The organism is Streptacidiphilus fuscans (assembly GCF_015690355.1).
Classification (GTDB): domain Bacteria; phylum Actinomycetota; class Actinomycetes; order Streptomycetales; family Streptomycetaceae; genus Streptacidiphilus; species Streptacidiphilus fuscans.
On the sequence record NZ_JADPRT010000006.1, the window covers coordinates 1 to 56,131 of the forward strand.

The 56,131-nt window shown below is 71.9% G+C and carries 54 protein-coding genes and 2 pseudogenes (1 of these 56 cut by a window edge); 38 read left to right on the forward strand and 18 right to left on the reverse strand.

Translation table 11 applies throughout. The features are described from left to right. Positions 1-126, forward strand: a pseudogene (locus tag I2501_RS39370) (RNA polymerase sigma factor SigF); the annotation flags it as partial. Here the strand turns inward: I2501_RS39370 and I2501_RS15800 are convergent. From I2501_RS15800 to I2501_RS15810, 3 genes and pseudogenes are all read right to left on the reverse strand, one after another. Then, positions 126-647 (reverse strand): annotated as a pseudogene (locus I2501_RS15800) (isochorismatase family protein); the annotation flags it as partial. The pseudogenes I2501_RS39370 and I2501_RS15800 sit on opposite strands and share 1 nt — an antisense overlap. A gap of 75 nt (positions 648-722) precedes the next feature. After that, entirely contained in the window at positions 723-2,129 is a 1,407-nt protein-coding gene (locus I2501_RS15805) for an MFS transporter (protein WP_196194680.1), read from the reverse strand. Between the two features lie 81 nt (positions 2,130-2,210). Further along, a complete protein-coding gene (locus I2501_RS15810) occupies positions 2,211-2,651 on the reverse strand; it encodes a MarR family winged helix-turn-helix transcriptional regulator (protein ID WP_196194681.1) in 441 nt (146 codons plus the stop codon). Between the two features lie 261 nt (positions 2,652-2,912). On the opposite strand from I2501_RS15810, the gene I2501_RS15815 reads away from it, so the two are divergent. Then, complete coding sequence (locus I2501_RS15815; protein WP_196194682.1) at positions 2,913-3,077, forward strand: hypothetical protein; 165 nt, start codon at positions 2,913-2,915, stop codon at positions 3,075-3,077. Between the two features lie 74 nt (positions 3,078-3,151). On the opposite strand, the gene I2501_RS15820 is transcribed toward I2501_RS15815, so the two are convergent. Together I2501_RS15820 and I2501_RS15825 are read right to left on the reverse strand one after the other, a co-directional pair. Beyond that, the gene (locus I2501_RS15820; RefSeq protein WP_196194683.1) at positions 3,152-3,292 is read right to left on the reverse strand and encodes a hypothetical protein; all 141 of its coding nucleotides are present in this window, start codon (positions 3,290-3,292) and stop codon (positions 3,152-3,154) included. A gap of 214 nt (positions 3,293-3,506) precedes the next feature. Continuing rightward, positions 3,507-4,157 (reverse strand): Type 1 glutamine amidotransferase-like domain-containing protein, encoded by a 651-nt coding sequence (locus tag I2501_RS15825; RefSeq protein ID WP_196194684.1) that lies wholly within the window; start codon positions 4,155-4,157, stop codon positions 3,507-3,509. Between the two features lie 186 nt (positions 4,158-4,343). On the opposite strand from I2501_RS15825, the gene I2501_RS15830 reads away from it, so the two are divergent. From I2501_RS15830 to I2501_RS15855, 6 genes are all read left to right on the forward strand, one after another. Beyond that, complete coding sequence (locus I2501_RS15830) at positions 4,344-4,700, forward strand: hypothetical protein (protein ID WP_196194685.1); 357 nt, start codon at positions 4,344-4,346, stop codon at positions 4,698-4,700. A 171-nt stretch (positions 4,701-4,871) separates the two neighbouring features. Further along, positions 4,872-6,029 carry an acyl-CoA dehydrogenase family protein gene (locus I2501_RS15835; RefSeq protein ID WP_196194686.1) on the forward strand — a complete coding sequence of 386 codons (1,158 nt, stop codon included), beginning with the start codon at positions 4,872-4,874 and terminating at the stop codon, positions 6,027-6,029. After that, a complete protein-coding gene (locus tag I2501_RS15840; protein ID WP_196194687.1) occupies positions 6,029-7,705 on the forward strand; it encodes a thiamine pyrophosphate-binding protein in 1,677 nt (558 codons plus the stop codon). The genes I2501_RS15835 and I2501_RS15840 overlap by 1 nt, the downstream gene beginning before the upstream one ends. A gap of 14 nt (positions 7,706-7,719) precedes the next feature. After that, positions 7,720-8,883, forward strand: coding sequence for a glutamate dehydrogenase (locus I2501_RS15845; RefSeq protein WP_196195020.1), 1,164 nt, complete (start codon positions 7,720-7,722; stop codon positions 8,881-8,883). Further along, on the forward strand, positions 8,880-10,943 hold the full coding sequence (locus I2501_RS15850; RefSeq protein WP_196194688.1) for an acetate--CoA ligase family protein: 2,064 nt from the start codon (positions 8,880-8,882) through the stop codon (positions 10,941-10,943). The genes I2501_RS15845 and I2501_RS15850 overlap by 4 nt, the downstream gene beginning before the upstream one ends. 19 nt (positions 10,944-10,962) lie before the next feature. Then, on the forward strand, positions 10,963-11,733 hold the full coding sequence (locus I2501_RS15855; RefSeq protein ID WP_328806393.1) for an SDR family oxidoreductase: 771 nt from the start codon (positions 10,963-10,965) through the stop codon (positions 11,731-11,733). A 54-nt stretch (positions 11,734-11,787) separates the two neighbouring features. Here the strand turns inward: I2501_RS15855 and I2501_RS15860 are convergent, their stop codons facing one another. Beyond that, positions 11,788-12,399, reverse strand: coding sequence for a TetR/AcrR family transcriptional regulator (locus I2501_RS15860; protein ID WP_196194690.1), 612 nt, complete (start codon positions 12,397-12,399; stop codon positions 11,788-11,790). A gap of 110 nt (positions 12,400-12,509) precedes the next feature. Here I2501_RS15860 and I2501_RS15865 point away from each other — a divergent pair, with 110 nt between their 5' ends. Then, positions 12,510-14,120 (forward strand): APC family permease, encoded by a 1,611-nt coding sequence (locus I2501_RS15865; RefSeq protein WP_196194691.1) that lies wholly within the window; start codon positions 12,510-12,512, stop codon positions 14,118-14,120. Positions 14,121-14,165: 45 nt separating this feature from the next. Here the strand turns inward: I2501_RS15865 and I2501_RS15870 are convergent, their stop codons facing one another. After that, positions 14,166-16,253 (reverse strand): eCIS core domain-containing protein, encoded by a 2,088-nt coding sequence (locus I2501_RS15870; RefSeq protein WP_196194692.1) that lies wholly within the window; start codon positions 16,251-16,253, stop codon positions 14,166-14,168. A gap of 153 nt (positions 16,254-16,406) precedes the next feature. Beyond that, a complete protein-coding gene (locus I2501_RS15875) occupies positions 16,407-17,558 on the reverse strand; it encodes an MFS transporter (RefSeq protein ID WP_196194693.1) in 1,152 nt (383 codons plus the stop codon). A 125-nt stretch (positions 17,559-17,683) separates the two neighbouring features. Here I2501_RS15875 and I2501_RS15880 point away from each other — a divergent pair, with 125 nt between their 5' ends. The 4 genes from I2501_RS15880 (at position 17,684) to I2501_RS15895 (ending at position 20,358) form a co-directional block, all read left to right on the forward strand. Next, complete coding sequence (locus I2501_RS15880; protein ID WP_196194694.1) at positions 17,684-18,451, forward strand: AraC family transcriptional regulator; 768 nt, start codon at positions 17,684-17,686, stop codon at positions 18,449-18,451. Positions 18,452-18,535: 84 nt separating this feature from the next. Then, on the forward strand, positions 18,536-19,321 hold the full coding sequence (locus I2501_RS15885; protein WP_196194695.1) for a sugar phosphate isomerase/epimerase family protein: 786 nt from the start codon (positions 18,536-18,538) through the stop codon (positions 19,319-19,321). 89 nt (positions 19,322-19,410) lie between these two features. Beyond that, positions 19,411-19,875: a CBS domain-containing protein gene (locus tag I2501_RS15890; RefSeq protein ID WP_196194696.1), complete on the forward strand. Its 465-nt coding sequence runs from the start codon at positions 19,411-19,413 to the stop codon at positions 19,873-19,875. Positions 19,876-20,040: 165 nt separating this feature from the next. Further along, on the forward strand, positions 20,041-20,358 hold the full coding sequence (locus I2501_RS15895) for a hypothetical protein (protein WP_196194697.1): 318 nt from the start codon (positions 20,041-20,043) through the stop codon (positions 20,356-20,358). 105 nt (positions 20,359-20,463) lie between these two features. On the opposite strand, the gene I2501_RS15900 is transcribed toward I2501_RS15895, so the two are convergent. Next, the gene (locus tag I2501_RS15900; protein ID WP_196194698.1) at positions 20,464-21,840 is read right to left on the reverse strand and encodes an MFS transporter; all 1,377 of its coding nucleotides are present in this window, start codon (positions 21,838-21,840) and stop codon (positions 20,464-20,466) included. A 230-nt stretch (positions 21,841-22,070) separates the two neighbouring features. Here I2501_RS15900 and I2501_RS15905 point away from each other — a divergent pair, with 230 nt between their 5' ends. The 11 genes from I2501_RS15905 (at position 22,071) to I2501_RS15955 (ending at position 32,437) form a co-directional block, all read left to right on the forward strand. Further along, positions 22,071-23,600 (forward strand): aldehyde dehydrogenase, encoded by a 1,530-nt coding sequence (locus I2501_RS15905; protein ID WP_196194699.1) that lies wholly within the window; start codon positions 22,071-22,073, stop codon positions 23,598-23,600. A gap of 71 nt (positions 23,601-23,671) precedes the next feature. Then, on the forward strand, positions 23,672-24,622 hold the full coding sequence (locus I2501_RS15910; protein ID WP_196194700.1) for a VOC family protein: 951 nt from the start codon (positions 23,672-23,674) through the stop codon (positions 24,620-24,622). After that, positions 24,619-25,440, forward strand: a complete 822-nt coding sequence (locus I2501_RS15915; RefSeq protein ID WP_196194701.1) for an aspartate dehydrogenase domain-containing protein — start codon at positions 24,619-24,621, stop codon at positions 25,438-25,440. The genes I2501_RS15910 and I2501_RS15915 overlap by 4 nt, the downstream gene beginning before the upstream one ends. Before the next feature lie 44 nt (positions 25,441-25,484). Then, the gene (locus tag I2501_RS15920; RefSeq protein ID WP_328806394.1) at positions 25,485-26,285 is read left to right on the forward strand and encodes an alpha/beta fold hydrolase; all 801 of its coding nucleotides are present in this window, start codon (positions 25,485-25,487) and stop codon (positions 26,283-26,285) included. Positions 26,286-26,340: 55 nt separating this feature from the next. Further along, complete coding sequence (locus I2501_RS15925; RefSeq protein WP_196194702.1) at positions 26,341-26,862, forward strand: cupin domain-containing protein; 522 nt, start codon at positions 26,341-26,343, stop codon at positions 26,860-26,862. After that, a complete protein-coding gene (locus I2501_RS15930) occupies positions 26,862-27,620 on the forward strand; it encodes an SDR family oxidoreductase (protein ID WP_196194703.1) in 759 nt (252 codons plus the stop codon). The genes I2501_RS15925 and I2501_RS15930 overlap by 1 nt, the downstream gene beginning before the upstream one ends. Positions 27,621-27,645: 25 nt before the next feature. Further along, positions 27,646-28,440, forward strand: coding sequence for an SDR family oxidoreductase (locus I2501_RS15935; RefSeq protein WP_196194704.1), 795 nt, complete (start codon positions 27,646-27,648; stop codon positions 28,438-28,440). A 49-nt stretch (positions 28,441-28,489) separates the two neighbouring features. After that, positions 28,490-30,157 (forward strand): thiamine pyrophosphate-binding protein, encoded by a 1,668-nt coding sequence (locus I2501_RS15940; RefSeq protein WP_196194705.1) that lies wholly within the window; start codon positions 28,490-28,492, stop codon positions 30,155-30,157. Beyond that, entirely contained in the window at positions 30,154-31,125 is a 972-nt protein-coding gene (locus tag I2501_RS15945) for a PDR/VanB family oxidoreductase (protein WP_196194706.1), read from the forward strand. Before I2501_RS15940 ends, I2501_RS15945 begins: the two co-directional genes overlap by 4 nt. Positions 31,126-31,160: 35 nt before the next feature. Then, positions 31,161-31,376: a recombinase-like helix-turn-helix domain-containing protein gene (locus tag I2501_RS15950; RefSeq protein ID WP_196194707.1), complete on the forward strand. Its 216-nt coding sequence runs from the start codon at positions 31,161-31,163 to the stop codon at positions 31,374-31,376. Between the two features lie 2 nt (positions 31,377-31,378). After that, positions 31,379-32,437 (forward strand): aromatic ring-hydroxylating oxygenase subunit alpha, encoded by a 1,059-nt coding sequence (locus I2501_RS15955; protein ID WP_196194708.1) that lies wholly within the window; start codon positions 31,379-31,381, stop codon positions 32,435-32,437. Positions 32,438-32,508: 71 nt separating this feature from the next. Here I2501_RS15955 and I2501_RS15960 read toward each other — a convergent pair whose 3' ends face one another. Next, complete coding sequence (locus I2501_RS15960) at positions 32,509-33,069, reverse strand: MarR family winged helix-turn-helix transcriptional regulator (protein WP_196194709.1); 561 nt, start codon at positions 33,067-33,069, stop codon at positions 32,509-32,511. A 326-nt stretch (positions 33,070-33,395) separates the two neighbouring features. On the opposite strand from I2501_RS15960, the gene I2501_RS15965 reads away from it, so the two are divergent. The 9 genes from I2501_RS15965 (at position 33,396) to I2501_RS16005 (ending at position 41,813) form a co-directional block, all read left to right on the forward strand. Continuing rightward, positions 33,396-33,701, forward strand: a complete 306-nt coding sequence (locus I2501_RS15965) for an urease subunit gamma (RefSeq protein ID WP_196194710.1) — start codon at positions 33,396-33,398, stop codon at positions 33,699-33,701. A 41-nt stretch (positions 33,702-33,742) separates the two neighbouring features. After that, entirely contained in the window at positions 33,743-34,144 is a 402-nt protein-coding gene (locus tag I2501_RS15970) for an urease subunit beta (protein ID WP_196194711.1), read from the forward strand. Continuing rightward, a complete protein-coding gene (ureC, locus tag I2501_RS15975; RefSeq protein ID WP_196194712.1) occupies positions 34,144-35,868 on the forward strand; it encodes an urease subunit alpha in 1,725 nt (574 codons plus the stop codon). The genes I2501_RS15970 and ureC overlap by 1 nt, the downstream gene beginning before the upstream one ends. Then, positions 35,865-36,557 carry an urease accessory protein UreF gene (locus I2501_RS15980; protein ID WP_196194713.1) on the forward strand — a complete coding sequence of 231 codons (693 nt, stop codon included), beginning with the start codon at positions 35,865-35,867 and terminating at the stop codon, positions 36,555-36,557. The genes ureC and I2501_RS15980 overlap by 4 nt, the downstream gene beginning before the upstream one ends. 50 nt (positions 36,558-36,607) lie before the next feature. Then, positions 36,608-37,231: an urease accessory protein UreG gene (gene ureG / locus I2501_RS15985; protein WP_196194714.1), complete on the forward strand. Its 624-nt coding sequence runs from the start codon at positions 36,608-36,610 to the stop codon at positions 37,229-37,231. After that, the gene (locus tag I2501_RS15990) at positions 37,228-38,193 is read left to right on the forward strand and encodes an urease accessory protein UreD (RefSeq protein ID WP_328806395.1); all 966 of its coding nucleotides are present in this window, start codon (positions 37,228-37,230) and stop codon (positions 38,191-38,193) included. The genes ureG and I2501_RS15990 overlap by 4 nt, the downstream gene beginning before the upstream one ends. Positions 38,194-38,257: 64 nt before the next feature. Continuing rightward, complete coding sequence (locus tag I2501_RS15995) at positions 38,258-39,682, forward strand: ammonium transporter (protein ID WP_196194715.1); 1,425 nt, start codon at positions 38,258-38,260, stop codon at positions 39,680-39,682. Then, positions 39,682-41,034 carry an ammonium transporter gene (locus I2501_RS16000; protein ID WP_196194716.1) on the forward strand — a complete coding sequence of 451 codons (1,353 nt, stop codon included), beginning with the start codon at positions 39,682-39,684 and terminating at the stop codon, positions 41,032-41,034. The genes I2501_RS15995 and I2501_RS16000 overlap by 1 nt, the downstream gene beginning before the upstream one ends. A gap of 200 nt (positions 41,035-41,234) precedes the next feature. Next, positions 41,235-41,813, forward strand: a complete 579-nt coding sequence (locus I2501_RS16005; protein WP_196194717.1) for a SixA phosphatase family protein — start codon at positions 41,235-41,237, stop codon at positions 41,811-41,813. Positions 41,814-41,847: 34 nt separating this feature from the next. On the opposite strand, the gene I2501_RS16010 is transcribed toward I2501_RS16005, so the two are convergent. The 3 genes from I2501_RS16010 to I2501_RS16020 all read right to left on the reverse strand — a co-directional run bounded on the left by I2501_RS16010 (position 41,848) and on the right by I2501_RS16020 (position 44,717). Then, entirely contained in the window at positions 41,848-43,092 is a 1,245-nt protein-coding gene (locus I2501_RS16010; protein ID WP_196194718.1) for a PP2C family protein-serine/threonine phosphatase, read from the reverse strand. A 71-nt stretch (positions 43,093-43,163) separates the two neighbouring features. Then, positions 43,164-43,940: an SDR family oxidoreductase gene (locus tag I2501_RS16015; protein WP_196194719.1), complete on the reverse strand. Its 777-nt coding sequence runs from the start codon at positions 43,938-43,940 to the stop codon at positions 43,164-43,166. Positions 43,941-44,027: 87 nt separating this feature from the next. After that, the gene (locus tag I2501_RS16020; protein ID WP_196194720.1) at positions 44,028-44,717 is read right to left on the reverse strand and encodes a TetR family transcriptional regulator; all 690 of its coding nucleotides are present in this window, start codon (positions 44,715-44,717) and stop codon (positions 44,028-44,030) included. A 218-nt stretch (positions 44,718-44,935) separates the two neighbouring features. Here I2501_RS16020 and I2501_RS16025 point away from each other — a divergent pair, with 218 nt between their 5' ends. After that, positions 44,936-45,376 carry a Zn-ribbon domain-containing OB-fold protein gene (locus tag I2501_RS16025; protein WP_196194721.1) on the forward strand — a complete coding sequence of 147 codons (441 nt, stop codon included), beginning with the start codon at positions 44,936-44,938 and terminating at the stop codon, positions 45,374-45,376. A gap of 33 nt (positions 45,377-45,409) precedes the next feature. Here I2501_RS16025 and I2501_RS16030 read toward each other — a convergent pair whose 3' ends face one another. Continuing rightward, the gene (locus I2501_RS16030) at positions 45,410-46,171 is read right to left on the reverse strand and encodes a PIG-L deacetylase family protein (RefSeq protein WP_196194722.1); all 762 of its coding nucleotides are present in this window, start codon (positions 46,169-46,171) and stop codon (positions 45,410-45,412) included. An 89-nt stretch (positions 46,172-46,260) separates the two neighbouring features. Beyond that, a complete protein-coding gene (locus I2501_RS16035) occupies positions 46,261-46,617 on the reverse strand; it encodes a hypothetical protein (protein WP_196194723.1) in 357 nt (118 codons plus the stop codon). Positions 46,618-46,674: 57 nt separating this feature from the next. Here I2501_RS16035 and I2501_RS16040 point away from each other — a divergent pair, with 57 nt between their 5' ends. Beyond that, positions 46,675-47,508, forward strand: a complete 834-nt coding sequence (locus I2501_RS16040; RefSeq protein ID WP_196194724.1) for an SAM-dependent methyltransferase — start codon at positions 46,675-46,677, stop codon at positions 47,506-47,508. A 76-nt stretch (positions 47,509-47,584) separates the two neighbouring features. Here I2501_RS16040 and I2501_RS16045 read toward each other — a convergent pair whose 3' ends face one another. Together I2501_RS16045 and I2501_RS16050 are read right to left on the reverse strand one after the other, a co-directional pair. Then, complete coding sequence (locus I2501_RS16045) at positions 47,585-49,993, reverse strand: ABC transporter permease (RefSeq protein ID WP_196194725.1); 2,409 nt, start codon at positions 49,991-49,993, stop codon at positions 47,585-47,587. Next, on the reverse strand, positions 49,990-50,724 hold the full coding sequence (locus I2501_RS16050; protein ID WP_196194726.1) for an ABC transporter ATP-binding protein: 735 nt from the start codon (positions 50,722-50,724) through the stop codon (positions 49,990-49,992). Before I2501_RS16050 ends, I2501_RS16045 begins: the two co-directional genes overlap by 4 nt. Positions 50,725-50,894: 170 nt before the next feature. On the opposite strand from I2501_RS16050, the gene I2501_RS16055 reads away from it, so the two are divergent. The 3 genes from I2501_RS16055 (at position 50,895) to I2501_RS16065 (ending at position 55,483) form a co-directional block, all read left to right on the forward strand. Further along, positions 50,895-52,217, forward strand: coding sequence for a sensor histidine kinase (locus I2501_RS16055; RefSeq protein ID WP_196194727.1), 1,323 nt, complete (start codon positions 50,895-50,897; stop codon positions 52,215-52,217). Further along, positions 52,214-52,948, forward strand: coding sequence for a response regulator (locus tag I2501_RS16060; protein ID WP_196194728.1), 735 nt, complete (start codon positions 52,214-52,216; stop codon positions 52,946-52,948). The genes I2501_RS16055 and I2501_RS16060 overlap by 4 nt, the downstream gene beginning before the upstream one ends. A gap of 132 nt (positions 52,949-53,080) precedes the next feature. Then, positions 53,081-55,483 carry an ATP-binding cassette domain-containing protein gene (locus I2501_RS16065; RefSeq protein ID WP_196194729.1) on the forward strand — a complete coding sequence of 801 codons (2,403 nt, stop codon included), beginning with the start codon at positions 53,081-53,083 and terminating at the stop codon, positions 55,481-55,483. 111 nt (positions 55,484-55,594) lie between these two features. Here I2501_RS16065 and I2501_RS16070 read toward each other — a convergent pair whose 3' ends face one another. Then, positions 55,595-56,131 carry the 3' portion of an aldo/keto reductase gene (locus tag I2501_RS16070; RefSeq protein WP_196194730.1) on the reverse strand. It continues 489 nt past the right edge of the window, so 537 of the gene's 1,026 nt are visible here — the last part of the coding sequence; the start codon falls outside the window, past its right edge — the gene reads right to left on this strand; the stop codon is at positions 55,595-55,597.

Genomic DNA, 56,131 nt, shown 5'->3' on the forward strand with positions numbered 1-56,131 from the left:
CCGACGATCATCGGTGAGATCAAGCGCTTCTTCCGCGACACCAGCTGGTCGGTCCGCGTCCCGCGCCGCCTCCAGGAGCTGCGCCTGGCGCTGACCAAGGCGGGCGACGAGCTCTCCCAGCGCCTGGTCTCCCCGAGGCGCGGGAAGACCAACGTGGCCGAGTTCTCGTGCGCGGCGGCATCGAGGTCGGTCATGGCGTCGAGCGGCAGCGTCACGTGGAAGCCGTGCTCGTAAGCCTGCCGGGCAGTCGACTCGACGCCGATGGCCGTGGCGATGCCGCAGACGACGACCTGGGTGACGCCGAGGTCCTTGAGGTGCTCGGCCAGGTCGGTGTTGTGGAACGCGCCCCAGGTGTACTTGGTGACGGTCTTGTCGCCGGGCTGCTGGTTGAGCTCAGGGAGCAGGTCGGTCCAGCCGTCGGGGAGTGCCGCAGCCGAGGCTCCGAAGCCCTGCTCGGTGCGACCCGGGGCGCCGCCCGCGACGTTGACGAGGACCACGGGGAGCTTCTTGGCCCGGAAGGCGTCGGCGAGCTCGGCCGCCTTGGCGAGGACGCCGTCGAACGGGTGGACCGTCGGCATGTGGGGTGCGGCGCCCTGGAGGTCGACGACGATGAGGGCGGTGTTGGGGTCGATCGTGGTGATGGACATGAATGTCTCCTGAATCAGTTGAGGCGGTTCGAGGGTTCTAGGTAGTTCTGGGTGGATCGACGTGGCGCCGAACGGTCACTTCCGGGCGGGCCGCAGGGTGCGGTCGGCGAGGGTGAGCGCCACCAGCACGACGCTGACGGCCGTCATGATCCAGCCGATCTGGTGCACGCCCTGGTCGGTGACGCTGTGGTGGAAGACCAGACCGGTGACGGCGCTGGCGCCGATCGAGCCGACGTACCCGAAGGTGCGCAGCAGCCCGGAGGCGGTGCCCAGTTGGTCTGCGGGCGCGTGCTGGGTGAGCGAAATCTGGTTGCCGGCGGTCGAGAAGCCGATGGCGAGACCGAACACCAGGGTCAGCACGACCACGACGCCCATCCACACCGTCGAACTGAGCAGCAGCACGCCGACCGATCCGATCAGGCAGGTGGCCGCCGCGGCGACGACAGGCCCCCGGACGAGTCCGCGCCGCGAGAGCGGCGTGATGATGAGGCCGGATATCAGGGTCATCGGCAGCAGGAGCAGTCCGGCGGCGGACTCGTTGAAGCCGCGGACGCTCTCGATCCACTGGGTGATGCCGTACAGGACGACGTAGACACAGAGCTGGGTCAGGCCGAAGCGCAGATAGGTGTTGGCAAGTCCGGGGTTCGAGGCCAGCAGCCGCACGTCGATGAAGGGCGTGCGCGCGCGAAGCTCCCACAGCACCAGCACCGCCCATATCGCCAGGGAGAGCACCAGGATCCACCAGTGCACGGCGGGCAGGTCGAACAGGAAGATCAGCAGCGTCAGCATGGCTCCCGCGAAGCCGACGATGCCGGGCAGGTCGAGCTTTGACGCGATGTCACGCGCGCTCATCCGTTCGGCACGCTTCGGGTCGGGCTCGATCCAGGCGACCGCGGCGACGAACGCGATGACGGCGACGGGAACGTTGACGAAGAAGACCGCCCGCCAGGTCAGGGCGTTCACCAGCACCCCGCCGAGCGGAAGGCCGAGCGAGGCGGTGGCGATCCCGGCGATCATGAGTCCGCCGAGCACGCCGCCCGGCGGCTTGGCCAATCCGGCGTCCTTCGCGCGGCGTTGGATGAGCAGCATCGCGGTCGGATACGCGCACGAGGTGCCGAGTCCGATCACGACGCGGCTCACGATCAGCATCCACAGGCTGGTCGCGAAGCCGCCGAAGACGCCGCCCAGGGCGACCATGACGATGCCGGATATGAAGACGCGCCTCGGCCCGAACACCTCGGCGGCCTTGCCCGCGGTGGGCTGGGTGACGGAGCTGGCCAGGTAGAGGGCGGCCACCAGGGCGGCGGTCTGGCCGATCTGGATGCCCAGGTCGTGGGCGATCGGCAGCAGCGCTGTCGCGATCAGTGAGCTGTTGATCGGGTTGAGGGCCGAACCGAGGAACAGGGGCGTCGTGAACCGCCAGGAGAACGGGCGGCCACCGTGCGCGGGAAGGGTCGCTGAGTGCCTTTCGGTCAATGACATAAGCACGTCCTTGGTGCGGTCGAGGCCGCACGTCATCGCCTCCGCATGCCGGGGGCATGGGAGTTGGTTCGGAGAGAGAGATCAGATGTGCTGGGCCAGGCGTTCCAGCAGCGGAGCGGCGGCGGCGAGAACGGCGACCTCGTCGTCGGTGAACGCGTCGGCGAGCGCGACGGCCATGCGGTCGGACAGCGCGTTGCGGCCGGAATGAAGGGCGTCGCTGCCCGCACCGCTCACCGACAGCAGCGATCGACGCCGGTCGTCGGGGTCCGGGGCGCGCGTCACGAGCCCGTGCTTCTCCAGCGACGCGACGGTGGAGCCCATCGCCTGCGGGGTGATCTGCTGCTGACGCGCGAGATCGGCGACGGTGGTCGACCCGCTGCGCTCGATCTGGGCCAGCGCCGACAGCTCCGGGGCGGTCAGCTCCCCGTCTGCCACGGCCTCGCGAGTGCGCCGCTTGACCATCCCCACCGCGACGTGGATCGCGGTGGCGGTGGACCGGTTCAGATCATCGCGAGCGTTCATAACTAGAAGGTTAGCCTTCCAATGGCAACATTGCAAGCCCAGCCTTCTTATCGCACCTCGCGGCGGAGCCCGTCAGTGCGAAGGGCACGATCCCGTCGATTGCGGCGGCCCAACCGCAACCTTGGCTCCCCCGGCACAGGCAGTCATCCAAAAGGACACCAAGCGGAGCGGTCGGCCTGACTTGACGCACCCTCATACCCCGTGGGCCGGCCGAATGCCACCATGGCAGGACCAGTCACCAAACGGGATGGGGGAACGAACATGCCCAATTGGGGAGGCGGGAGCGCTGGCAGCGGCGACGCCCCGGAGGGCGCCGAAGTCAACACCACTCCAGAGCCGGAGGCCGAGCAGGCCGAGGAGCAGGCGGCCACCGTGGAGCCCACGGTGAGCCGCGGCATCCCCGACCCTTCCGAGCCCAGCGGCTGAACCAGCAAGCACAGCGCGACAGGCCGGGTCGGCTCCGACATTCGGGAGCCGCCCGGCCTGACGCGCGGTCGAAGTCAGTAGCCCAGGCCCCACTTGATCTGGCTGGCGACCGCGTGGGCCTTCGCGGGCTGCGCGGGAAGGCTGGCAGCGAACGGCACAGCCACTGCGAAGGCAGCGGCCAGAGTGAGGGCGGCGATGATCCGGCGGGTGGTCATGTGTCTTCCTTCGGAAAAGGGGCAGGAGATTGCTCGGGGGAGTCTTGGGTTCCGATTGAACGGGAAGGCATCGAGGAGATTGCCGACGGATGAATCTGGTCAAGGCTCTTAACTTGAATCGGCCGACGAAGCTGGACGCCGAGCCCGCTGCCGCCGCCCCAACGTCTGGATCCACCAGATCCGCTGCCATGAAGGCCGCAGTCGGCCGACCGAGCTAGCCGAGTAGATAAACTCCGTCGCCGTCGACCAGCAGGACCTGCCCGTCACGCAGGGTGCGGTGCGGGACACCGGTGGACCGGTAGTGCGCGGCGACCTCCGCGCACAGCTCCGTCTCGGGATGGCCCGGCGAGTCGACGTGCGGGACGAAGGCGTGGGCGAGGACGCCGAGCCCGTCCCAGAGCGGTTCGGCTCCCCAGACCTCGGTGACCTGCTGGGGCCCGTCGCACAGCTCCAGCCCGCGCAGCGACGGGGCCAGCACGCAGGGTCCTGCGCTGTAACCGGCGTAGACGAGGCTGTCCTCGCGCAGACGGGCCGAAAGGACGCCGTCCGCGCCACTGCGGGCCATCGCATGGCGGAGCACGAACGCGTTGCCGCCACGCACCCAGACAGCCCGGAACGGCGCGAGCGCGCGCTCGACCTCGGCGTGCGGCCGGTCGAAGAACTCCCGCAGGTCAAGCTCCTGCGGCCGGAAGCCCAGCGCGGCGAGCGCGTCCACCTCCCGCGCGACGCCCGCACGGCGGACGTCCTCACGCGCGGCGTCCATCGCGTCCGCGATCACGGCGATCCGCCCCGGTCCGCCGGGCAGCAGCCCGAGCAGCCGGTCCGGATGGTCACCCACGCGGAAGGACGACAGGTACAGGCGCATCCCGCGACCGTAGCAGGGCTAAGGATGCGACAAGACGGGTGATCACGCCGTACAGAGCGCGTCAAGAACGTCAAGATCGACTCGAAGATCACGATGGAATATCCTGCGGCGTCCGCAAGCGGACGCAGGATCAACCGACGTTCCACACAAACGCGTTCACGACCAGCACACACGGGGGACCACGCCATGGCGCAGCTTCTGATCGAGGAGAACTTCCAACACCTCGACGGCCAGGACGTCGAGGACCTGATCGAGGCGTTCGAAGAGCTCGGGCTGCGCGCGGAGCCGACGCAGCCGCGCAGCGAACCGACACGACGCGGCTGGGTGCTGACGCTGCACTGGCTGAGAGACGAGACGGAGACGGTGACCGACCCGGTCCTCGGCGCGGCGCTGGCCTCGGCGGTCCGGGACGTGCTGAGCAAGGAGCACGAGGTCGGCTGCGGCGGGACCAGGGTCCGCGGCCGGACGCTCCCGGCACGGATCGACATCCGCGACCGCACTGGCACGCTGGTCACCACGCTTGCGGTGCCACCCGCCCACTGAGCGGCGTCCGCCGCACGGCAGGACAACGAGCCGACCACCTCCGCAGGTGATCGACTCTCCCACATTACTGAATGACGATTCAGTCGGCGGAACCGTTGACAGCCCCTCCGCAGGCTCCGGATACTGAACCACAATTCAGTTGGAAGCATCCGCGTCGCGCCTGGAGGCACCGTGTCCGTGCTGCCCGTCGAGCTGTGCCCGCTCACCCCAGAGCAGAACGACATCGTCGAACTCACCCGCAGCTTCGCCCAGGAGGAGATCCGCCCGCGTGCCCGCGCGGTCGACGAGGCCGACACGCAGACCCCCTGGGACCTGTGGCGGGCGGCGGCCAAGGTCGGGATCACCGGCTTCATGCTCCCCGAGGAGTACGGCGGCGGCGGGTTCACCGACGTCTTCTCGCAGTGTCTGGTCCAGGAGGAGCTCTGCGTCGGGGACCTGGGGATCGGCAACCTGCTCTGTTCCAACGGCTTCTTCGCCGACCCCGTGCTTGAGCTCGGCACCGAGGAGCAGAAGCGCACCTGGCTCACCCCGCTCGCCGGGCCCGACACCCCGATGACCTCCCTCGCCACCACCGAGCCCGGCGCCGGCTCCGACGCCGGATCCATCACCACCACCGCCACCCGCACCACCGGCGGCTATCTGCTGAACGGCCAGAAGGCGTGGATCTCCAACGCCGGCGAGGCGGACTTCTACGTGGTCTTCGCCAAGACCGACCCCGCCGCGCGCGCACGCGGCGTCAGCGCGTTCCTGCTGCGCAAGGACACCGAGGGGATGACCTTCGGTGAGCCGATGCGCAAGATGGGCCAGCGCGCCATCGTCTGTCGGGAGGTCTTCCTCGCCGACGCGTTCGTGCCCGAGGAGAACCTGCTCGGCGCGGAGGGCCAGGGCTTCAAGGGCCTGATGCGGACCTTCGACATCTCCCGCACGGTGCTGGGCGCGGCGGCCACCGGCGTGGCGCGCGCCGCCTACGAGTACGCCCGCGACTACGCGCGCACCCGCGTCCAGTTCGGCAAGCCGATCATCGAACACCAGGCGGTGGCGTTCCGGCTGGCCGACATGCGCACGCGGATCGACCAGTCCCGGCTGATGACCTGGCGCGCGGCCAAGCGGCTCGACGCGGGGCTCGACGCGACGAGCGAGGCCGCGATGGCCAAGCTGACCGCCTCGGAGACCGCCGCCTGGTGCACCTGGGCCGCCGTGCAGACCCTCGGCGGCTGGGGGTACTCGCGCGAGTACCCCGTCGAGCAGTGGATGCGCGACGCCAAGTTGGAGGAGATCGAGGAGGGCACCTCCGACATCATGCGCCTCGTCATCTCGCGGGGCCTGTGATGGCCGACCATGCGCCCCTCACGGGCGGCGAGGCCGTCGTCCGGGCGCTGGCGGCGCACGGGACCGACCTGGTCTTCGGCATCCCAGGCACCCACAACCTGGAGCTCTACCGGCACCTCGGCCGGTACGGGGTACGGCATCTGACGCCACGTCACGAGCAGGGAGCCGGCTACGCGGCCGACGGCTACGCCCGGACCACCGGACGTCCCGGCGTCGCCGTCACCACGACGGGGCCCGCGCTGCTCAACATCGCCGCCGCCGTCGGGCAGGCGTACTCCGACAGTGTGCCGCTGCTGGTGATCTCCCCCGGGATGCCGCTGCGGCATCCCCGCCAGTCCACCGGGCTGCTGCACGAGATGCCCAGCCAGACCGAGGCGTTCCGGCACATCGCCGCGTTCAGCCACCGGGTCTCCTCGGTCGCGGAGATCGGCGCGGCGGTGGCGCGCGCGTTCACGCTGTTCCGCAGCGAGCGACCGCGTCCCGTGCACATCGAGATCCCGCTGGACCTGCTGGAGACCGCCGAGCCTGCGGGCGACCCGCGCGTCGCGCCCGCGACCGCGTTCCCCAGGCCCACGCCGGAGGTCCTCGCCGAGGCGGCGGCCGTGCTCGACCTGGCCCGCCGGCCGGCACTGATCTTCGGTGGTGGGGCACGCAGCGCCGGTGAGGCCGCCCTTGCCCTGGCCGTGCGGCTGGGCGCGCCCGTCGTGACGTCGGCCAACGGCAAGGGCGTCGTGCCCGAGTCGCATCCGCTCTCGCTCGGCGTGGCGCTGCACAGCCCGGCCGTGCAGAAGTGGCTGACGGACCGTGACGTGGTGCTGGCCGTCGGCACCGAGCTGGCCGAGTCCGACCTGTGGTCAGGCCCGCTGACGCTGGACGGCACGCTGATCCGGGTGGACCTCGACCCCGCGCAGATGTACGCGGGCCTGCCCGCGGACCTCGCCCTGGTCGGCGACGCGGGCGAGGTGCTGGGCGATCTGTTGTCGGCCCTCGGCGGTCGCGCCGACGACGCGAACCCCGACACGAACCCCGACTCGCACCCCGCCGCCGTCGCCGCCCAGCTGCGCGCGGCGCGGGACGCGGAGACGGCGATCCGGGACGCCCGTTGGCTGCCGTTCCTCGCGGCGATCCGCTCGGTCCTCTCCCCCGACTCGGTGATCACCTCCGACAGCGCGCAGGCCTGCTACTACGGCGCACTCCCCCACCTGCCCGTCGACCCGCCCGGCCGCTACCTGCACCCGACCGGCTTCGGCACGCTCGGCTACGCGCTCCCCGCCGCGATCGGCGCCAAGGCCGCCTGCCCGGAGCGTCAGGTCGTCGCGCTGAGCGGCGACGGCGGGTTGCAGTTCAGCGTCCAGGAGTTGGGCACGGCGGCCCAGCTCGGGCTGCCGCTGCCCGTCGTGGTCTTCGACAACGGCGGCTACGGCGAGATCCGCGACGAGATGACCGCGCGCGGGGACGACCCGGTCGGCGTCGACCTGCCGTCGGTGGACCTGCCCGCGCTCGCCCGCGCCTACGGCGGCCACGGCATCCGGGTCACCACCCCGGACGCCCTCGCCGCCGCGTTGCGCGAGGCGCTCACCACCCCCGGGCCCACCGTCATCACGGTTCCCGAAGCCGTTCCAGCAACCGTTTCCGAAGCCGTTCGCGCAACCCTTCCCGAGGAGGCAGCACAGTGACCGGAACACCGCTGATGTCGATCACCTGGACCGACCATGTCACCGGCCGCCACGGCTATCTCGTCGTCGACCGCCTGGTGCGCGGGGTGTCCAGCGGCGGGCTGCGGATGCGCGCGGGCTGCACGCTGGAGGAGGTCACCGGCCTCGCCCAGGGCATGACGATGAAGGAGGCCCTCCACTACAACCCCGAGGCCCGCTACATCCCCCTCGGCGGCGCCAAGGGCGGCATCGACTTCGACCCGCAGGACCCCGAGGCGTACGGCGTGCTGGTCCGTTATCTGCGCGCCATGCGCCCGTACGTGGAGAGCTTCTGGACCACCGGCGAGGACCTGGGCCTGCGTCAGGACCTCGTCGACCGGGCGGCGGAGGAGGCGGGCCTGGTCTCCTCGATCCAGGCCGTCTACCCGCTGCTCGACGACGAGGCCGCCGCCCGCAAGCGGCTGGCGGACGCCTTCGCCGTCGAGGTGGACGGCATCGGCCTGGACGAGCTGGCGGGCGGCTGCGGCGTCGCCGAGGCCGTGCTGGCCACGCTGGACCGGGCGGGTGTGCCGTACGCGGGCACGCGGGTGTCGGTGCAGGGCTTCGGGACGATGGGCGGGGCCACGGCGCGGTTCCTGGCCCGCGCCGGGCTGCGGATCGTCGCCGTCGCGGACGTCAAGGGCACCCTCGCCAACCCCGACGGTCTCGACGTCGAGGCGCTGCTGGCCGCCCGCGACGCCTTCGGCACGGTCGACCGCTCCGCTCTGCGACCCGGCGACACCGAACTGCCGGGCGACGCCTGGCTCGCGGCGGACGCCGAGGTGCTGGTCCCTGCCGCCGTCTCGTACTGCGTGGACGCGGCCAACCAGCAGCGGATCACGGCCCGTTGGATCGTGGAGGCGGCCAACATGCCGGTGCTGCCCGAGGCCGAGACGCTGCTGGCCGCACGCGGCGTCACCACCCTTCCCGACGTCGTCGTCAACTCCGGTACCAACGCCTGGTGGTGGTGGACCCTCTTCGGCGACATAGGCCCGGACGCCGACGAGGCGTTCGCCTATATCCGCCGCTCGATGCGCGCGCTGATCGAGCTGATGCTCACCCGCGCCGAAGCCGACGGTTGCACCCCGCGCCAGGCCGCGCACGCCATCGTCGCCGACCGGCTGCCGGAGATGGCGGACCGGTTCGGGTGGTACCGGTGAGCGACACGAGCGCCGCCGCCGAAGCGCATCCGCTCGACGCGCTCTTCGCCCCGCGCTCGGTCGCCGTGGTCGGCGCGTCGGAGAACCCCGAGAAGTGGGGATACTGGCTGGCCGCAGGCGCGCTGTCGGGGCGTCAATTCCGTGAGGTCCATCTGGTCAACAACCGCGGCGGCAAGCTGGAGGGCGTGCCGTTCCTGCCGAGCCTCGGCGCGCTCCCAGGCCCGGTCGACCACGTGGTGGTGACCGTGCCTGCGGCACACGTCCGCGCCACCGTCGTCGAGGGCCTCGCGGCGGGTGCCCGCTGCTTCACCGTGGTGACCTCGGGCGCCACCGCCGCCGAGGAGCAGGAACTGGCCGCGCTGATCACCTCCCACGGCGCGCGGCTGCTGGGCCCCAACTGCATGGGCGTGGTGGACACGGGCAGCCGACTCCAGCTCAGCTGGGGCGACTTCCCGGCCGGCGCGGTCGGACTGGTCTCGCAGAGCGGCAATCTGGCGCTGGAGATCGGACGGCTTCTGGCCCGCTCGGGCCAGGGCTTCTCGCGCCTCGTCTCGCTGGGCAACCAACGCGACATCGACGCCGCCGACGCGCTCGAAGCGCTCGTCGCCCACGAGCCGACCCGGGTGATCACCGCCTACATCGAGGACTTCCGCGACGGCAGGCGGCTGGTCCGGGTGCTGGCCGAGGCCCGGCGCGCGGGAAAGCCGGTGCTGCTGCTGACGGTCGGCCGCAGCGAGGCGTCCGGGCGCGCCGCCGCGTCCCACACCGGCGCGCTGGTGAGCGCCCGCTCGACGGTCGCCGCCGCCTGCCGGGACGCCGGGGCGTTGCTGCTGGACAGCGCCGGTGAACTCGTCGACGCCGCCGTCGCGTTGCTCTCCCCGGCGCTGCCGGGTGGCGTCAGGGTGGCCGTCGCGGGCGACAGCGGCGGCCAGGGCGCGCTGGCCGCCGACACGCTCGCCGTCCACGGGCTCACCGTCCCGCCGCTGCCCGATGCCGCCGCTGCCGCGGTGACCGCGTATCTGCCGCCGGGCGTCGTGCCCGCCAACCCGGTGGACCTGGCCGGTGCGGGCGAGGCCGACCTCGACAACTACGCCGGGATTGTCACCACCTTGCTGGACAGCGGCGACACCGACGCCGTCCTGCTGACCGGCTACTTCGGCGACTACGCCAGCGCCAACCCGACTCAGCAGGAGCACGAGTGCGCCGTCGCCCGACGGATGGCCACGGCGGTACGCACGTCCGGCAGGCCACTCGTCGTCCACACCATGGCCCGCGACACCCCGGCCCTGACGGTCCTGCGCGAGCACGGCGTCCCCGTCCACGAACGCGTCGAGCACGCCTGCGCGGCACTCGTCAACGCGCTGCGGTGGCGCCAGTTGACACCGCGTCAATTCGATCCCGGACTCCCGCCGCACACAGGCGACGTCCTCACGGACGGCGGCTACGAGTCGACGCGCGCGCTGCTGCGCGGCTACGGTCTGGCCTTCCCCGAGGCGGACTTCGTCACCACCGCCGACGAGGCTGCCGAGGCCGCGCGGCGGATCGGCGGTCCGGTCGCGCTCAAGGCGATGGGCCTGGCCCACAAGACCGAGGCGGGCGGCGTCGCCCTGGACCTGCGGGACGAGGACGCGCTGCGCTCGGCCTTCGCCCGCATGCGGGCGGCGACGGGCGCGGACCGCTACGCCGTCGAGGCGATGGTCCGCGCCCCGCACGCGGTCGAGCTGATCGCGGGGGTGCGCCGTGACGCCGCGTTCGGGCCGGTGGCCATGGTCGGCATCGGGGGCACCACCGCGGAGTTGCTGAGCGACACCGCCCTCGCCCTGGCCCCGCTCACCCCCGACACCGCACGCGAACTGCTGCTCTCGCTGCACCACGCCCCGCTGTTGACGGGCTGGCGCGGCGCGCCGCCCGTCGCCCTGGACGCGGCGGCCGAGGCGGTCACCGCGCTCGTACAGGCCGCCGTCGACCACCCCGAGGTGGCCGAACTGGAGGTCAACCCGCTGCTCGTCCACCCGGGCGGAGCGGTCGCCCTCGACGCCCATGCCGTTCTTGCCCCCTGAGACTTCGAGAGGACTGTCCGTGTTCACGGATCGCACATTCATCGTCACCGGCGGCGGAAGCGGCATCGGCCGTGCCGTCGCCCTCGCGCTCGGCGAGGCCGGAGCCCGTGTCGCCGTAGCCGGTCGCACGCCCGAGCGGCTGGAGGAGACCGTCGCGCTCCTCGCCAAGCAGGGCGCCGAGGGACTCGCCGTCCCCACCGACGTCCGCGACCCCGCCGCCGTCGACGCCTTGGTCGATCTGACGGTACGTCACTTCGGCTCCGTCGACGGCCTGGTGAACAACGCGGCGGGCAACTTCGTCGCGCCCGGCATCGACCTGAGCCCGAACGGCTGGAAGGCCGTCATCGACATCGTCCTGAACGGCTCGTTCCTCTGCACCCGGGCTGTGGCACGGCAGTTGCGTGCCCAGGGCACCGGCGGATCGATTCTCTCCGTCATCGCCACCTACGCCTGGCACGGCCACCCCGGCACGGTCCACTCGGCCGCCGCCAAGGCGGGCGTGCTGGCGATGACGCGGACCCTGGCCGTCGAGCTCGCACCGCTCGGCATCCGGCTCAACTGCATCGCGCCCGGCCCGACCGAGACGGAGGGCGCCGGGGCGGCGTTGTGGGCCGACGACAACGCCCGCGCCCAGGTCCTGGCGACCGTCCCCGCAGGCCGGTTCGCCGATCCGGCGGAGGTCGCCGACGCCTCGCTGTTCCTGCTGGGCGACCGGGCCTCGTACCTGACCGGCGAGTGCCTGACGCTCGACGGCGGGCAGTGGCTGGGCAAGCAGATCTACGGTCGCTGACACGTCGTCAGGGCCAAGGGCTGACAGAGCTCATGTTCTCGGAGCTCCGTGCCGTCAGCGGGAGAGACCCTCCCGGGGCAGGCCGAGTTCGCGGGCGAGGGCGTCGTCGACCCACTCCAGCATCGCCTTGCGCGACAGCGAGCCTCGGTAGGCGGTCATCTGCACGGCCAGCCCGTCCAGCAGGGCGGTCAGCCGCCAGGCGGCGCCCTGCGGGTCGTCGCAGGCGTACTCGCCCGCCTCGGCGCCCTCGCCGATCACCTCGGCTAGCGCCGCCTTCCACTGCTGATCGAGCCGCTGCACCACGTCACGCAGCCCGCCCTCGCGCAGCGAGACCGCCCAGCCCTCGATCCACAGCGTCCAGCCCTTCGCCTGCCCGGTGGGCGCGTACCAGCGGACGGCGGCCTTGAGCCGCTGCACCGCGCTGCCGCGCCGGCCGAGCAGCTCGCGCAACCGGGCCAGGTCGGCCTCGGCGGCGTAGGCGAAGGCCTCCGCGACCAGCTTCTCCTTGGTCTCGAAGTGGTAGATGACCAGCGCGTTGCTGACACCCAGGGCGGCAGCCACGTCGGCGACCCGGAGCGCGGCGACGCCGCGCTGCCCGATCTGCTCGACCGCGGCGCGCAGGATCTCCGCCCGCCGCTCCTCCACGCTCAATCGCACTCTCGCCACGGCGCCACCTTATACGGCCCTCTGTTCAGACTCTTGACACCGCCTCGCGGCGGCACCACAGTACCACTACTAACTGCACATTCAGTCAGTTGCGCGAGGAGTCACCCCCCATGACCCAAGCACCGCAGCCCGCCGATCCAGCCACCCCGGACCTGTCCGAGGGCTGGGGCGAACAACGCTCGCGACTCCGCAAGGACCTCCGTAGGCGCGATGTTCTCTTCTTCCTGATCTGCACGCTCGTCGGCCTCGACACCATCGGCTCGGTCGCGGCCCAAGGCCCGCAGGGCCTCAGCTGGATGGCGGTCCTCGCCCTCGTCTTCTTCCTCCCCTACGGCCTGCTGGTCGCCGAACTCGGCTCGGCCTTCCCGGTCCAGGGCGGCCCGTACGTCTGGACCCGGCTCGCCTTCGGGCGGTTCACGGCCGGGCTCAACCAGGTCCTGTACTGGATCTCCAACCCGGTCTGGGTCGGCGGCAGCCTCTGCATCATCGCGCTGACCACCTGGGAGCAGTTCTTCACGCCGCTGCCCGGCCTGTGGAAGTACGTGGCCGGGCTCGCCTTCATCTGGATCGGCGCGTTCGCCGTCGTCCAGTCGGTCCGCGTCGGCAAGTGGGTGCCGATCGCCGGTGCGGTCGCCCGGATCGTGCTGCTCGGCTTCTTCCTCATCTCGGTGGTGGTCTACGCGATCGAGCACGGCGTGCACGCGCTGCCGACCGGTCAGTTCGCACCCACCTACGTCGGGTTCGTCGGCCTGGTCCCCGTGCTGATCTTCAACTACGTCGGATTCGAGCTGCCCAGCTCGGCGGCCGAGGAGATGAAGAACCCGCGGCGCGACATCCCGCTCTCCATCCTGCGCTCGGGCCTCGCCTCGCTGGTCCTCTACGGCGGACCGATCCTCGGCATCCTCTTCGTTCTCCCGGCCAAGGAGATCGGCGGCCTCGGCGGCTTCATCGACGCCTGCAAGGCGGTGTTCACCGTCTACGGCGGCCATGTCGCGGCCGACGGCACGATCACGCTGACGGGCGCGGGTTCCGTCCTCGGCGGGATCGCGGCGGCGGGGCTCATCATCGGCCTGCTCACCAGCGGCATCACCTGGGCGATGGGCGCCCACCGCGCCCAGGCCGTCGCCTGCGCGGACGGCGCGGGCCCGGCCTGGTTCGGCAGGATCTCCGAGCGCTACGGCACCCCGGTGCGGGTCAACATCCTCTCGGCGGTGCTGGCGTCGATCCTGCTGGTGGTCGCGCTCAACCTCACCCAGGGCAACGGCGAGAAGTACTTCGCGGCGGGTCTGGGGCTGGCCATCTCGACGACGTTCATCTCGTACGTGATCACCTTCCCCAGCCTGGTCGTGCTGCGCCGCAAGTACCCGCGCACCCCGCGTCCGTACCAGGTCCCGGGCGGCATGGCGGGCGTGTGGACGGTGACGATCCTGGCGACGGGACTGGTCGCCTTCACGGTGGTGGTCCTGGTCTGGCCCGGCTTCGGCGTCGGCTGGTTCGGCACCGGCGGCTCGGCCGCGGCGTCCCTGCCACCGAGCTTCGCGGGGCAGCGGCTGCAGTACACACTCAGTCAGGTCCTGCCGCTGGCCCTGTTCCTGGTGATCGGGCTGGTCTTCTACGCGTGCGGCGCGCCCGCGCGCCGGCGGAGCGCAGAGCGGGCGGGCGCGGGTTCGGGCGAGCGCGCGCCGGACACGCAGGCGGAGGATCTCGTTCCCGGCCTGTGACGAGGCGCGCGAACAGGAACCCCGCGCGGGGGTCGCCGTCGGCCGTCAGTAGTAGTGGACGTCCTCCATGGCCGAGTGGTGGTACGGCCCCCGCGAGCGCCGCCGCGCCCGCCGCTCTTCCTCTTCCTGTTGGTGTATCACGATGTCCTGGTACGTGCGGTCCAGCTTGTTGCGCACCTCGTGGTGGAGGCTGGTGAACTCCGATTCGGTGATGGTGCCGCGGCTGGCGTCCATGATCTGCCGGTGCACCAGCCCGAACTCGGCTGCCGCCGTGTTCACCTGCGCGGATGTCGCATGCTCGCCGGGGTCGGCGATGACGTCGATCGCGAAGCTGATCCAGTCGGCCTTGTTGTAACGGCCTCCCGGCATCGTCGGCACCACGAGCTCGGCCGGTTCGAGCAGCGCTGTGACGGTCAGCCGGATCGCGTAGCCGCGACTGGCGAACCTGGCCCGGAAGTCGCGCAGTGCCGTCTCCATGGCGAGCTGTTCGGTGTTGACGGCGTTGGTGCCGACCACCAGGTTGCGGAACTCGCTGGGGCCGTCGTCCCCGTCGCCGATCAGGTGGCACCACTCGTGCGAGGCCAGCCGTCCCGATCCGCCGCCGTGACCGGTGTCGGGCATCAACTCGTGCGCGGCGATGTTGCCCATCGCCGCCGCCGGATTGCGTCCTGCCTCGGCCCTGTCCACCGTGGGCGGCCTGGACACCGCGACCCGCGTGCGGATCTCCTCCGGTCGGCGCCGGGGGTCGGCAGCGGCCCTGTCGAAGGCTCGTGCACTCATGAAGCCCCGACTGTCCTTGGCCGTTCCGTTGGCATAGGAGAAGTGCCGGTCGTGAATGTTGGGCCGGTAGAAGACGAAGGGCTGGTGCCGATCCGTGGGCAGCTGGATGAGGTGCCTGGTATCCGTGCCGTCGACACAGTTGTCCATGTTCAGACCCCTGGCCCGGGCCAGCTCGTAGAGTTCCCGCGCGTCGGCGTGATGGGCAGGGTTGGTGCCCCAGCTGTCGTCGAAGCGGTAGGTCCGGCCGATCGAGTGGCCTCCGTGGTCCCTGGGGACCTTGTCCACAACGGTGAAGGCCGCGTCGGGATCGATCAACGTGCTGCTGCGACCCTGACGATCGTTGATCAGTTCGACGGTGTAGACGAAGAACTGCGTCCTGAACTTGACCTGCCATCGGGTTCGAAGGGCCCCGCCGCGGCGACCCGCCGGCCTGGGCAGTGTGGTGCCCGAGACGATCTGCGCATGTTCCGGGAAGTCGCGGCTCGGGGTGGTGTAGGCCGCCATCGGTGCCGGTACGAGTCTCCCCGCGTCGTCGAACCTCTCCCTCGGGACGTACATCGCCACCAGGGACTGCAACTGCCAGATCTGGTTGTCCTGGTCCCTGGCGTCGGCGGGGATCGTGTCGGGCTCCAGGGTCGCCCGCCCGCGCGGCATGCGCTGGACCGACGTCCCGGCCGCATCCGTGTGTCCCGCGTGGCCCGTGTGGCCCTCGGCGGCGTGGGCGGTGTGCGCGTGGTCGGCGTGCGCGGGCGGCGCTCCGGCGAGAACGCGGGTGGCCTGCTGCTCGGCCTCACGCTCGAAGCGGTCACCGGGGTCCGAGACCCGAAGCCCGTCCCCCCGGTCGGTGCCGGCGACCGGGCCCGAGCGCTGCTGGATCACGTGGGTGAGCTCGTGCGCCAGGGTGTGCCGGTCGGCGCCGCCCTCGCCGATGACCACGTGGCTGCCGGACGTGAAGGCGCGGGCGCCGACGGACGCCGCCGACTCGCGAGCGGCCTGGCCGGTGTGCAGGCGGACGTCGGAGAAGTCGGCCCCGAATCGGGCCTCCATGTCGCTCCGGGTCGCCTGGTCGAGGGGCTGCCCCGGGCGGCGCAGCTCGTCCTGCACCGCCCGCTGCACGGGCGCGTCCGCCTGTGGCGCTTCGACTTCCTGGTCGTCGGACCGCTGCCGCTGGATCGCCCGCGTGACGGCGGCGTTCCCGGCGAGGCGCTGGAGGGCGAGGAGGCCTGCGGGGCCCGAGGCGCTCAGCCGACCTCCGGCCGGGAGCCGGGCTCCGGCAGCTGGAAGCGCGGCCCTGCCGGAACGGGGGCTGTCGCTGTTCTGCTTTTCCTCGCGAGGGGGGCGTTGCGGTGCCATCGAATCTCCCGGCCGACCACGAATATGACGCCTCGTCATCGTGGGTCGGGAGCCTTGCGTTCAGCGAGAGGAACCAGGGCACACCGGCTGCGTGATTGCCCCTGACCGAAATGCGCGATTGTCTCTCACGCCGTCCACGTCCGCGCGTGCTGCTTACGTTGCTCCCGCGCGCAGTCCTGGGTCGTCGGCCGGTTCACGGGCCGGCTCGCGGAGGGCCAGGGAGACCACGACGGCGATCACCGTCACGGACGCGAGGACGACGAGAGCGCCTCGCGGACCGTGGCGGTCGGCCACGAGGCCGAGCAGCGGCATGAACAGTCCACCGGCGCTCAGCGCGAGCCCGAGGGTGACGCCGGCCGCGGTGCCCGGCCGGCTGGGCAGGTAGTCCTGGCCGAGTTTGACGAGCACGGCGAACGGCACGTTCGAGATCACGCCCACGGCCAGTACCAGCGGGAGCGCGGCGTACTTGTCGTCACAGGCCAGCAGGAGCCACAGGGCGGGCAGCATCGCGGCGTTGCCGACCTGCACCGTGCGGACCATCCCGATGCGGTCGGCGATCCGGCCGCCCAACAGGGTGCCGAGGACGCCACCGCCGAGTTCGAGGGTCAGCGCCAGACCGCCGAGCGCGCTGCTCGCTCCCAGATGCCGGATCCAGTAGAGCGAGACGAACGTGTTCAGCCCGGTCGAGATCGTGGACCGCACGATCTCGACCCCGGTCAGCGTGGCGAACCGCCCGACCTGGTCCGTGCCCTGACGCCGTCCAATGCGGGACGCAGGGTCCGTGGTCCGGCCGTGGTGGCGCAGCAGCACGAAGCCCATGAGCACGGCCGGCGGGATGAACAGCGCGGTCGCGCCGATCCCCAAGCTGTCCAGAGCCGGTGTCACCAGCGCCGGGCCGACGAAGAATCCGACGCTGCCTCCCGCCGCGAAGTAGCTCATCGCGGTGGCGCTGTCCCCCGCCGCACGGCGGGCGTCCCGCCCGGCGGGTGGATGGAACATCGCGATGCCGACTCCGGCCAGCAGGAGCAGGGCGAACACCAGCGGATACGCGGGCGCCAGCCCGGACAGCCCCGCCCCGACGCCCGCGAGGGTGATGCCGAGCGGCGACATCCACCGCAGCCGGTGCCGGTCGGCCAGGAGGCCGATCGGTATCTGGGGCAAGGCGCTGCCCAGCGTCGCGGCCAGCGCGAGCCCGGAGGCCTCGACGTAACTGAAGTGCCGCTCCAGTACGAAGTACGGGACGGCGGCGGGCACGAGCCCCTGGTAGAAGTCGTCGACGGCGTGCGCGGTGGCCCACACCCGCATCCGGCGCCAGTGTCCCGGCAGGTCATCGGTTTCGCGGGGGCGGGGGCGGGGGGCTCTCTGGATCGTCCTCACGCCTCCACCCTGGACGATCCGGCGGGGGCAGACTTCCCGTATTCTGCCTGGTGATGTCGCAGATCCGCCACACACCTGTCGCGCCGACCCACACCGAGGACCGTGAGGGCGGCGACCTCATCGACCGCCACCGCCACGACGACCACCAGCTGATCTACGTCAGCTCCGGCGTCCTCGCGATCCGCACGGAGCACGGCTCCTGGGTCGCGTCGAACGACCGCGCGCTGTGGGTCCCCGCGCGCACGTGGCACGAGCACCGCTTCTACGGCCACAGCCGGTTCCACACGGTCGGGTTCCCCGCCACGGGCGCGGCACCGCTGCTCGCCGCGCGCACACCGACGGTCATCGGCGTCGACGCCCTGGTGCGCGAACTGCTCATCGCTCTGACCGGGACCACGCTCACACCGGCCGAGACACGTCACCTCCGGGCGGTGCTCCGGGACCGGCTGCGCCGCGTCGAGCTCCAGCCGATCACGCTTCCCACCGCGCGCGACCGGCGACTCGCCGACGCCTGCCGGCTCGTCGAGGCAGACCTGCAACGGCCGTACACCCTCTCCGGGCTCGCCCGTCACGTGCACACCGGCGAACGCACGCTGTCACGGCTGTTCCGCGAGGAGTTCGGGATGACCTTCCCTCAATGGCGCACCCGTGTCAGGGTCTTCACCGCGATGGTGCTGCTCGCCGAGGGCGCCACCGTCACCGACACGGCCCACGCCTGCGGATGGGCGACGACCAGCGCGTTCGTCCACACCTTCGCCCAGACGATGGGGACGACGCCGGGCGCCTATCGCGCGGGAGCGCGCCCGCAGCAGGAGGCGTGACGGCACGACGCACGGCGGTCCGCAGGACCGACAAACTTGGGTAAGCGCTTTCCAGTTCCAGCCTCGGTGTTCTAGGCTGCTCCCGTGCGCCTTGCCCTCTCGACCCTCGGACTGCCAGGCCTGCCGCTGGCCGACACCGTCCGCCTCGCCGCCGACCACGGCTGGGAGGGCCTCGAACTGCGGTGCACCGCAGGCGAATCCGTCCATCTGGAGCTGGATTCCGCCGAACGCCTGGCCGCCCGCCGCCTGTTGGAGCGCGCAGGGATCACCCCGCTCTGCCTGGCCAGTTACGTCGGCGTCGCCGCCGCAGGGGACGACGCACCGGTCGTCGCTTCGCTCCGCGAGCACGTCCGCCTCGCCGCCGATCTGGGCGCGCAGTCCGTCCGCGTCTTCCCGAGCGGCGGGGACGACCCGCTCGCGGACGCGGACGAGCGCGCGGTTCGGCGGCTCGCCGTCGTCGCCGACGAGGCGGAACGCGCGGGCGTACGCGTCCTGGTGGAGACCCACGACTCGCACCGGGCCGCCCGCGACGTGGCACGCGTCGTGGCGCGGGTCGACCACCCGGCGGTCGGCGGGCTGTGGGACCTGATGCACACCTGGCTCGCGGGCGAGTCCCCGTCGGAGTCGTGGGCGGCGCTGGCTCCGCATCTGGGCCACACCCAGGTCAAGGACATCGCCGGCCCCGACGACCTCACCCCGCTCGCCCTCGGCGCGGGCGTCCTGCCGATCGCGGAGTGCGTCGCCCTGCTGCCGCCCGACGGTTGGGTCTCCTGGGAGTACGAGGCAGCGTGGCACCCCACCGCCCAGCCGCTCCCCGGCCTGCTCGGCGAGGGCGCGCGCTACCTTTCTCGCGCCCGTCCCGGGCGCTAGGAGCACGTCATCCGGAAGGGGTCGTTCTGCCGGGTCCGGAGGTGGGCATGAAGAGAAGGGAGGTGTCGGCCACCGAAAGGATCACTGACATGCCCCTGACTGTTGCCCAGGTCCTCGCTGCCAAGCCCGACGGCGGCGGCACGGTTCACACCATCGGCAAGGACCGCACGGTACTCGACGCGCTGACGCTGATGGCAGCCAAGGGAATCGGCGCGCTCGTCGTCATGGCCGAGGGACAGATCGCCGGGATCGTCACCGAACGGGACTACGCCCGCAAAGTGGAGCTCCATGGACACTCGGCCGCCACCACACGCGTCGAGGAGATCATGACCGCGCGGGTCCGTTACGTCGAACCGACCCAGACCGCGGACGAGTGCATGGCGCTGATGACCGAGCACCGTATGCGCCACCTGCCCGTCCTCGACGCCGGACGGCTCAGCGGCATCGTCTCCATCGGCGACCTGCTCAAGCAGCAGATCGCCGACCAGCAGTTCACCATCGACCAGTTGGAGCACTACATCCACGGCGCACCGATCGCCGCCCCACCGCGCTGACCGCGTGACGACCCGTCCAGCTCCGTTGTCGCTCCGCGGTCTCAGCAGTCTCGGCTGTCTCACGCGGAGATCAATCGTTCGCCGATGGTACGGAGTGGCTGCAACGCGGGTAGCAAGTCCGCGAAGAGATCGAACAGATCGTCGTGGAAGGGATGGACGCGGGCCATGAGCAGCGACACGTGGCATACCGGATTCACCCATTGGATAGTGCAGCAGGTGCGCGAGAACGGCATCGTCGAGCAGGAGATCCCCGAGGCGTTGCTCTGGTGCTGGACCAGCGCCGCCCGGTCGACCGGCCTGGACCCCGAGGACGTACGGGAGATCGCCCGCCGCACCGGGGCGGCCGAGAGCGACGTGCTCGCGGCGTGCGGGCGGGACAACGCGCAGTGGGCCGCCGAGCAGGACCGGTTCGACCAGCCGGACCTGGTCGCTCTCGACAAGTACCTCGACACGATCCTCGGCGGACTCTTTCCCTCATCGTGAGCAGACAGACGTCATCGCACGGTGGTGAACGCGCGGTGGCCGCCCGTCGTGGGGAACGGGCGGCCACCGGTCAACGAGAGGTTGCGGTCAACCTCTCAAGGACGCTCAGGAGTTGAGCTCCTCCAGGGTCCTGCCACGCGTCTCGGTCGCGAACAGGGCGACCACCGTGCCGACCACCGCGACGCAGCCGAGCTGGGCGAAGACGGTGGCCAGGTCGCCGCCGCCGCTCAGCACCGCGCCGACGACGATCGGGCCGATGATGATGCCGAGGCGGTTCCAGACCCCGCCGAACGCCGAGCCCATGGCACGGGTGCGGGTCGGGTAGAGCTCCGGGGTGTAGAGGTACAGCGTCACGTTGGTGGCGTAGACGAAGAGCGTCGCCACCGACGCCAGCACCGCGACCTGTCCGCCGCTGTGGACGCCCGAGGCCGCCAGCACCAGCAGCGCCAGCGCCGCGCCGCCCATGCCGAGCACGAGCGCGGGACGGCGGCCGATGCGGTCCACCAGGAGCGCCACCACCAGACAGCCGACCAGGCCGGTCAGGTTGCTGAGCAGGGTGTAGTCCAGCGCGGTCTGCAGCTTCAGGTGGAAGTGCGAGGTGTAGACCGAGGGCAGCCAGGAGGCCGTGCCGTAGTTGACGTAGTACGCGACGAACCAGAGCGCCGAGACCACGGCGGTGCGCTTGAGGTAGCGCCCGGCGAAGAGGTCGCGCAGGCTGCCGCGCGACTCCTCCCTGACGTGGGTGAGGACCGGCTCGGGCAGTTCCTCCCCGCCGGACGCGGCGATCTCGGTGGCGATCTCCGCCTCGATGCCGGCGAGCACGCGTTCGGCCTCCTCGGCGCGCCCACGGGCGAGCAGCCAGCGCGGTGACTCGGGGATCCTGCGCTGCAGGTAGGCGATCAGGATGGCCGGGACTCCGCCGATGACGAAGAGCGCGCGCCAGCCGAAGGTGGGGACGACCCAGCTGGCGACCAGGGTGGCGGCGGCGAGTCCGGCCGGGAAGATCAGCTCGTACATCAGCACGAAGCGACCGCGCCGCTCCGACTTGGCGATCTCGTTGATGTAGGTCGCCGCCACCGGCACCACACCCCCGATGCCGAAGCCCTGGATGGTCCGGAACAGGAAGAAGAGGGCGAAGCCCGGGGCTGCGGCGACCGCGAAACTCGCCACCGCGGTGATCGCCACGCCCAGCGCGACGGTGCGCACCCGGCCGATCCGGTCACCGGCCCAGCCGGCGGCGACCGCGCCGAGCAGCATGCCGATCGAGCTGCTGGTGATGATCTCCGTGCCCTGACCTGCGGTGAGATGCCACTGCTTGGTGAGGACCGGCAGGGTGGACGCGGTCAGCAGTTGGTCGAAGGCCTCGAAGAAGGTCACCGCGCCGATGACGGTGCGGACCTTGGTGTGCCAGCGGGACTGGGGAAGTCTCTCGATCCTGGCGGCGACGGAGGCGACGGCCGTGGTGGGCGCCACTGTGGCCATGCGGGTTCCCTTCGAATGGGAGCGGGGGTGTCGCTGACCTTAAGAGGAGCTATCTAAGCGGTCAATAGCTTTGGCCTTAGTGATTACGGCTTCTCACCAAGTGGACTCTTGTCACTCTCTGGGGCATACCCACACGCCACGGCAAGAAATGCCGGGAGGGTCTTGCGCAAGAATAGTTAAGCGCTTAGATTTCTCCGCACCGAACGACCACCCGGAAGGAATGGGTGCGCATGAGCGTGCAGTCGGAGCCCTCCCCCCACTCGTCGACCCAGGCGGCCCCAGGCCTCGCCTTGCCCGCCGACGAGATCCTCGTCGGCGGACGCTGGCGCCGCGGCCGGGGCCTGCCCGTCCGGCCTCTCGACCCGGCCACCGGCCGGGAGTTGACGGTCATTCAGGCCGCCTCGGTCGAGGACGTCGAGGAGGCCGCCCGGGCCGGTGCCCGCGCCGCCGCCGACCCGGCGTGGCGAGGTCTGCTGCCGCACGAGCGGGCCCGCTACCTCTACCGGATCGCGGAGCTGATCGAGCGCGACACCGACGAGCTGTCCGCGCTGCAGACCGCGAACACCGGCAAGACGCGCGCCGAGACCACCGCCCTGGTCCGCAGCGCCGCCGGGACCTTCCGCTACGTCGCCGCCACGCTGGAGACGGCGGAGGACGCGCTCACCCCATCCCGGGGCGCGTACGTCACCATGAGCGTCCACGAGCCGCTCGGCGTGGTCGGCGCGATCACGCCGTGGAACTCGCCGATCGCCTCCGAGGCCCAGAAGGTCGCCCCGGCACTGGCGGCCGGCAACGCGGTACTGCTCAAGCCCGCCGAGTGGACGCCGCTGGTCGCGCTCGCGCTCGGCCGGATCGTGGAGGAGGCCGGCCTGCCCGCCGGCCTGCTCTCGGTCCTGCCCGGCAAGGGCAGCATCGTCGGCGACGCGATCGTGCGGCACCCGCTGGTCAGCAAGGTGACCTTCACCGGCGGGACCACCACCGGACGCACCATCGCGCACCACGCCGCCGACAAGCTGATCCCGGTCTCCCTGGAGCTGGGCGGCAAGTCCCCGACCGTCGTGCTGCCCGACGCGGACGTCGAGCAGGCCCTGGCGGGCGTGCTGTTCGGGATCTTCTCCAGCAGCGGCCAGGCCTGCATCGCGGGCTCCCGGCTCTTCGTGCCGGAGTCGCTCTACGACGAGTTCGTCGGTGAACTCGTGCGCCGCACCGAGCAGTTGCGCGTCGGTCCCGGCACCGACCCGCGCACCCAGGTCGGCCCGCTGGCGCACCCCCGCCACCGGGACGCGGTCGCCGCCTACGTCGAGCTGGCCCGCAAGGAGGGCGGCCGGATCCGCTGCGGCGGCGCGGCCCCCGAGGGCGAGCAGTACGCAGGTGGCGCCTACTACCTGCCGACCGTCATCGACGGTCTGCCCAACGACGCCCGCACCTGCCAGGAGGAGATCTTCGGCCCGGTGCTGGTCTGCCTCCCCTACAAGGACGAGGAGGACCTGCTGGCCCAGGCCAACGGCTCCGTCTACGGCCTGGCCTGCGGCATCTGGACGCGCGACGCCCGAGCGGCATGGCGGCTGGCCGGTCTGCTGGAGGCCGGGACGGTGTGGATCAACACCTACAAGCAGTTCAGCTCCTCCACCCCGTTCGGCGGGTTCAAGGAGAGCGGTCTCGGCCGGGAGAAGGGCCGCGACTGGATCCGCTCCTACCAGCGGCAGAAGTCCCTGTACTGGGGCACCGACGCCACCCCGCTTCCCTGGGCGGCTGTCTGATGCCACGTCAGACACGTCAGACGCGTCAGGCAGCGATGCCGAGCCACCCGCACCAACCACTGGAGACCCCCATGAGCCTGACGGTCGCGCCGCCCCCGCCCGTCGCCCGGCTGCGCCGACTGCGCGCGGTCGAGCTGCGGACACCCCACTTCGCCGCCTCCGGCGACTTCTACCGCGAGGTGTGGGGGCTGGAGCAGGTCGAGTCCGGCCGCGACGGCAGCTGGCTGCGCGGAACGGGCGACAACCACCACGTGCTGAGCCTGCAGCGCGCCGAGGCCAACGGCCTGGGCCGGATCAGCTTCGCCGTGGCCACCCCCGCCGAGATCGACGAGGCCGCGCGCCGACTCCTCGCCCGCGGCATCGTCCCGGTCGCGGGCCCCGGGCGCCTCGACCAGGTCGGCGGCGGCTACGGCCTCCGCTTCACCGACCCCGAGGGCCGACTGATCGAGCTCTCGGCGGACGTCGAGGCGGTCGTGCCGCGCGACCGGCTGGGCACTGCCGTGCCGGTGGGCGTCACCCACGTGGTGCTGAACACCATCGACATCGACGCCGCCGTCGCCTTCTACTGCGAGGTGCTCGGCATGCGGGTCTCGGACTGGTCCGCGCACCAGATGGCGTTCCTGCGCATCAACAGCGACCACCACTGCATCGCCTTCAACCAGGCGGAGTGGGCCTCGCTCAACCACGTCGCGTACGAGATGCCGTCGGTCGACCACTTCATGCGCGGCCTCGGCCGGCTCAAGCACCACGGAATCGCCCCGCAGTGGGGGCCGGGACGGCACGGGCCGGGCAACAACACCTTCTCCTACTTCACCGATCCGGCCGGGCTGGTCTGCGAGTACACCTCCGATGTCGCGCAGGTCGTCGAGGACCGGTGGATCTGCCGCACCTGGCCCCGGACGCCGGAGCTGTCCGACCTGTGGGGCACCGCCGGTCCGCCGTCCGCCACCATCCGCAGCCACATGGCCGGGATCCCGGACCCGGGCCCGCTCGCGGCACAGCACGAAGGAGCACGGGCATGAGCGTCGTCACTCAGGTCTCTCACGGAACGACCACGCGCCGCGTCGGGCTGGTCGGTTGGGGCGCGATCGGTCAGGTCGTCGGCAACGCGCTGGCCGAAGGCCGGGTCCCCGGCGCCGAGTTGGTCGGCATCGTCGACAACCGGACGCTGGACGACCTGCCCGCCCAGCAGCTCAACTTCGAGCAGGCGCTGGAGTCCTGCGACCTGATCGTCGAGGCGGCCGGGCAGTCCGTGGTCCGCGAGTGGGGCGAGCGGGTGCTCGCCGCGGGCGTCGACCTGATGGTCTGCTCCAGCGGCGCGCTGACCGACGCCGACCTCGCCGAGCGGCTGCGCGGGGCCGGTCCCGGCCGGGTCTACTTCACCGGAGGCGCGGTCGGCGGCCTGGACCTGCTCCAGGCCGTGCGCGGCCTCGGTCCGCTGACCACCGTCCGGCTCACCACCACCAAGCTGCCGCGCACGCTCATCCAGCCGTGGATGGACCAGGAACTGACGGACCGTCTGAAGCGCGCCGAGGAGCCGGTCGAGGTGATGCGCGGCACCGCCGCCGACGTCCCGTCCAAGTTCCCCAAGTCGACCAACGTGGCCGCGTCCGTCGCGCTCGCCGTCGGCGACCCGCGTGCGGTCGAGGTGGTCGTGATGGCCGACCCGGCCGCCACGCTGACCCGGCACGTGATCGAGGCCGAGGGCAGCCACGGCAGCTACCGCTTCGAGGTCAACCACCGCCCCGACCCGGTAAACCCGGCCACCAGCCAAGTCGTCCCGCATGCCGTGCTGCGCAGCCTGGACGCGGTGCTGGGCCGCTCCGGGATGGTTCTGTGAGTGCGCAGCGGAGTCGAGGCGGAGCACGACCGGGAGATGCTCTAGTGGACATCGAAGCGCTGGCCGACGGCGTGCACGTGGTCGAGTCGGGTCCCGAGGACGGTCCCGTTCTGCTCTGCTTGCACGGCATCGGTTCCTCCTCCGCCTCGTTCGCGCGGCTGGCCGAGGACCTCGCAGACAGCGTCCGCGTCGTCCGCTGGGACGCGCCCGGCTACGCGGCCTCCGCCGACCCCGAGAAGGCCCCCGGCCTGGACGGATTCGCGGACGCCGCAGCGGAGTTGATCCGGCGGCGCGGCGGGCGGGCCCATGTGCTCGGCGTCTCCTGGGGCGGCGTGATCGCGCTGCGGCTGGCGGTCCGTCACCCGGAGCTGGTGGCCTCGCTGGTGGTCGCCGACTCCAGCGTCGGCTCCGGCGCCGACCCGGAGGCGACGCAGCGGATGCGGGCCCGCGCAGGCCAGTTGGCCGAGCAGGGCACCGAGGCGTTCGCCGCCGAGCGCGGACCGCGCCTGGTCTCCGACGCGGCCCCGGCCGAGTTGGTGGACCGCGTGGTGCGCACCATGGCCGACAGCATCCGCCTCCCCGGCTACGGCTACGCCGCCGAGGCGATGGCCGAGGCCGACCTCACCCCCGAACTGCCGCAGATCACCGCCCCCGTTCTGGTGGTCTGTGGCGACAAGGACCGCGTCACCGGCCCGGCGGCCTCGCAGGCCATCGCCGGCGGACTGCGGCGCGTCGCCTACGTGGTGATCGCCGACGCCGGGCACCTGGCCAACCAGGAGCAGCCGGACGCCTTCCACTCCTGGGTGCGCGCGCACCTGCACGTCACCGCGCGCATCCCGTTCTGACCATCCGTCACCATCCACCGCACAACGCACAACGCACAACGCAAGGAGCATCTCCATGCCGCTCGACCCCACCCCGTACCACGACGGTTCCGACCTGGCCGCCTTCACCGACTCGCTGATCGCCACCAAGGACTCGCGCGAGCCCGACTGGGACACCCTCGCTTTCCAGGCCAAGGCCGGTGACCAGTACCGCCGCGCCCAGATCCGCTACGTCGGCTCCGGCGCGACCGGCAACCACGAGGGCGACAACCGGATCATCCCCTCCGGCGGCTTCACCTTCTCCAACATGCTGCTGCCGCCCGGCGCCGAGGGCCCGGAGCACACCCACCACGACGTCGAGGAGGCCTTCTTCGTCCTGGAGGGCCAGGTCCGCGTCGGCATCCACCGTGGCGCCGACGAGATCGAGTACCGCACCCTCGGCTACCGCGACATGATCGTGGTCCCGGCCGGCGTGGCCCGCTCGCTCAAGAACGAGGGCGACACCGACGCACTCTTCTGCGTCGTCATCGGCACCCAGAAGCCGCAGGTCCCGACCTACCCCGAGCACTCGCCGATGCACGGCGTGACGCGCGGCTGATGGCGGACGACACGAGGCGGCGCACGGTCGTGGTGACCGGCGCGGGCCGCGGCCTCGGGCTGGCCACGGCGCACCGGATCGGCCGCGACGGCTACCGCGTCGTCGTCGCCGAGCTGGACGCCGAGCGCGGCGAGCAGGCCGTGGCAGAGCTGCGGGCGGCCGGCGTCGACGCGGTCTTCCACCCGCTCGACGTCGGCTCGCCCGAGTCGGTCGACGCCCTGGCCGCCGCGCTGGCCGCCGACGGGACCCGGCTCCACGGCCTGGTCAACAACGCCGGTCTGGCCAACGCGGTGGGCGGCAAGCCGTTCCACGAGATCGACGTCGCCGCCTGGGACCGGATCGCCACCGTCAACGCGCGCGGCCCCTGGCTGGTCGCGCGCGGGCTGTGGCCGCTGATGGCGGCCAACGGCGAGGGACGGATCGTCAACCTGGCCTCCGACGCCGCGCTCTACGGGTCGCCGCGCCTCGCGCACTACATCGCCTCCAAGGGTGCGGTCATCGCGCTGACCCGGGCGATGGCGCGGGACGCGGGCGACGCCGGGGTCACCGTCAACGCGGTGGCCCCGGGCCTGACCGAGGGCGAGTCGGCGGTCGACATCCCGGCCGAGCGGCACGAGCTCTACCGCCTGAACCGCGCGGTGAAGCGCCCGCAGCGGCCGGAGGACCTGGTCGGCCTGATCGCGTTCCTGGTCGGCCCCGAGTCCGGCTACATCACCGGCCAGACCTTCGCCGTCAACGGCGGCTTCACGATGAACTGACCGAACCAGCAAGAGGAGTAACACCATGGACCTGGGCCTCTCCGGCCGCGGCATCCTGGTCACCGGAGGCAGCTCCGGGGTCGGCCTCGCGACCGTCCGTATGCTGCTCGCCGAGGGGGCCAAGGTCGCCACCTGCGGACGCCGTCCGGACGCGCTCGCGGGAGCCCTCGCCGGGCTCGCCGAGCGCTACGGCGACGACCACCTGTTCCACGCGCCGTGCGACGTGCGGGACGCGACGGCCGTCGACGCCTTCGTCAACCGCGCGGCCGAGCGGCTCGGCGGCCTCGACGGGCTGGTCAACAACGCGGGCGCCTCGCGCATGAAGCGCCTGCACGAGACCACCGCCGAGGACTGGCGCGACGAGCTCGACCTGAAGTTCTCCGGCGTGCTCAACCCGACCCTCGCCGCGCTGCCGCACCTGCGGACGTCGGACGCCGCGAGCGTGGTGAACATCAACGCGGTGCTGGCCAAGCAGCCGGAGCCGCACCTGATCACCACCAGCGCGGCGCGGGCCGGGATCCTCAACCTCTCCGCCTCGCTGGCCCAGGAGCTCGCCGCCGACGGCGTCCGGGTCAACTCGGTCTGCCTGGGCCTGATCGACACCGGCCAGTGGACCCGCCGCTACCAGGCCGACGACGCCGGGATCGACTACCCCACCTGGCAGGCCGAGTTCGCCGCCCGGCGCGGGATCGCGCTCGGCCGGTTCGGCACCGCCGACGAGGTCGCCTACGCGGTCACCACCCTGCTCTCCCCGCGCGCCGCGTACGTCACGGGCGCGAGCGTCGACGTCGCCGGCGGCGTCCACCGCGGCACCCACTGACCGCGCCCCTGACACCCCCGCAGTACCGGCCGTACCGAAGGAACTCCCCATGACCCCACCCAACGGCGGCGACCTGCTGGTCGAGCTGCTGCGTGCCCACGGCACCGACACCGTCTTCGGCGTCGTCAGCGTCCACAACCTGCCGCTCGTCGAGGCCGTCGATCGCGAGCTGCGCTTCGTCCCCGTGCGGCACGAGGCCGCGGCGGTGAACGCCGCCGACGGCTACGCCCGCGCCACCGGCCGCCTCGGCTGCGCGCTGACCAGCACCGGGACCGGTGCGGGCAACGCGGCGGGCTCGCTGATCGAGTCGCTGAGCGCCGGGACGTCGGTGCTGCACATCACCGGTCAGATCGACACCCCGTACCTGGGCCTGGGCCGCGGCTTCATCCACGAGACCAAGGACCAGCCCGCCATGCTGACGGCGGTCTCCAAGCACGCCGCCACCGTCCGCGACGCCGCCTCGGCCGCCGAGGTGCTGCGCGAAGCCGCCGCTGCCGCGCTGGCCGCACCGGGCGGTCCGGCGAGCGTCGAGTGGCCGATCGACCTGCAGTACGCGGAGCAGACGCCGGGTCAGCTCACCTCCCCCGCCGCTGCCGTGGCCGCGCCGCGGCCCGACGCCGCCGCGCTGGACGAGGCCACCGCGCTGCTGGCCGCCGCCCGGCGTCCGCTGATCTGGGCGGGCGGCGGCGCGACCGGGGCCCGCACGGAGCTGGCGGAGCTGCTGGCGCTGACCGGCGCGGGCCTGCTGACCAGCAACTCGGGCCGTGGCTCGGTCCCCGAGGACGACGAGCGCGTGGTCGGCAACTACGCCTCCGCTCCGGCGGGCAAGGCGCTGCTGGCCGAGGCGGACCTGCTGCTCTCGGTCGGCACGCACTTCCGCTCCAACGAGACCCACGACTACCGGCTCGCCGTCCCGGACGCGCACATCCAGATCGACCTGGACCCGGCCGCGCCGGGCCGCGTCTACCCGGCCAAGCACGGGCTGGTCGGCGACGCCGCCGCCGTGCTTGGTGAACTCGCTGCCCGGCTGCGCGCGGTGACCCCGCGCACCGAGGCCGCCTGGCCCGAGCGCGTGCGCCAGGCCCGGCAGGAGGCGCGCGCGAAGCAGCGCCACGCCATCGGCCCGCAGGCCGCGATCTGCGACGCGATCCGCGCCCACTACCCGGTCGGCAGCGTGATCGCCCGCGATGTCACCATCCCGTCCTCGACCTGGGGCAACCGGCTGCTGGAGATCACCGACCCGGCCACCAACGTCTTCCCGCGCGGCGGCGGCATCGGCCAGGGCCTGGCCATGGGCATCGGCGCGGCTGTCGGCCGTCCCGAGGTCCCGACCGTGGTGATCGCGGGTGACGGCGGTCTGGCCGTGCACCTGGGCGAGCTGCTGACGCTGGCTCAGGAGCGGCCCCGTCTCACGCTGCTGGTCTTCAACGACGGCGGCTACGGCGTGCTGCGCAACATGCAGGAGGCGGGTGGCGGTCAGCGCCACGGAGTGGACCTCACCACGCCGGACTTCTTCCTGCTGGCCTCGTCGCTGGGCCTGCCGTTCCACCGGATCAGTCACGCCGACGACGCCGACGCCGTCCTGCGCGAGGCTGCGGCTGCCGACGGTCCGACCGTGGTGGAGGTCGACCTGGCCGCGCTCGGCCCGATGAACGTCCCGTTCACCCCTCCGGTGAGCGTGCCCACCCCGAAGTCCCCGACGGGAGGTGCCCGATGAGCCGCTCGGAAGAGTACGACCTGGACCTGCTGGTGCACCGCACCACCTGGGAGGCCGACGGGGTCCTCTCCGTCGAGCTGGTCCACCCCGAGGGCGAGGCGCTGCCCGCGTGGACTCCGGGCGCGCATATCGACCTCCATGTCGGCGCGCATGTGCGGCAGTACTCGCTCTGCTCCGACCCGGCCGACGCCTCCCGCTGGCGGATCGGCGTGCTGCGCGAGCCGTCCTCGCGGGGCGGCTCGGCGCACGTCCACGACACGCTGCGCCCTGGTCAGACGGTCACGGTGCGCGGGCCGCGCAACCACTTCGAGCTGGACCACGACGTCGAGCGCTACCTCTTCGTCGCGGGCGGCATCGGCATCACGCCGCTGCTCGCCATGGCCCGCGACGCCGCCCGGCGCGGCGTCCCGTGGCGGCTGGTGCACGGCGGACGGCGGCGTGACTCGATGGCGTTCGGCGCCGAACTGCGGGCGCTGGCCGAGCAGTCGAGCGGCGCGGGCGTCGAGGGCGCCGTCGAGTTCGTGCCCGAGGACGAGTGCGGACGGATCGACCTGGACTCTCTGCTGACCGACCTCGCGCCCGGCACCCAGGTCTACTGCTGCGGCCCCGAGCCGCTGCTGGCCGCCGTCGAGCAGCGCTGCGACGCCCGCACCGAGCGCTTCGCGGCCCCGGCCGCAGCGCCCGTCGACCCGTCCGGCGAGGCCGCGTTCGAGGTGGTCTGCAACCGCAGCGGCCGAACCGTCACCGTCGCGCCCGACTGCTCGACGCTGGAGGCGCTGGAGACGGCGGGGATCCCCGTCAACTCGTCCTGCCGGGACGGGATCTGCGGCACCTGCGAGACCCCCGTCCTCGACGGCGAGGTCGAGCACCGCGACTTCCTGCTCACCGACGAGGAGAAGGCGGCCGGGAAGTCGATGATGCTCTGCGTCTCGCGCGCCCGGTCCGCCCGCCTCGTCCTCGACCTCTGAGCCTCATCAGCGCTTCTGTCACTCCTGGAGCAACCATGGACCAGTACCTGAACATCCGTCAGTCCCGTGACGGGGAGCCGAACCCCTACGAGATCCGGCTCGCCGGAGCTGTCGAGGAGGTCTTCGGCGCGGGCGCCCACGACCTCGCCGGGCTCGTCGCCGGGCTCAACGACCGCGGTCTCTTCGCCCCCGACGGCGCCGCCTGGACCGAGCAGACCTTCACCGCCGAGATGCAGCGCCTGGGAGCCTGACCATGCCGACGACCACCACCCCCGTAACCGGCGCGTCCTCCACCGGGCTCGACTCCACCAGCGCCGACGAGATCTTCGCGACCGGCCTGCGCAACCAGTGGTACGCCGTGTGCCCCTCCGAATTCGTCCCCGCGGGCGGGATGCGCCGGGTCACCCGGCTCGGCCGCGACTGGGTGCTCTTCCGCCGCGGCAACGGCACCCTGCACATGCTCGCCGACCGCTGCCCGCACCGAGGCGCGCGGCTGTCCCAGGGCAAGCACCTGGGCGACCGGATCGCCTGCTGGTACCACGGCGTCCAGGTCGACGGCGGAGGCACCGTCACCTCCGTGCCGGGCCTGCCCGGTTGCACCCTGGAGGGCCGCACGCTCGTCCAGGCCCCGCCGGTCACCGAGATCGGCGGCGCGATCCTGGCCTACTTCGGCGACAGCAGGAACCCCGAGCCGTGCGAGCTCACCCTGCCCGAGCCGCTGACCGACCCGGACGTCTCGTCGTTCCTCTGCTACGCCGAGTGGAACGCCAACTGGCGCTGGGGCATGGAGAATCTGCTCGACCCCATGCACGGTTCGTTCCTGCACCGCGACTCGCACAGCATGTTCGCGGGCGAGACCACCGCCAAGTTCCGGATCCGGGAGACCGGTCGCGGCTTCTTCTTCGAGAAGACCGACCAGCGCGGCGTCAACTTCGACTGGGTCGAGCTCTGCCGGACCGGCGTCGACTGGGTCGATCTGGAGATCCCCTACCCGCCGACTGCGGGCCCTGGCGGGCCGTTCGGCATCGTCGGCATGGTCACCCCGATCGACGCGGACCGCAGCGCCGTCTTCTTCTGGCGCTACCGCAAGGTCCAGGACTGGCAGCGCGACGTGTGGCGCTTCCTCTACCGGACGACGCTGGAGCCGCGCCACTGGGAGGTGCTGGAGCAGGACCGTCTGGTCCTGGAGGGCCTCCCCGCCGACGCCGACCAGGCGGAGAACCTCTACCAGCACGACCTCGGCGTCGTCCGGGTGCGCCGGATGTACCGCACCGAGGCCGAGAAGCAGGCCGCTGCCGCCGTCACGCCCTGACTCCGGGCGGCGGCCGAACCGCTGAGCCCCGGACCGATTCCTTCGGTCCGGGGCTCAGCGGTTTCCTGTGTTCAGTCCTGCGGCTCGGCGGCCTGGTCCGCAGCCGCGTCGAGGGAGGTCTCCAGGCGGGCCAGCAGCGCGGCGAGCAGGCGGCGTTCGTCGCCGGAGAGCCCGGCCAGCATCCGGCGCTCGTTGTCGAGATGCCGCGCGAAGACCTCGTCGATCAGCGTGAGGCCCTGCTCCGTCAGCCGCGAGTGGACGATGCGGCGGTCGTTCTCGTCACGCTCACGGACGATCAGTCCGTCCTTCTCCAGCCGGTCGGCGCGCAGCGTCATCCCGGCGGTGGTGATCAACCCGCTGGCCGCCAACTGGCCCGCCGTCAGCCGGTAGGGCGGGCCCGCGCGGCGCAGCGCGGTCAGCACGTCGAAGCCGGCGATGTTGAGGCCGTACTCCTCCAGCGAGTCGGTGAGCAGCGACTGGTACCGCGCGAAGGTGCGGTGCAGCCGGGCCATGACCTGCAGCGGTTCGGTGTCCAGCTCCGGGCGCTCGCGCCGCCAGTCCGCGACGACCCCGTCGACGGCATCCCCCGTGCCCTCGCCCGTGCTCGCTGCACGGGACCGCGGGTACCCCATGTCGGACCTCCTGCCCGGCCGGCTGTCCTGCCCGCCGCCGGACATGATCCTAACGCGCGCCCCGGCCCGCGTTGGGCCGGTCGGGTGGCGTTCGCGCAGGTGGACGGTGCGGACACGATCCGTTCGCGCCCGGCGGCTGTAGCTTCCGCCAGGGCGGACAAGAGCTGGTTAAGGAAAGCCTTCAGCTGTTCAACAACATGTTGACGCGGCGCGGCGGCACCTCTACCTTCCTCTCAAACGGAAAGAACTTTCCGTATCGTGGAAGAAAACACCAGGCCGCCCGGCTCCTCGCGCGGCCGTCCCGCGCCCGCAGAAGGAGCGCCCCCATGAACCTCGCGCCGCGTGAGATCGACAAGCTCTACGTGTACGTGGTGGCCGACCTGGCCCGCCGACGCCGTGACCGCGGTCTCAAGCTCAACTACAGCGAGGCCGTCGCGCTGATCAGCGAAGGCATCCTGGAGGGCGCCCGCGACGGCCGGACCGTCGCCGAGTGCATGGAGCTCGGCAAGGGCATCGTCGGCTCCGACGAGGTGATGCCCGGCGTCCGCGCGATGCTCCCGCTGCTGCAGATCGAGGCCGCCTTCGTCGACGGCACCAAGCTCGTCTCGTGCCACGACCCCATCGGCGCCTGAGCCCTGTCACTCCGTCCTCGGCACGCCGAAAGAGAGCATCCATGTCCGCAGGCAGACCCGCCTATCTCTACGGAGAGGCGCCGGTCGAGATCAACGCCGGCAGGCCCACCGCGCGCGTGCGCGTGAGCAACACCGGCGACCGGGCCGTCCAGGTCGGCTCGCACTACCACTTCTTCGAGGTCAACCGCGCCCTCGACTTCGACCGCGAGCAGGCCTTCGGCATGCATCTCGACCTCCCCGCCGGGACCGCCGTCCGGTTCGAACCGGGCGACACGCGTGAGGTGGACCTGGTCGCGTACGCAGGGCACCGGCGGCTGGTCGGCTTCAGCGGACTCGTCGACGGCGGCCTCAACTCCGCCGACACGCGCGCCACGGCGCTGCGCCGCGCGGCCGAACGCGGCTTCCTCGGCGCTCTTCCGGCCGCGAAGGCGGGTGAGCTCTGATGGCGCTCGTCCCCCGCAGCCAGTACACCGACCTCTTCGGCCCGACCGTCGGCGACCGGTTCCACCTGGCCGACACCAACCTCGTGGTCGAGGTCGAGAAGGACTTCAACGAGGGCCACTACGGCGACGAGGCCGTCTACGGCGGCGGCAAGGGCATCCGCGACGGGATGGCCCAGGACCCGGCCGCGACCAACCTCAAGGGCGCGCTCGACCTGGTGATCACCAACGTCGTGGTGCTGGACCCGGTGCTCGGCGTGGTCAAGGGCGACATCGGCGTCAGGGACGGCTTCATCACCGCCGTCGGCAAGGCCGGGAACCCGCGCCTGCAGAGCGGTGTGCATCCCAAGCTGGTGATCGGCCCCGGCACCGAGGTGGTCTCCGGTGAACACCTGATCGCCACCGCGGGCGGCGTGGACACGCACATCCACTTCATCGCCCCGCAGCAGGCCCAGGAGGGCCTGACCAACGGCATCACCACCTTCATCGGCGGCGGCACCGGCCCGACCGACGGCACCAACGGCACCACCTGCACGCCGGGCCCGTGGAACATCGGCCGGATGTACCAGGCGGTCGAGGAGATGCCGGTCAACACCGGACTGCTCGGCAAGGGCAACGGCTCGCTGCCGGAGGCGCTGCGCGAGCAGGTCGAGGCGGGCGTCTGCGGCCTGAAGGTGCACGAGGACTGGGGCGCGACCCCGGCCACCATCGACACCGCGCTGCGCGTGGCCGACGAGTACGACGTCCAGGTCGCCATCCACACCGACACGTTGAACGAGTCCGGCTTCTACGAGGACACCCTGGACGCGATCGACGGCCGCACGATCCACACCTTCCACACCGAGGGCGCGGGCGGCGGCCACGCCCCGGACATCATGCGGATCGCGGGCGAGCCCAACGTCCTTCCCTCGTCGACCAATCCGACGCTGCCCTACACCGTCAACTCGATCGACGAGCTGCTCGACATGGTGATGGTCTGTCACCACCTCAGCCACGACATCCCCGAGGACGTCTCCTTCGCCGACTCCCGGGTCCGGGCGGAGACCGTGGCCGCCGAGACGGTACTGCACGACGAGGGCGTCATCTCCATCTTCTCGTCCGACTCCCAGGCGATGGGCCGGGTCGGCGAGTCCTTCACCCGCGCGTTCCAGACCGCGCACCACTGCAAGGACCAGCGCGGCAAGCTCGACGGCGACAGCGAGCGCAACGACAACCACCGGGTGCTGCGCTACCTGGCCAAGCTGACCATCAACCCGGCCGTCGCCACCGGCACCGCCGACTGGATCGGCTCGCTGGAGCCCGGCAAGCTCGCGGACATCGTGCTCTGGCCGATCCACTCCTTCGGCGCCAAGCCCAAGTTGGTCATCAAGGGCGGCATGGTCAACTGGGGCCTGATGGGCGACCCCAACGCGTCGCTGCCGACCACCCAACCCATCTACTACCGCCCGATGTTCGGCGCGATGGGCAAGGCCAGGCAGGCGACCCGGGTCTCCTTCATGTCGCAGGCGGCTATCGAGCGCGGTGTTCCGGCCGAACTCGGGCTGGACAGCCGGGTGTTGCCGGTGCGGGACTGCCGCACGGTCGGCAAGCAGCACATGGTCCGCAACGACGCGCTGCCCAAGATCCAGGTGGACCCGGAGACCTACCAGGTCACCGTGGACGGCGAACCCGCCACCATCGAGCCGGCGCGGACGCTTCCGCTCAACCACCTCTTCTACCTCGCATGACGACCGCTCTCGACCACCTGCTGGTCAGCCTCCAGCTCGCCGACTCCGCGTTCCCGAGCGGCCTCTACACGCTCTCGCACGGCCTGGAGGGCTACGTCCAGGCCAAGCGGGTGGACGCCGACTGCATGCCGGTGCTGCTGGAGGACCTGCTGCGCCACTCCGTCGGCCCGGCGGACGCCACCGCGCTCGCCCTGGCCCACCGCGCGGTCGGCGACGGCGACTGGGACGCGGTGGTCGAGGTGGACCGGCGACTGCTGGCGAGCAAGCTCAACCGCGAGGCACGCCAGGCCTCGACGCGCACCGGACGCCAGATGCTCGACACCGCCCGACTCGCCCTCGGCGGGCCGGAGTTGGACCGCTATGCGGAACTGGTCGCGGCCAAGGCCACGCCCGGCTGCCAGCCGGTGGCCGCCGGGGTCGCCTACGCGGCGAGCGGCGTCCCGGCCGAACAGGCCGTGGCGAGCGATCTGTTCGCCTTCGCCGTCAGCTTCGTCAGCGCCGGGCTGCGGCTGCGGCTGACGGACCACCGTCGGGCGCAGATCACCCTGCGCGAGCTCGCACCGGTGATCGAGGAGGTCGTAGCGGCGGCGCTGGAACGCGAATTGGCGGATCTGGGCGGCTGCGTCCCGCTCGCCGACGCGATGTCCGGACGCCACGAACGGGCCGAGGCACGGATGTTCGTCTCGTGACCGGCACCCACAGCACAACCCGGCAAGAACAAGCAGAAGGAAGTTGACAGATGACGGACCACGACGTGCTCCGGGTGGGCATCGCCGGGCCGGTCGGCTCGGGCAAGACGGCGCTGATCGAGGCGTTGGTCCCGGTGCTGATCGCCCGCGGCCGACGGCCCGCGGTGATCACCAACGACATCTACACCCAGGAGGACGCCGACCACGTCCGCCGCAACCTGGCCGGGGTGCTCGACCCCGAGCGCGTGGTCGGCGTCGAGACGGGCGCGTGCCCGCACACCGCCGTCCGGGACGACCCGACGATGAACCTGGCCGCCGGTGCCGAACTGCTGGAGCGGTTCCCGGATGTCGACACCCTCATCTACGAGTCGGGCGGCGACAACCTGACGCTGACCTTCAGCCCGCTCCTGGTCGACATGTTCTTCTTCGTGCTCGACACCGCCGAGGGCGAGAAGATGCCGCGCAAGCGCGGTCCGGGCATCACCGACTCGGACGTGCTGGTCATCAACAAGATCGACATCGCCCAGTACGTCCGCACCGACCTCGGCGTGATGAGCTCCGACGCCGACCGGGTCCGCGAGGGCCGGCCGGTGGTGCTCACCAACAGCCTGACCGGCGAGGGCCTTACCCAGGTCGCGGACCTGCTGGAGACCTACCGGCGGGTTCCTGCGTGAAGACCCTGGCCGCCCGGGCAGGCGAACGTCCCGACCGCCTGACGCCCGCGCACTACGAGCCGTCCCGCGTCCCCGCCGAGGTGCGGCGGTACGCGGGACGGCCGCAGGCGCTGGGCGTCGGCAAGCCGGGCAAGATCGGGCTGCTGGAGCTGGGCTTCGAACGGATAGGCGCGCGGACCGAGTTGGTGACGCACTACCAGAAGTCACCGCTTCAGATCATGCGCCCGCTCTACTTCGACCCCGCTCGGCCCGACCTGGCCGTCACGCTGCTGATGTCCACGGGCGGCGGCATCGTCCAGGCCGACCGGCTGCGGATGGACCTGCACTGCGGCGCGGGCACGGCCGTCCACCTGACCACCCAGGCGGCCACCAAGATCCACCGGATGGACGCCGACTACGCGACCCAGCAGGTCTTCCTGCACGCCGACGCGGACGCCTACGTCGAGTACCTGCCGGACGCGACCATCCCCTACCGCGACTCGCGCTTCTACCAGCGGACCGTGGTCACCGCCGCGCCCTCCGCCACCGTGCTCGCCGGAGAGACCGTGATGGCCGGCCGGCTGGCCCACGGGGAGCGCAACGCCTACCAGGTCTTCGCCTCCGACCTGGAGTTCCGCCGCCCCGACGGCCGCCTGCTCGCGCTGGACACCCTCCGGCTGACGCCCGGTAGCGACGGCGGCGGCGTCACCGGACCGGCGGTGCTGGGCGGCCACGACCTGGTCGGGACCTTCTACGCGGTCACCCCGCTGGCCCCCGCCGCCGAGGTCGCCGACGCCATGCACGAGGCGCTCCGCGCCTGCGGGCTGCTCTTCGGCGTGAGCGTGCTGCCCGAGGACTGCGGGGCCTGGCTCCGGGTCCTCGGCGGCGACTCCCCCACCGTCAACGCCGCACTCCGGCAGGCCTGGGACGCCGTCCGCCGCCTGCTGATCGGCGCGCCCGCGCCGGAACTGCGCAAGTCCTGACCCCATAGACGGCACGACCGTCACCGTGCTGTCCGGCACGGTGCCACCGACCGGAGAGACTCGGATGCCCTCCCACCTCGATACGGGTAACACCGCGTGGCTCATGGCGAGTACCGCCATGGTCCTGCTGATGACCCCAGGCCTCGCCTTCTTCTACGGCGGCATGGTCAAGACCAAGCACGTGCTGGTCATGCTCAAGATGAGCTTCGTCTGCCTGGCCCTCGTCACCCTGCTCTGGCTGGCCATCGGCTACAGCCTGGCGTTCGGCAAGGACGTGAACGGCTGGGGCCTGATCGGCACGCCCGCCCACTGGATGATGCATGACATAGGTATGACGAGCCTCACCGGCTCCATACCCACCGTCATCTTCTCCGCCTTCCAGATGGCCTTCGCCATCATCACCGTCGCCCTGATCAGCGGCTCGATCGCGGGCCGCGCCACCATGCGCGGCTGGCTCTGGTTCGTCGTCGCGTGGACGCTCTTCGTCTACGTGCCGATGGCCCACTGGGTCTTCGCGCCCGACGGCTGGATCACCGCGCACCTGGGTGCGCGCGACTTCGCCGGCGGTATGCCGGTGGAGATCAACTCCGGTGCGGCGGGCCTGGCCGTCGCGATCGTGGTCCGCAAGCGCAAGGACTTCGAGCGCGAGACCATCCGTCCGCACAACCTGCCGCTGGTCGTCGTCGGCCTGGCGCTGCTCTGGTTCGGCTGGTTCGGCTTCAACGCGGGCTCCGCGCTGGAGACCGGCGGCACCGCGCCGATGGCGTTCCTCAACACCCAGCTCGCCGCCTGCGGCGCGATGGTCGGCTGGCCGCTGATCGAGAAGTGGCGGCTCGGCCACGTCGAGATGCTCGGCGTCGCCTCGGCGGCGGTGGCCGGCATGGTCGCGATCACCCCGGCCTGCGGTGAGGTCTCGCCGATCGGCGCGCTGGTGATCGGCTTCGTCGCGGGCGTGGTCTGCGCCTTCGCGATCAACCTCAAGCTCAAGCTGCGCTACGACGACACGCTCGACGTGGTCGGCGTCCACGGCTGGGGCGGCGTCGTCGGCGTGCTCGGCATCGGCCTCTTCGCCACGTTCCAGATGAGCGGCAAGAAGGGCCTCTTCTACGGCGGCGGCCTGGACCTGCTGTGGCGTCAGGCCGTCGGCGTGGTCGTCTGCGCGGCGTTCTCCTTCGGCGTGACCTGGCTGATCGCCAAGGCGATCGAGAAGACCGTCGGGTTCCGCGCCGCCGAGGAGTACGAGCACGTCCCCGGCGCGGAGGAGGAGCAGGCGTACGACGACGAGACCATCGCCGAGATCCGCGAGCGCCTGGTCCAGGCCCGCGTGGCCGTCCCGGTCGCGGTCGGCGCGGCGGGCGCGGAAGGCTCGGACACCGACTCTGCGGGCACCGGTTCTTCGGGCACCGGCTCTGCGGGCACCGGCGGCGTCGACGCCGAGCTGCTGGCCGAGCTGCGCCGGCTGCTGGAGCGCCGGGAGCAGGAGAAGTGATGCCGCAGATCTTCGACTCGGGCAACTCCGCCTGGCTGATCATGGCGGCGGCCATGGTGCTGCTGATGGCACCGGGCCTCGCCTTCTTCTACGGCGGCATGGTGAAGACCAGTCAGGTCATCGCCATGCTCAAGATGTGCTTCGGCTGCGTGGTGCTGGTCAGCATCCTGTGGTTCGCGGTCGGCTACTCGCTCGCCTTCGGCAAGGACGCGGGCGGCCTGGGCGTGATCGGCTCCTTCGACCACGTCTTCATGACCGGCGTCGGCCTCACCAGCCGCACCGGCTCCGTCCCGACGGTGACCTTCTCCGTCTTCCACATGTCCTTCGCCATCGTCACGGTCGCCCTGATCAGCGGCTCGGTGGCGGGACGCGCCAAGATGAGGGGCTGGCTGGTCTTCGCCTCGGTCTGGACGCTGCTGGTCTACGTGCCGATGGCGCACTGGGTCTTCTCGCCCGACGGCTGGGTGGCCAAGCAGCTGGGCGCGGTCGACTTCTCCGGCGGCACGGTCGTCGAACTGGCCTCCGGCGCGGCGGGTCTGGCGCTGGCGGCGGTCGCCGGTCGGCGCGAGGACTTCGAGCGTCAGCCGATCCGTCCGCACAACCTGCCGCTGGTCGTGATCGGCCTGGCGCTGCTCTGGTTCGGCTGGTTCGGCTTCAACACCGGCTCGTCGCTGGGCGTTCCGGGCGCGGCGCCGATGGCGTTCGTCAACACCCAGTTCGCCGCCGGTGCGGCCATGGCGGGCTGGGCGGTGACCAGTTGGTGGCGCACCCGCCAGGTGGGGCTGCTCGACATCAGCATGGGCGCGGTCACCGGAATGGTCGCGATGACCCCGGCCGCCGGTGACCTGACCCCGCTGTGGGCCTCGGTGATCGGCTTCCTGGCCGGTCTGACCTGCGCCTTCGCGATCAGCTGGAAGTACCGCTTCGGCGTCGACGACACCCTGGACGTGGTGGGTATCCACGGCTGGGGCGGCCTCTTCGGCATGGTGATGGCCGGTCTCGCCGCCACCGGCGTGATGACCGGCAAGAAGGGCCTGTTCTACGGCGGCGGTTGGGACCTGCTGGGCAAGCAACTGGTCGCCGTGCTGGTGATCGGGCTCTTCGCGTTCGCCATGACCGCGCTGATCGGCAAGGTGGTCGACCTGACCGTCGGCCTGCGCCAGTCGCCGCACGCGGCCGAGGAGGAGCACGAGCAGGTCTACCAGAACGACTGGGACGTCCAGTTCAAGGAGATCGCCGACGCCCTGCGCGGCAGCGGCATCCGCGAGGACGGCAGGGAGGAGGACCCGAGCGCCCTGCTGGAGCAGGTCCGCAGGATCCTTGCCGCCGACCCGGAGCAGTTGCGGGAGTGAACCCCGCATGACGGCGGAGCCGTGGGGGGGGGGGGGCCGGCCGGCGGCGCCGCCCGGGGGCGCGTGAGTGCGGCACCGCGCCGGGCCTGGTGGGTGGCGCCCCCCCCGGGGGGGGGGGGCGGGGGGGGGGGGGGCCCCCGGCCCCCCGGCTCCGCCGTGCGCTGCTTGCGTCCGGCACCTCGCAGGACCAGGGTGGCGGTGTGTCCTCCGCAAGCCCCCACCCTCCCGAACGTGCCAGACGCCTGATCGTGCTGCGGCACGCCAAGTCCGCCTGGCCCGACGGCGTGGCCGACCTGGACCGGCCGCTCGGCCCGCGCGGTCGCCGCGACGCACCCCGGATCGGCGCCTGGCTGCGCGCCACCGGCCACGTGCCCGACCTCGTGCTCTGCTCCCCCGCCCAACGGACCAGGGAGACCCTGGAACTGGTCGCCACCGGCCTCGGCGGACGGCCGGGGTCGGCGGAGTCGGCGGAGTCACCGATCGACGTGCGCATGGAACCGCGGCTCTACTCCGCCGACGCCGACGACCTGCTGGCGCTGGCCCGCGCCGCGCCCGCCGACTGCGCCGCGCTGATGCTGGTGGGCCACCAACCAGCCGTGCAGGAGCTGGTGTTGGAGCTGATCGGCGACCGTCCGGACGAACACCCGGCCGCCACGCTGCTCCGCGAGAAGTTCCCCACCGGAGCCGCGGCGGTGCTCGACGTCCCGGGCCCCTGGTCCGAGCTGGACGCCGGCGGGGCGCCGCTTGTCACCTTCGTCAGGCCCCGCGACCTGCCGTAGTCGCACGAACGCCGCCACGGGCCCTGACGCGCCGTCACAGCCGGACGATCACCAGCGCCGTGTCGTCCGTGACACCCGCGGGCGGGAGCAGGTCCGTCAGCACGGCGTCGGCCAGCGCCTCCGAGTCCGCGTCGCGGTGGCGGACCAGCGATTCGGCGAGCAGGTTCAGGCCGACGTCGATGTCCCGGTCGCGGCGCTCGATCAGGCCGTCGGTGTAGAGGACCAGCACGTCCCCCTCACTGAAAGGGACGACCGCCTGCGGTCGCGTGGTCAGTTCCGGCCGCGCGTCCAGCGGCGGATCGGTCGCCTGGTCCAGAAATTCCACCCGGCTGCCGCCGCGCAGCAGCGCGGGCGGCGGATGACCGGCGCTGCTGTAGGTGATCAGCTGGTGGTCCCAGTCGACGAAGACGGTCACCACAGTCGTCGACTGCGCGCCCTCGACCGAACGGGAGTAGCGGCCGAGGACCTCCAGCGCGTGCGCGGGCCCCGTCGCGACACGGGAGGCCGCGCTCAGCGCGCTGCGCAGCTGTCCCATCACCCCGGCGGCCTCCAGCCCGTGCCCGACCACGTCGCCTACGGACACCCCGATCCGGTCCCCGCCGGGCGTGCCGGAGTCGGCCAGGTCGACCAGGTCGTACCAGTCGCCGCAGACATTGAGCGCGACGGTCGCCGGCCGGTAACGCACGGCCACCGGGTGGTTCCGTACCGGCCCGGGCGCGGGCAGCATCGACCGCTGCAGCGACAGCGCGATCACCCGCTCGCGGGCGTTGGCCTGCCGCAACTGCGCGTTGACCTCCTGCAGCTCCCGGACGCGGGTGTAGAGCTCGGCCTCCAGCGCGCGGGTCCGGTCACCGGTGGGGTGGTCGTGGGCGTGGATCAGCTCGGTGACCTCCTCGACCCGGTGGATCAGCAGCTCCACCTTGCCGTCGGGCCCGAGGACCGGGGCGTTGACCGGGCTCCAGTAGCGCTCCTCCCACTCCCCCGGCCGGTCGGTCGACTCCACGTCGTAGCGCTGCAGGGCCATCACGTCGCGCTCGCCGCTCGCCAGCACCCGCTCCAGCGACGCCGCGAGGTTGCGGACGCCGTCGGCGCCCGGGTCGTTCGGGTTGTCCGGGAACACGTCGAAGAGGTAGCGCCCGATCAGCTGGTCCCGGGTGCGGCCGGAGAGGTGCAGGAACGCCTCGTTGGCGTCCAGATAGATCAGCTCGGGGGTCAGCAGGGCGGCCATGCCCGGCAATGACTGGAAGACCCCTTCGTAGTCGATCGCCACCTCGGTCATGGTGCTCCGTCTGGCTCCGCTGGATCCGAACGACAGGTCCCCGACTCATTCTCACCCCCTCGGAGCCACTCTCACCACGGCACGGGCGTGCCGTCCCAGGAGTGGAACGCTCCGGTCGGGCCGTCCTCGGGCAGCAGGGCCAGGCGCACAGCACCCGCCGCGGCCTCGGCCGGGTCGCCGTCGCTCTCCGCAGCGAGCGCGTTGAGGTCGGTGCGGCGCAGGCCGGGCGCGAGGGCGTTGACCTTGAAGCCCTCGGGGGCGAGCGTCTGGGCGTAGAAGAGCGTGAGCGCGTTCAGCGCGGTCTTGGAGCTGCGGTAGGCCGCGCCGGAGCCCGCCGAGAAGGCGAACGGGCGGTTCGGGTCCTCGCTCCAGGCGAGCGATCCGGTGCCGCTGGAGATGTTGACGATGCGCGGCGCGGCCGAGCGGCGCAGCGCGGGGAGGAAGGCGTTGGTCACCGTCAGCACGCCGAAGACGTTGGTCTCGAAGGTGCGGCGGAAGGCGTCGAGGTCGGCGTCCGGCGCGGTGCTGCCCTCGGCCATGATCCCGGCGTTGTTGACCAGGATGTCCAGCCGCTCGACCTGCCGGGCGGCCTCCGCCACGCTGTCCGGGTCGGTGACGTCCAGGACCAGGAGACGCACGTCCCCGTCCTTGGCCAGTTCCTCGGCGGCGTGGCGGCCACGCTCCGGGTCGCGCGTGCCGAGCAGGACGGTGACGCCCGCCGCCGCGAGCTGCCGGGCGATCTCCTTGCCGATGCCCTTGTTGGCGCCGGTCACCAGCGCGGTGGCTGTGCGTGCGGAAGCTGCGGAAACGGTGGAAGCCGTGGAAGCCGTGGAAGATGCGTCATTCATGCCTTCCAGCCTCCTCGTCCGGACTCCGGGCAACCAGGTGTGCCCGATACCCGGATACGGACGGTGACGGGCGGCTGGGATGTCACATCATGCCTTCGCCGGACCGTCCTCGGCGAGAAGGCGGCGCAGCGCCGGGAGCAGGGCGTCGAGCGGCTGTGAGCTCTGGAAGGCGACCACGGTCGTCCCCGCGACGTCGTCGGTGGCCGGGGCCGGGGCGGTGAAGAGGGCGATCACCTCCTGCATCGCCGCGTCCAGCTCCGCCAGCGGGTCCTGGCACTCGCCGCGCAGCCAGCGGCGCAGCACGTGGTTGTGCGCGGACGCGACGGCCGCGGCCATCAGCTCGGCGCGCAGGGCCGCGCCGGGCGCCTCGTCACCCATCCACGCCGTGATGAACTCGCGGAAGAGGCGCTGGTAACGCGCCACGCTGGCGATCTCACGGTCCCGCAGCGCGGAGACCTTGCTGGTCAGCGCGTAGCGGCGGCGGGCGATGTCGCCCTCCTCCAGGTAGTGCAGCAGCACCAGCCGGACGGCGTCGGAGACGGCGACCAGGGCGGTGGCGTCGGAGGACACCGCCAGCCGGGCGCGGATCGCGTCGAGCAGGCCGTCGTGGTCGGGGAAGACCACGGCCTCCTTGGACCCGTAGTAGCGGAAGAACGTCGACCGGCCGACCCCGGCGCGCTCGACGATGTCGTCGACCGTTGTCTGGTCGTATCCGCGCTCGTCGAAGAGCGAGAGGGCGGCGTCGGCCAGCCGGTCGCGCGCTGAAGGCCTGGTCATGGGGTCACATCCTGGCGTGTCCGGGCTCGGGACACCACTCGTCACCTCTTGTTTTGGCTCTTGTTTCGTCCTGTGGCCGCCTCTTGCCACTTTGCATGGAACTGAGTACCGTCCAAATGGTATCCGGTTCCACCCCATACCCCCGGATCACACCTCCCCTGCCCCAGGACCGCGGCCCTGCCCGCATCCCGGTCCGATCCGAAGGAGGAACAGACCAGATGACGCCGCCCACCGCGATCGCCCCCGCCTTCGCGACCGCCCCGCCCGTCTTCGTGCCCACGTATGTGCCCGCCCCGCCCCGTGTCGCCTCCGACGCCGCGGACCAGACCCTTGGACTGCGCTTCCAGCGCTGCACGTGGTGCGACTCGGCGCAGCCGCGTCCCGCGCTGATGTGCCGGGTCTGCCGCAGCGAGAGCTTCCGCTGGGAGGAGAGCCAGGGCATGGGCCAGGTGGTCCACTCGCCGGCCATCGCCCGCAAGCCGGTCTCCACGCCCCGGCTGACGATGATCCAGCTCGACGAGGGCCCCCTGGTCGACGCCTGGGTCCTCGGCGGCCCGCAGGACCAGCTCTGGCCGGGCGCCCGGGTCCGCTTCACGGACGCGGAGGACGCCTCGGGCCGCCCCGTCTTCGAGCTCAACGAGCTGAGCTGGGGCGACTGACGGCCCGAACGGGCCGCTGTGCCGTGCTCTCTGTCAGAACGTCAGTTCCGACTGCACAGACGTGACTTCGGAGACGAGGCTCTGCCGGATGAAGTACTCGGTGCCGAAGAGGCGCATCCGGAGCTCGGCCGACATCTTCGAGACCATGCCGGGCATCGCGCCCCGCTCCACCTCGCTGCGGTGGGCCAGGATGGCCGCGACCTTCTGCCCCATCCAGGGACCGACCTCGCACGCGGTGTCGACCTGCTCGTCCGGGACGGTGTAGAGCGTCCTCGTGCCGCCCTCGATCTCCTGGAAGCCCGGGACGCACGAGTGCGGGTAAGTGGAGAAGTAGAGGGCGCGCGGCTGCCAGGGGTCACCGGCCTCCGGGTAGAGCTGGGCCAGTCCGGCCGCCTGGGCCGCGAGCACGGTCACCCGGTGCGCGTGCCGGTGGTCGGCATGGCCGGTCAGCCCGCCGTACGCGTCGTGCGTGAGGATCAGCTCCGGACGGAACTCACGGATGTGCGCCACCAGCCTGCCGACGGCCTCGTCGAGCGGCGCGTCGCAGAACCGCGCGCATCCGGGGGCCGAGGGCTCGAAGTGCGCGTCGGCGTAGCCAAGCATCCGCGGCTTCTCCGCACCGAGCAGGCGTGCGGCCTCGGCCAACTCCTCGGCGCGCCAGGTGTCCTCCGCCCAGGTCGCGCTCACGACCGCGGTCCGCGCGCCCGCGGCGGCGTGCCGGGCCAGGACTCCGCCCGCCGCCAACGACTCGTCGTCCGGGTGTCCGAACACGGTGAGAATGCTGGGCGCGGCCATCGAGGACCACCTCTCTGCTCGGATCCAGGCGCGGATCCAACCGGGATCGCGGCGCGGCTCCGGCCGAGCTTACGGCGTGCGGTGCTCGCTCAGTCCGTGGCGGGCGCCGCGCCTGCCGCGCCGCCCGCGACCGGGCAGCCACCGCCGGGGAAGGTGCCGAGTTCGGCGACGCGGTAACCGTTCGGGTAGCCACGGACGTTGGAGTTCTGCCGGGCGTGGAACGGCTCACGGCGCGGCGGCAGCCGGCGGACGACCCGGCCGCGCAGCCGCAGCGATCCGCGCACGACGACGCTCAGCGCGGCGGGCGGCGCGCCGTAGCCGAACGCCTCCCGCAGCGGCGCGTCGAGCAGGCAGAGCGAGGCGCTGCGCATCAACGTCCCGGCCGGGCCGGGGTACCAGGACTGGAAGAGGTCCAGGGTGACACCGATCGTCAACAGCAGCGCCATGATCCCCTAGACTGCCCGGGCATGTGACCGGCTGTCACCGAAAAGGACGGGCCAGAGATGTCCGAAGAGAACGCCCAGGAGAACCGTCAGGAGAGCGGCCCGGAGAACGGCCAGACCCCTGCCGCCCTGGACCCCAACGTGCCCAGCACCGCTCGGGTCTACGACTACCTCCTCGGCGGCAAGGACAACTTCGCCTCCGACCGGGCCGCGGCCGAGCACCTGCTCTCCGCGCAGCCCACGGCGCGGGACATCGCGCAGGCCAACCGGCGGTTCCTGGTCCGCGCGGTGCGCCTGCTGGCCGAGAGCGGGATCCGCCAGTTCGTCGACATCGGCGCGGGCATCCCCACCAGCCCGAACGTCCACGAGATCGTGCGGGAGCACCAGCCGGACGCGCGGATCGTCTACGTCGACAACGACCCCGTCGTCCTCGCCCACACCCGTGCCCTGCGCGCCACCACGGGCGTCACCGCGCTCGACGGCGACCTGCGCAGACCCGACGAGATGCTGGGCCAGCTGCGGGAGTCGGGCGTCATCGACTTCTCCCAGCCGGTCGGGCTGCTGCTCATCTCGGTGATGCACTTCGTCCGCCGTGAGGAGGACCCGGCCGCCGTGATCCGCGCCTACACCGAGCCGCTGGCGGCGGGCAGCCACATGGTCATGTCCGTGGCCACCGGCGGCACACTCTCGGACGAGGAGATCGCCAAGGCCGAGAGCGCCTACGCCCACGCCTCCTCGGCGCTGACGCTCTACCGCCCGGCCGACGTGGCCGGCTGGCTGGAGCCGTACGAGCTGCTCGAACCCGGCCTGGTCTCCTACTACAAGTGGCGTGCCGAGGAGATCGAGCCCGGAGGCCTCGGCGCACCCCTCGCGGCCGTGGCCCGGATCAGCTGACACACGCGCGAACTGTGCCCTTCGGGCGGGCCGTCCGCCGACGACCCGCCCGAAGCTGTCCTGCGCATACGCGCTGCTACTCGGTCCGCAGCGCGACCGCGGTCCGGGTCCTGGCCGCCCACCCGGCGGGGAGGAGCGAGCCGAGGACGGCGATCACCAGGCCGCCCAGCCCCAGCAGGGTCAGCGGCAGCACCTGGTAGACGTCGAGCATCTCGCCCGGCAGCCGCAGGCCCGCGCTCTGGCCCATGGCCGGGACCACGATCCGCTGCAGCAGCACCCCGATCGGCACCCCGACCACGCCGCCGACGACGCCCACGACCGACACCGAGGCGATCACCATCGCCAGGGTCTGGCGCGGGGTCATGCCCAGCGCCTTGGCGACGCCGAGGTCCCGGACGCGCTCACGGGTGTCCAGCACCACGGAGTTGAGCACGCCCAGCCCCGCGACGACCACCAGCATCAGGGTCAGCAGCCCGGTCAGCGCGTCCAGCAGGATCACCATCTGGCTCGCCCCGCCGCTGTCGCCCACCTGGGCTATGGCCCCGGTGGGGCCGAGCACGGTGTTCAGCGCGTCGGTGTAACGGTTCGCATCGGTGCCGGACTTGAGCGCGATCGAGAAGATCTGCGGGCGCAGGCCCGGCTCCGCCGCCGCCAGGGTGCGGGCGTCGGTGAAGACGCTCATCGCCGCGCCGCTGCTGGCGACGAAGACCTCGCCGCTGATCCGCACCGGAACCGCCTTGCCGTGGTCGGTCAGCACCACGGTGTCGCCGACCTTGGTGCCGGTGGCGGTCAGGAACGGGGTCGACACGACCGCCTCACCGGGGCGGGTGAACCAGCTGCCCGAGACGAGTTGGTGGCCTGCCCAGGAGGCGTCCCCGAAGTACGCGGTGAGGTCGACGGCGTCGGTGGTCCCGGCCGCGGTGACCTGGGAGTCCGCGGCGCCGAACCAGAGCCGGGTGCCGGGCTGCGCCGCGATCGCCGCGCTCATGGCCGCGGTGTCGACCGACCCCGGTCGCGCCGCAGGTATGCCGGAGCTGCCAGGGCCGCCGGAGCCCCCGGGGTGCGGCGGGGCGACGCTGAGGACGGTCACGTCGGCGTTGGACTTCTTGCTGTCCTGGATCCGCTGGAGCGAACTGCCCATCCCGTACGCGAAGGTGACGGCCACGGCCCCGAAGAGGATCGCGGTGACCATCGCCATGCTGCGCGCCGGGCGGGAGAACGGCTGGGCCAGGCCCATGGTCACCGGCCGGGGCAGCGGCAGCGCCCGGACGATCCGTGCGGCACGCCGCCCCCGACCGGGCCGCGGGGTCCGGCCCACGGCCAGGGCGTCCACGGTCCGCAGACGTCCGGCGCGCAGCGCGGTGAGACAGGCGGTGACGGAGACCATCAGCAGGGTGCCCGCGATCACCGCCACGTCGACGGAGGGCGCGACGGTCAGCGAGGTGGTGCCGTAGACCTGCTCCGTGGCGGCCAGCACCTGACCGGCCGCCAGGTTGCCCAGCACCGCGCCGAGCAGGGTGCCGACGACGGCCGGGATCAGCGCCTGTCCCACGTAGGCGCGGACCACCTGGCCGGGGGTGAAGCCGAGCGCCTTGAGGATGCCGATCCGCCGGGTGCCCGCACCGACCGCGCCCGCCACCACGTTCCCCACGATCAGCACGGACATCAGCACGCCGAGCAGCCCGAAGGCGGTGAGGAAGGGGATGAAGAGCCCGGTGGAGCTGGTGTTGCTGTTCTTGACGTCGAGCCAGCTGTGGCTGCCGCTGATCGCACCGGACGGCACCTCGCCCGCGACGGCGGCCCGGTCGGCGGCGAGCTGCGCCGCCGAGGACGCGGCGGTGAAGCGGTAGAGCATCTGGAACCCGGTGCTCCCGCGTCCACGGCTCGCCGCGGCCGCCAGCGCCTGGATCTCTGCCGGCGCGACCCAACCGTCGCCGGTCGCGCTGACGGATCTGGCGATGCCGACCACGTCGAGCTCGGCGCTGCCGCCGGAGGCGGTGGGGACCTCCACCTTCTGTCCGACGGAGAGCTCCGGGCCGGACCAGTCGGCCGACACGACCAACTGCCCCGGACCGGTGGCCCAGTGCCCGGTGGTCAGGCTGACGTCGTCGACCGGACCGCCCGCGTCGGCGCGGCCGACCAGCTGCATCGGCGGCACGCTCAGCCCGGCGGGCAGTTGCAGGCCGGAGACACCGCTGGGGTCGACCGAGGTGGTCGGGAACGGGCCCGCGGTCGCGGTCACCCCGGCCACGTGCGCGGTCGCGCCGACCTGGCCGGCGCTCGCCTTGGCGGAGTCGAACTGGACCACCAGCTGCGCCCCGTTCTGCTGGGCGAACGCGTGGTCGAAGGGCGCGTTCGACGCGACCAGCAGCGATCCGCCCAGCACGGACGCGGTCACCGCCATCATCGCGGCCAGCCCGGTGACGACGGTCTGCACCCGGCGCCGCCGCACCCCGGCGCGCATCACGGTCCCGAGGGCGCTCATCGGGCCACCTCCGCACCGGTGTCGGACAGGTTGCCGTGGCGGACGTCGTGGCGGACGTCGGACGCGATCCGACCGTCGACGATCCGGACGGTGCGGGTGGCACAGCTCTCGGCGAGACTCTCGTCGTGGGTGACCACGACGATGGTCTGGCCGTCGGCGTGCAGCTCGCGCAGCAGCGCCCTGACCTCCTCGCCCGAGGCGGAGTCCAGCGCCCCGGTCGGCTCGTCGGCGAGCAGCAGCGGCGGACGGTTCATCAACGCCCGTGCCACCGCGACCCGCTGGCGCTCGCCGCCGGACAGTCGTCCGGGGTAGGCGCGGGCGTGCTTGGCTATGCCGAGGGTCTCCAGCAGGCCGTTGGCCCGGCGCCGCGCCTCGCCGCGCGCCACGCCGGTCATCTCGGCGGGCAGCACCACGTTGTCCAGCACGTTCAGGTCGTCGAGCAGGTTGAAGAACTGGAAGACCATGCCGATCCTGGTCCGGCGGTAGCGCGCCGCGCCGGTCTCGTCGAGCCGGTCGACGCGGACGCCCGCCACCGTGACGGTTCCCGAGTCGGGGCGGTCCAGACCGGCGACCATGTTGAGCAGGGTCGACTTGCCGCTGCCGGACGGACCGAGAATCGCCACGGCCTCACCGGCCTGCACGGTCAGCGAGACGTCCCGCAGCGCGGCGGGTCCGTCCACGAAGTGGCGGTTCACTCCGTCCATTTCGATCACAGGCCCGGTGCCGGTCATCGTGGTTTCCTCTCCCCAGTTCCGATGTGTACGTGCTCGTCGCGACACCGGTAACGCTAGGGTTCGGTGATCGTCGGCCTCGTCGGTCGGCAGAGGCATTTCCGCTACCACTCGAGGATGACGTCCGCGCCGTCATCCTTTCGATGTAGTCCCTCAGGAGGCAGAAGAGCGTGAGGAGCAGTCTCAGCCGCTTCGTCCCGACCGGCACTCTTCCCGCGCCGACCCTGCGTCAGTGGATCGCGGACGGCGTGCTCGCCACCGTGCTCGCCCTGGGCGGCGTCCGCCACGCGCTCGACGCGCCGAACTCGCCGTCCGCGCCGCTCTACCTGACCCTGCTGGCCGCTGCCGCCGCGCTGCCACTGGCCTGGCAGCACCGGGCGCCGCTCGGCGCACTCTGCGTGCAGCTGGCGGTCTGCGTGGCGCTCCTGGTCTGCCACGCCTACCCGGACGTGCTGTTCACCGCCGGTCTCGCCACCCTGGTCGCCCTCTACGGCGCCCTCGCTCGCAGTCCCTTCCGGCAGCTCACCTTCGCCTGTCTGCCGCTGGCGGCGACGGTGCTGCTGCTCATCTCCGCCCGCGTCAAAATGCCCGACCTTCCCAACGAGGTGGTGGGCGTGCTGCTCCTCTTCCCCGTCGTCGTGGCCGCGTCGGGTCACCGGCTGTGGGCCGGACGGGTCGAGGAGAACCAGCAGCGGCTGCGCGCCATGGAGCTGGAGCGGATCGAGGCGCTCCGCCGCGCCGTCGAGCACGAACGCGCCCGCATCGCCCGCGAGTTGCACGACGTGGTCACCCACAACGTCAGCGTCATGGTGATCCAGGCTGGTGCCGCCCGGATGGTCGTCGAGAACGATCCGGCGCTCGCCAAGGAGGCGCTGCTGTCGATCGAGAGCGGCGGCCGGGCCGCGATGACCGATCTGCGCCAGGTCATGGGCCTGTTGACGATGGAGAGCCCGGACGGCGAGCACGGCGAGTCCACCGCCGGACTCGCCGGGGCGGCCGACCTCGCGCCCCAGCCCGGCCTCGACGGCCTGGACGCGCTCGCCCAACGGATCCGCCTGACCGGCATCGACGTCGACCTCGCCGTCACCGGCCAGCGACGACCGCTCTCGCCGGGCCTGGAACTGACCGCCTACCGCGTGGTCCAGGAGGCGCTGACCAACATGGTCAAGCACGCCGTCGGGGCCAGCGCGGACATCCACGTCAACTACGGGCCGCAGGAGTTGACCGTCGAGGTCGCCAACACCGAAGGCCGTCCCGGCGCGGCGGCGGCGACCGGCAGCGGCAAGGGCCTGGTCGGACTGCGCGAACGCGTCGCCGTCCACGGCGGTACCCTGCACAACGGCCCACGCCTGACCGGCGGTTACCGCGTCACGGCGACCATCCCGATGGACGCCCTCGCATCCCTGGAACCCGTGACCGCCCTGGTCGCCCCGGCCGCCCCGGCCGACGTGGCTGCCGCCTCGGACATCCCCGACCTGCTGGAGGAAGAGTGAGTGACGCCCTGCGCGTCGTCATCGCGGACGACCAGGCGCTGGTGCGCACCGGATTCCGGATGATCCTGGCCTCCCAGGGCATCGAGGTCGCCGCCGAGGCCGAGACCGGGACGGACGCGATCGCCGCGGTGCGGCGGACCCTGCCGGACGTCGTCCTGATGGACATCCGCATGCCCGGCATGGACGGCCTGGAGGCGACCCGCCAGATCGTGTCGGGCGGCGTGGGGTCAAGCAGCGTCGGGTCGGGCGGCACCGCGCATCCGCCCCGGGTGATCATCCTGACCACCTTCGACCTGGACCAGTACGTCTACGCCGCCCTCGGCGCGGGTGCGAGCGGGTTCCTGCTCAAGGACGTCAGCCCCGAGCACCTGGTCTCGGCCGTCCGCATGGTCCGCTCCGGCGACGCGCTGCTCGCGCCCGCGATCACCCGCCGCCTGGTCGCCCGGTTCGCCCGCCGCGACGACGTGCCGGTCCCGGCCGGGGGCCAGGACGCGGACACCCGCCACCGCAACCTCGCTACGCTGACTGCCCGCGAGTCCGAGGTGCTGCGCCTGATCGCCCGCGGCCTCAGCAACGCCGAGCTGGCCGCGCACCTCCACCTCTCCGAGGCCACGGTCAAGACGCACGTGGCCCGGATCCTCGCCAAGCTCGGCCTCCGCGACCGCGTCCAGGCCGTCGTCCTCGCCTACGAGACCGGTCTGATCACTCCCGGAGCCGCCGAAAGCGCGTGACCGCATCGAGCAGGATTCAAGAAGCCGGGTGTTCCGCGTCGTCGTTAGAGTGACAGCGATGGACAGGTCGTCGCAGGACAGATCGTCGACGGACAGATCGTCGCAGGTCGAAGAGACGGAGACACGACAAGCATGGCCACCCGGACCAAGAAGACCAGCGCCGTGAACGACGCCGCCGCGGACAGCCACGAACTGATCCGCGTGGTCGGCGCGCGGGTCAACAACCTCAAGGACGTCAGTGTCGACATCCCCAAGCGCAGGCTGACCGTCTTCACCGGCGTCTCCGGCTCGGGCAAGAGCTCGCTGGTCTTCGACACCATCGCCGCCGAGTCGCAGCGGCTGATCAACGAGACCTACTCGGCCTTCGTCCAGGGCTTCATGCCCACCCTCGCCCGTCCCGACGTGGACGTGCTGGAGGGTCTGACCACCGCGATCATCGTCGACCAGCAGCGGCTGGGCGCGGACCCCCGCTCCACGGTCGGCACCGCGACCGACGCCAACGCCATGCTGCGCATCCTGTTCAGCCGTCTCGGCAAGCCGCACATCGGCTCGCCCAAGGCGTACTCCTTCAACGTCCCCTCGATCAGCGGGGCCGGCGCGGTCACGATCGAGCGCGCGGGTCAGAAGGTCAAGGAGCGGCGCAGCTTCAGCATCACCGGCGGCATGTGCCCGCGCTGCGAGGGCCGCGGCGCGGTCTCCGACATCGACCTCACCCAGCTCTTCGACGACACCAAGTCGCTCGCCGAGGGCGCGATCACCGTCCCCGGCTACAAGGCCGGCGGCTGGAACTACCGGCTCTACGCCTCCTCCGGGTTCTTCGACGCGGAGAAGCCGATCAAGAAGTTCACCAAGAAGGAGCTGCAGGACTTCCTCTACCGGGAGCCGACCCGGATGAAGATCGAGGGCATCAACATGACCTACGAGGGTCTGGTGCCGAGGATCCAGAAGTCGATGCTGGCCAAGGACAAGGAGGCGATGCAGCCGCACATCCGCGCCTTCGTGGACCGCGCGGTCGCCTTCACCACCTGCCCGGACTGCGACGGCACCCGGCTCGCCGCCCCGGCCCGGTCCTCGAAGATCGGCAAGGTCAACATCGCCGACGCCTGCGCGATGCAGATCAGCGACCTGGCCGAGTGGGTCCGCGGCCTCGACGAGCCCTCGGTCGCGCCGCTGCTCACCGCGCTCCAGGAGGCGCTGGACTCGTTCGTCGAGATCGGTCTCGGCTACCTCTCCCTGGACCGCGCCTCCGGCACGCTCTCCGGCGGCGAGGCGCAGCGCGTCAAGATGATCCGCCACCTCGGCTCCTCGCTCACCGACGTCACCTACGTCTTCGACGAGCCCACCATCGGCCTGCACCCGCACGACATCCAGCGGATGAACGAGCTGCTGCTGCGGCTGCGCGACAAGGGCAACACGGTGCTGGTGGTCGAGCACAAGCCGGAGGCGATCACCATCGCCGACCACGTCGTCGACCTCGGTCCGGCGGCGGGTTCGGGCGGCGGGCAGGTCTGCTTCGAGGGCACCGTCGACGGCCTGCGCAAGAGCGGCACCAGCACCGGCCGTCATCTGGACGACCGGTCCACGGTCAAGACCTCGGTCCGCAAGCCCGAGGGCGCGCTTACGATCCGCGGCGCCTCCATGCACAACCTGCAGGACGTCGACGTGGACATCCCGCTCGGGGTGCTGGTCGTCGTGACGGGCGTGGCGGGTTCCGGCAAGAGCTCGCTGGTGCACGGCTCGCTGCCGAAGCAGCCGGGCATCGCGGAGACGGGTGTGGTCTCGATCGACCAGGGCGCGATCCGCGGTTCGCGGCGCAGCAACCCGGCCACCTACACCGGGCTGCTGGACCCGATCCGCAACGCCTTCGCCAAGGCGAACGGCGTCAAGCCGGCCCTGTTCAGCGCCAACTCCGAGGGCGCCTGCCCGACCTGCAACGGCGTCGGCGTCATCTACACCGACCTGGGCATGATGGCCGGCGTCTCCACGGTCTGCGAGGACTGCGAGGGCAAGCGGTTCGACGCCTCGGTGCTGGAGTACCACCTCGGCGGGCGCGACATCAGCGAGGTGCTGGCGATGTCGGTCGACGAGGCGGAGGCGTTCTTCGCCGACGGCGAGGCTCGCACCCCGGCCGCGCACCGCATCCTCACTCGCCTCAAGGACGTCGGGCTCGGCTATCTGACGCTGGGTCAGCCGCTGACCACCCTCTCGGGCGGCGAGCGGCAGCGGCTGAAGCTGGCCACCCACATGGCGGAGAAGGGCGGCGTCTACATCCTCGACGAGCCCACCACCGGCCTCCACCTCGCCGACGTCGAGCAACTGCTGGGCCTGCTGGACCGGTTGGTGGACTCCGGCAAGTCGGTCATCGTCGTCGAGCACCACCAGGCGGTGATGGCCCACGCCGACTGGATCATCGACCTCGGTCCGGGCGCGGGGCACGACGGCGGTCGCATCGTCTTCGAGGGCACCCCGGCCGACCTCGTCTCCTCCCGCGCCACCCTCACGGGGCAGCACCTCGCGGAGTACGTGGGGGCGTGATCCTCCTGGCGGTCCCGTCCGCGCCGTCGTCGTAGCGACGGCACGGACGGGACCCGCTGCTGTTCAGCCCTCTGTTCAGCGCTCTCTTCAGCGCTCCGTTCGGCGCTCTGTTCAGCTCTCGCGTGCGGCGGAGGTCAGCGACATGTCCGCGTAGCGCTCGCCCGCCACCTGCCCGGCGATGGGCTCCAGCACCGCCAACTCCGCGTCCGTCAACCGGATCCGGGTGGCCCCGGCGTTCTCCAGCAGGCGGCCGCGCTTGCGGGTGCCCGGGATCGGAACCACCGTCAGACCGTGGACCTCGGACCGCTGGTGGAGCCAGGCCAGGGCGATCTGCGCCGTGGTCGCGCCGCGTTCGGCGGCCATCGCGTGCAGCGGGGCGAGCAGCGCGGCGTTCGCCCTGGCGTTGTCCCCGCTGAAGCGCGGCATCGACTGGCGGAAGTCCCCGCCGGAGAGGTCTGTGGCGGCGTCGCTGAACGCCCCGGTCAGAAAGCCGCGCCCGAGCGGCGAGTACGGCACGAAGGCGACGCCGAGCTCGGCCGCGGTGCCCACCACGCTGCGCTCGACGTCGCGGCTGAAGAGCGACCACTCCGTCTGCACGGCGGCGATCGGGTGCACGGCGTGCGCCTCCCGCAGCTCCGCGCCGGTGAC

Bases quoted from the DNA above. Each gene is read 5' to 3' on its own strand.
- I2501_RS15880 (WP_196194694.1), top strand. From the start codon at position 17,684: ATGTCGCAGATCCGCCACACACCTGTCGCGCCGACCCACACCGAGGAC.
- I2501_RS16050 (WP_196194726.1), bottom strand. From the start codon at position 50,724: ATGACCGGCACCGGGCCTGTGATCGAAATGGACGGAGTGAACCGCCAC.
- I2501_RS15945 (WP_196194706.1), top strand. From the start codon at position 30,154: ATGAGCCGCTCGGAAGAGTACGACCTGGACCTGCTGGTGCACCGCACC.
- I2501_RS15840 (WP_196194687.1), top strand. From the start codon at position 6,029: ATGGCCGACCATGCGCCCCTCACGGGCGGCGAGGCCGTCGTCCGGGCG.
- I2501_RS15875 (WP_196194693.1), bottom strand. From the start codon at position 17,558: ATGCGGGTGTGGGCCACCGCGCACGCCGTCGACGACTTCTACCAGGGG.
- ureG (WP_196194714.1), top strand. From the start codon at position 36,608: ATGACGGACCACGACGTGCTCCGGGTGGGCATCGCCGGGCCGGTCGGC.
- I2501_RS15895 (WP_196194697.1), top strand. From the start codon at position 20,041: ATGAGCAGCGACACGTGGCATACCGGATTCACCCATTGGATAGTGCAG.
- I2501_RS15845 (WP_196195020.1), top strand. From the start codon at position 7,720: ATGTCGATCACCTGGACCGACCATGTCACCGGCCGCCACGGCTATCTC.
- I2501_RS15960 (WP_196194709.1), bottom strand. From the start codon at position 33,069: ATGGGGTACCCGCGGTCCCGTGCAGCGAGCACGGGCGAGGGCACGGGG.
- I2501_RS15815 (WP_196194682.1), top strand. From the start codon at position 2,913: ATGCCCAATTGGGGAGGCGGGAGCGCTGGCAGCGGCGACGCCCCGGAG.
- I2501_RS15970 (WP_196194711.1), top strand. From the start codon at position 33,743: ATGTCCGCAGGCAGACCCGCCTATCTCTACGGAGAGGCGCCGGTCGAG.
- I2501_RS16000 (WP_196194716.1), top strand. From the start codon at position 39,682: ATGCCGCAGATCTTCGACTCGGGCAACTCCGCCTGGCTGATCATGGCG.
- I2501_RS15995 (WP_196194715.1), top strand. From the start codon at position 38,258: ATGCCCTCCCACCTCGATACGGGTAACACCGCGTGGCTCATGGCGAGT.
- I2501_RS15805 (WP_196194680.1), bottom strand. From the start codon at position 2,129: ATGTCATTGACCGAAAGGCACTCAGCGACCCTTCCCGCGCACGGTGGC.
- I2501_RS16015 (WP_196194719.1), bottom strand. From the start codon at position 43,940: ATGAATGACGCATCTTCCACGGCTTCCACGGCTTCCACCGTTTCCGCA.
- I2501_RS15950 (WP_196194707.1), top strand. From the start codon at position 31,161: ATGGACCAGTACCTGAACATCCGTCAGTCCCGTGACGGGGAGCCGAAC.
- I2501_RS16065 (WP_196194729.1), top strand. From the start codon at position 53,081: ATGGCCACCCGGACCAAGAAGACCAGCGCCGTGAACGACGCCGCCGCG.
- I2501_RS15930 (WP_196194703.1), top strand. From the start codon at position 26,862: ATGGCGGACGACACGAGGCGGCGCACGGTCGTGGTGACCGGCGCGGGC.
- I2501_RS15870 (WP_196194692.1), bottom strand. From the start codon at position 16,253: ATGGCACCGCAACGCCCCCCTCGCGAGGAAAAGCAGAACAGCGACAGC.
- I2501_RS16030 (WP_196194722.1), bottom strand. From the start codon at position 46,171: ATGGCCGCGCCCAGCATTCTCACCGTGTTCGGACACCCGGACGACGAG.
- I2501_RS15980 (WP_196194713.1), top strand. From the start codon at position 35,865: ATGACGACCGCTCTCGACCACCTGCTGGTCAGCCTCCAGCTCGCCGAC.
- I2501_RS15940 (WP_196194705.1), top strand. From the start codon at position 28,490: ATGACCCCACCCAACGGCGGCGACCTGCTGGTCGAGCTGCTGCGTGCC.
- I2501_RS16040 (WP_196194724.1), top strand. From the start codon at position 46,675: ATGTCCGAAGAGAACGCCCAGGAGAACCGTCAGGAGAGCGGCCCGGAG.
- I2501_RS15955 (WP_196194708.1), top strand. From the start codon at position 31,379: ATGCCGACGACCACCACCCCCGTAACCGGCGCGTCCTCCACCGGGCTC.
- I2501_RS15820 (WP_196194683.1), bottom strand. From the start codon at position 3,292: ATGACCACCCGCCGGATCATCGCCGCCCTCACTCTGGCCGCTGCCTTC.
- I2501_RS15905 (WP_196194699.1), top strand. From the start codon at position 22,071: ATGAGCGTGCAGTCGGAGCCCTCCCCCCACTCGTCGACCCAGGCGGCC.
- I2501_RS16035 (WP_196194723.1), bottom strand. From the start codon at position 46,617: ATGGCGCTGCTGTTGACGATCGGTGTCACCCTGGACCTCTTCCAGTCC.
- ureC (WP_196194712.1), top strand. From the start codon at position 34,144: ATGGCGCTCGTCCCCCGCAGCCAGTACACCGACCTCTTCGGCCCGACC.
- I2501_RS15965 (WP_196194710.1), top strand. From the start codon at position 33,396: ATGAACCTCGCGCCGCGTGAGATCGACAAGCTCTACGTGTACGTGGTG.
- I2501_RS16020 (WP_196194720.1), bottom strand. From the start codon at position 44,717: ATGACCAGGCCTTCAGCGCGCGACCGGCTGGCCGACGCCGCCCTCTCG.
- I2501_RS16010 (WP_196194718.1), bottom strand. From the start codon at position 43,092: ATGACCGAGGTGGCGATCGACTACGAAGGGGTCTTCCAGTCATTGCCG.
- I2501_RS15890 (WP_196194696.1), top strand. From the start codon at position 19,411: ATGCCCCTGACTGTTGCCCAGGTCCTCGCTGCCAAGCCCGACGGCGGC.
- I2501_RS15810 (WP_196194681.1), bottom strand. From the start codon at position 2,651: ATGAACGCTCGCGATGATCTGAACCGGTCCACCGCCACCGCGATCCAC.
- I2501_RS16045 (WP_196194725.1), bottom strand. From the start codon at position 49,993: ATGAGCGCCCTCGGGACCGTGATGCGCGCCGGGGTGCGGCGGCGCCGG.
- I2501_RS15925 (WP_196194702.1), top strand. From the start codon at position 26,341: ATGCCGCTCGACCCCACCCCGTACCACGACGGTTCCGACCTGGCCGCC.
- I2501_RS15935 (WP_196194704.1), top strand. From the start codon at position 27,646: ATGGACCTGGGCCTCTCCGGCCGCGGCATCCTGGTCACCGGAGGCAGC.
- I2501_RS15865 (WP_196194691.1), top strand. From the start codon at position 12,510: ATGACCCAAGCACCGCAGCCCGCCGATCCAGCCACCCCGGACCTGTCC.
- I2501_RS15910 (WP_196194700.1), top strand. From the start codon at position 23,672: ATGAGCCTGACGGTCGCGCCGCCCCCGCCCGTCGCCCGGCTGCGCCGA.
- I2501_RS15825 (WP_196194684.1), bottom strand. From the start codon at position 4,157: ATGCGCCTGTACCTGTCGTCCTTCCGCGTGGGTGACCATCCGGACCGG.
- I2501_RS15900 (WP_196194698.1), bottom strand. From the start codon at position 21,840: ATGGCCACAGTGGCGCCCACCACGGCCGTCGCCTCCGTCGCCGCCAGG.
- I2501_RS16025 (WP_196194721.1), top strand. From the start codon at position 44,936: ATGACGCCGCCCACCGCGATCGCCCCCGCCTTCGCGACCGCCCCGCCC.
- I2501_RS15915 (WP_196194701.1), top strand. From the start codon at position 24,619: ATGAGCGTCGTCACTCAGGTCTCTCACGGAACGACCACGCGCCGCGTC.
- I2501_RS15830 (WP_196194685.1), top strand. From the start codon at position 4,344: ATGGCGCAGCTTCTGATCGAGGAGAACTTCCAACACCTCGACGGCCAG.